This is a genomic window from Botrimarina hoheduenensis, from assembly GCF_007859815.1.
Taxonomy (GTDB): domain Bacteria; phylum Planctomycetota; class Planctomycetia; order Pirellulales; family Lacipirellulaceae; genus Botrimarina; species Botrimarina hoheduenensis.
The window spans coordinates 1-47,813 of the sequence record NZ_SJPH01000002.1 but is presented as its reverse complement, the minus strand read 5'-3'; the positions used below and the strand labels follow the sequence as shown (position 1 = coordinate 47,813).

The window sequence follows — 47,813 nt, the reverse complement described above, 5'->3', positions numbered from 1 at the left end:
GGTGGGGGGCTCCGTGTTCTTCCGTGATGGCACACGGGTTACCGGAGCGATCGACCTCCGCGCGAAGGTCAGCGGGCAGGTGAATTTTTCGCAGGCGACGGTCAACGCGGGGGAGTCGGGCCAAGCCGTCGATCTGGATGCGGCGGAGGTGGGGGGGGCGTGTTCCTTCGCGATGGTACTGTTTTCCGGGGCCGTATCTCCGCGCTGTTCGCAAGAATCGGGGTCGGGGTCTTCACGCAGGCGATTGGTACGTCGATGCCGCCGAAGAATCCTGGCGACCGGCTAAGTCTTGCCTGGACCGTGCTGGGCGATCTTGACCTGAGCGACGCGCGCGTCGCGGGGCCGGTGCAGCTGTGCGGAGTGAGCCTCGTCGGAGAGCTGCTCGCGCGCCACGCGACGATCGAAGGCGACCTTGACCTGTCGGGCGGCGTTGCCGGCGGTGGGAGTGCCACGCAGCGGGCGGACATTTTGAAAACGGTCATGCCCGAGGATCGTCTCTTGCCCCGCGCCCAATGGACCGATGTGCACCGCCGCCACGAGCCGAGCCCGCGCTCCGCACAGCGGCAAGCCCGTCAGCGCGATCTCGATCTGCGGCACGCGACCATCAAGGGGCATCTGGGGCTGCATGGCCAGTGGGTCCTGGGGACCGTCGACTTGGAAGACGCTCACATCGGCGGGGAAGCGAACTTCTCACGCGGCAAGGTGCGGGGCAACCTCATGCTGCGCTCGGCTACGGTCGTCGGTCGCGTTTTTGGCAACGAGACCGACGCCGCCGGGCCGTACCCGCAGGTGTCAGGGGCCATCGACGCCCGCTTCGCGAAGCTCTCGGAAGTGGACCTCTGCTTCTCGTCCCCTCAGCAGGCGGCGGACGGGTCGCCGACCGAAGTGCTGCTGAGCGGTGCCAAGGCGGAGCTAATCCGCTTTCGGGGGGGACCCGTCACCCGCGAGGCTGGGCGAGAAGCAGACAACCGGCGTTCGCCGCTCGACCTGCACAACCTTGAGTTCAAGGAGATCGACGCCGACAGCTACCAGTCGAGCCAGCAACCACCGCCGCTCTCGCGCTGGGACCTAGCCCGTGCCGGGTTGTGGATAATGCTGACCGCGATCGCCCTGTACCTGTGCCGGCCGCGGGGCGACGAGGGCCCCTACGTTCCGGTTGTGGTGGGCTCGCTCTATGCGATTAGTGCGATCTGGGCGTGGTGCGCGGCCAAGCTGCGACAGCGCGGCAAGGTTTCGAACCTGCGGGGCCTGTTGTCAGACGCGCGGTTCAGCCCGGCGTTCTACGCGGCCGTGGAGCGCTGGTTGCGGCAGGCGGGCCGCGATGTGCCGGCCGACCACGTGTTTCTCGACCGCCGGCGCCGCGAGACGGTGCATCAACCGGTTATCAGGGTGAACGAAGACGGGACCGTCGAGCGGGGTGCGCGCGAGTTCAGCCGCGTGCAGCAGGCGTATCGCCGTTGGGGGCTCGACTTCTGTTTGGGCTACGGCGTGCGGCCTGCGCGCCCTTTGCACGTGTTCTTGCTGCTGTTTCTGATCAACTGGGGCATGTTCCTCGATGGGGAGTCGGTATCGCGCTCGACCGCGCTGGTGTTGCCCCCCGTGTATCTCCCGCGAACGATCGAGGCGTTTGAAAATAAGACGGTCAAGTGGCCGGAGCTCAGCGACAGCTTGAGCCCCCCGACCCCGGCAGAATGGACCGCCACCGCCGCGGGGTTTATCGCGCTGCGGTTGCAGCTGCCGGTGATCGACCTCGTCGCCGAAGGCGAATGGAATCCGTCCGGCAAGCCGATCGCTTTCACTTGGCCGGTCAGCTGCAGGGGCTTGAAGTACGAGGACTACGCCGCCTTGATGCAGGTGACCAACCTCGTGCTGTTGCCACTAATCATCGCGGGAGCGACGGGCTTCCTGAAGCAAAAGTCCTGACCACGCTCGCTACCGATCGCCAAGCAGCGCGAGTCAGCAAGAGCCTGCCGCGCCCTCGTCTGTCGATTTTAAAGCCGAGGATTGCCGGAGCGCTACGCCAGGCGCTGCACCGCCTGCACGCAGAGGGCTGCACGCCACGGCAGGGTTTGGCCGAAACCCCAAGAAATGCACAGTCAAGCAGCCCGCTGCAACTCCTTGCAGCCGGCCTAGTGGGCGATACTGGACTCGAACCAGTGACCTCTGCGGTGTGAATCCGGCCAAGACGTGGCGTCTGAGCGACGTTTTCCTCTACGTTCCACGAGACTCTACGCGATCGCTGCCGAATTGCAAGGCATTGCGATCGAGCGCGTTATTCTTCGAGTTCTGGCGGTATGTTGCCGGGGTTTTTGAGTAAATACTCGATAACTCCGCGCGCTTGGCATGTTGCCTGTTTCACTCCGATCGAGCGCGTACCTGATCCGCACCAAGCAATCAACCGGCGCCATCTCCGCCGGCCACTCGGGCATCTCCGGCGCCGGGATCTTGTTGCCACGTGACATAGGGAGCCTCCGGGGTTGAAGAGGGTGGGGTCATTCAAGCTACAGCCTAATGCACTTCCGAGGGTGTTAAGCAGATTACTGTCGTAATACACGCTAAGAGACTTTCACCCGAAAAAACCAGAGCGTCTTGCATGCCCCAGAGAGTGGGATTCTACAAAGCGCCAAGACATCCACGCCTAAATCAGCATGCAGAAGCCTCAGAGGAAATAGAATCCTTCAAGAGGCGGAGGAATATCTTGCCGCTCCGCCGAGGGGTTTTCACCGATCCACACCCGCTGGCCAACGCGGATCGTCTCGATCCGCTGCTCGCGAACCATCGGCGCCGCCGGCGCCGAGAGTGACACCCGCGTCGCGCGGGCCTGCACAGGCTCGAGAGCCGGCGCCGTGACGCTTAAACCACGCCAGAGGCACGCAACGCCGGATAAGAGCAGCAAGATCGAGATGGCTGGTCGCATGATCGGGGTCCTAAAGACAAGCCGCGGAGCGAGCCCTAACGTGTGCGTCTACGCATAGCGAGTGATGCAGAGGCTCAGGCCAAGTTCGCCTAGCAATCCGGTCAAATTACTGGGAAACCAAAACTGCTCAACTGAGGCAGCGCACTCACCGGGCTGTGAATACATAAAATCGACGCCAATCGACTCGACATCTTCACAGTTTCGTAGCTCGACTATTGCCATCCGGTAGTCTTCTAGGAACCTCACCGCGCCAGCAATTTGACTCTCCAGATCTCCAGAGCTGACTTCGCAAACAAGTCCGCTCGTCCGTGATGGACTGCAACGAGATGGACGTGTCTCCCCCTTCTTGAACACGGAAGGTCTTGGCAAAGACCACTCCGCTAGGAACTGATTCGCGTCGAAGTCGTCGCCCATCGCCCGAAAGACGCATATGTCTTGAGATTCGGGCATCCAATCCACCTCTTCGCTTCTAAAAAGAGTGGACTCACATAATACACGAAACAAGTACAAAACGGCGGCACAATTTATATCATGTGGGGTGGCGAGTGTTTCTAAGCTCCTCCAGCAGGTCCGCGTAGAACACCTTGGGGTTGCGCCGAGCCCGTTCGCATTTTAGCTTCGCGATCCTGCTATCGTACAGTTCGCACTCTTGGTCCTTAAAGTAAGCGTGTCGCTCCTCGTTTAGCTCTCCGATAAGTGTGGGCAGATTGTGGAGGAACTCTACCTCAGCGAACGCCCAGTCAAAGTCCCTATGCTCAATGGCCTGGCGAAGTACCAAAAGACCGTTCCGCAGAAGCTCGATGTATATGCGATCCCTATCTATCATTTGCTACCTGTCGTATACTATTACTGGTAGATCTTTGACCCCATTAAGCTTTGCGTTCTCTATCCGTGTTACTCCATCGACAATCTCGAGTTCGCCATTAGGCAATCTTTCTACAATAGCTGGCGTGTATTCGTTGACGTCGAACTTACCCTGTTTTGCAAGCTTATCAGGATCCGCTAAGGGTCGGGAAGGCGGGTATCGTAGGCGTGACAGGTTTACGGACTGCGGCTTAGCACACGCATTATGGACGAGGAGTCCGCTTTCACCAACACGGTAGACGTGCTCGAGTTGGACTTCGAGGTTGTAGACGCTCTCGGGGGGTCCGCGTGGTGAGAGGCTCGCGACGCGGGCCAGGCCGCCGGTGGTGCGGACGTGGTCGCCCGGGCGGAGCGTATCGACCCGGACGAAGTCGCGTGTCTCCTCGCACCAGACGGGGTGGTTGCCCGTTACGCCAATCGGCTCGGAAGCGCCCTCGATCGATAGGTCGAACGTCCGGGCCGACTGATGATGGAACGTCGCCGTGACGACTCGCCCGGGGCCTTCGGCGATCTGCGGGCAGGGCTCAATCGCCAGGACACTGGCGAGCCCCTCGATGCCGCACTCAGGAACCTCGATATCGACTCGGCCGCCGACCTGCACGTCACGCTCGGTGAGCCATGCTGAGGGGCGGAGCATCTGCACGCTGGCGATCGTGCCGTCCCGCTTCGGGCAGCGGAGCGTCATCTTCCGCCACTGCGACGGATCGGCGATATCGACGCCTAGCCGGTGGTCCCGCTCCGCCGAGGGGTTTTCACCGATCCACACCCGCTGGCCAACGCGGATCGTCTCGATCCGCTGCTCTCTGACCTCAGGCACGGAGAACGACACTTGCGTCGCGCGGGCCTGCACAGGCTCATGAGCCGGCGCCGTGACGCTTAAACCACGCCAGAGGCACGCAACGCCGGCGAAGAGTAGGAAGATCGTGAGGGCGGGTCGCATGATGGGGACCCTAACGCAAGTAGACAGCGGGGTGGGGTGGTGTTCACCGCTTAGCTCGTAGGATGGGTGAACCTGTCGGTGGCAAGCCCACCAGGGAAAACAGCATCTCGCCGACAGAACCACCCATCCTACGGGCTGGCTTGCTATGCTCCGACGCATCGCCGACGCCCTCCATCGGGAACTGGTTGTGCAGTTCGTACCGACCAAGCACGCGGGGTGACAGCCGCGTTACCTCCAACACTCACTACCCCACTGAACCGGGGGTGGGGATGAACCGACCGGTGATGAGCAGGCCCGGTCAATGGGGTATGTAAGGCCCTATCGGCAGGGAGCGGGTTGTGATTCGGATGGGGTGACGGGGTGCAGGCTGCGTCCTATCCCACGTATGCTTTAAGTCGTGATTCTAACGCTGCGTACTCAAGGTTGAACTTCCGGCCAGCGTGAACGAGAGCCTTCAACGCAGCAATCTCGAAAGCCTTTGCTAATTCTCCACGGTCGCAAGACCGTAACTCGTTCGTGTCGAGTTCAATTGCGAGCGGCAGGTCGCCGTATTCTTTGTTGATCCGTTCGTAGTGCGGTTCATCCTCGTTCTTGAGGCCGTAGCGTAGCGAGATCGTCACCCACTCGAACGGGGCACCATTCAGATAGCCACTGTCGATCATCACCGCTTCCAGGTCGTCACGAACAGCCGTCATCACTTGCAGACTGAATCCTGGGATCCTCGCGGTGGTCATCGCCGCACCAAGAATCCCCAATTTGCGGTTGTGCTTCTTCGGCATCTATCACTCAACGGTTGGTCTTGTTGCCGGGCAGGGTGTCTTCCCCAAACATGCGGCGAAAGCGTTCGATCAGGTTGGTCTCGTACTCGCGTGCAGAACGCTTGTCGGGGAAGGTCTTGCGAATCTGAGATTCGTAGGCGTCTCCCGTCTCGCGTTGCAGTGCTCGGGCCTGCTGCTCGCCGCGAATAGAAGCCCCGTCGCGGACTCTCGTTCCCTGGGCACTCTCGCCGATCTTGTGAGTCCCGTTAGGACCCTTGATCCGGTAAACGTGCGTCTCGCCGACGTACTCAAGTGAGTTCTTGTGTACTGGTGCGTCTAGCCTTGCGGCGCTCTCCAACACGCCATCGCTCTTGCGTCCCAGGGTAAAGACTATCCCCAGCCCCGACAATGCCGTGCCCGCGAGCTTGTCGCCGGGGATAACGCCGACGACTGCGATCACCCGCTCGGTGGTACCGACCGAGCCGCTGAAGAAGGCGAAGCGTCGCGAGAAGAAGCCGGGCCGAAAGGCGGGCGAGGCGTACGGCGAGCACCGGCGTCGCGAAGAACCGCCCGAGGAGCCCGACGAAGTCCAACGGGCCGCCCTGCCCGAGTGCTGCCCGCACTGCGACAGCAAGCGGCTCGAAGCGACCAAGACCGGCTCGCAGACGCAGGTCGAACTGCCCACCGAGCTTGAACTTGTGGGTAATAGGGAGGTTTGCGGATGAACACTCTCACAAGCTGCATTCAAGTGACTTCCAAGATGCCTGATCTTCAATCAAAACCTGAACATGCTGGAAGGCAGCAGTTCATTTGGATGCCGCTCTGGACGGCGACGCCAGCTGCGACCTAATGGTGATATCCACGTCAAGCCTGATCGATCCATCGGAAGTAGGCTTCTCAACCTGATTGGCGAGCCGCAGGGCGTAACGCCTGTCATCTCTTAGTCTTAGACTAGGGTCGGGCAGCCAGAGTCTGGCGGCGTAATCACCGGCCGGCATGTTTGCAGGGATTACAGTCTGAATCGGCCAATCAACCTCCACCCCCGGGTACACATCGCGGAGATCGACATCGAGCGTAGAGCGATGCTTGACCTTACCAGAACAATCGACGAGTAGGAGTTCCACGGGCCTGTTGTGGAGGGGGGCCGCAAAGCCGTCGTTGTGGACAGTGAGCTTTCCGCGGAGCGCACCGCCTGCCGGCACATCTTTATTCAGCCTCAGCCTGCCGAGCCTCAACCGATACCCAAGCCGCAGTCTAACCTCTTCTAGAAAGCCGCTGCTTTGCCACTTCGCGATAACGCGACGATGGTAAGCCAGATTTAGGAAGGACCAGTGCATGCGCGCCATTTCATCCCGAGCGAAGTTGGTGTCGGTGCGGGGGCCTTCGCGGCAGGTTTCCCCGCCGACGGGCACGAATTGTGAGTCGATGGCGACGTAGGTCCTGTCGATCTCAAGTTTAGCAGTTCGATAGGTCCCCGTATCGGTGCTGTCCGCCAGGAAGCAGTCGTTATGGTGACCGATGCGAGCTGCGAGCGAGCCTCGGTCGATCAATTCGCCAGACAGAGGCTTGGTTGATCCAACAAGGTACATCTTCTGCGCGGGAGTGCGAACCTGGATCGTCCGGTCAGGTGGGATCGCCTTGAGCAGAGCCGTGGCGATGGCTCGCATAGCGTCGGGCGTAGTCAGTTGGTTCGTTGAAGCATGCCACTCTCCCCATGCGCCGATGAAGCCTGCCTGAACGGTAAGGATTAGATCCGAGTTTGCTTGCAAAACAGGCTTCAGCTGCTCAATATGACCCAGCACGATGTTCAGGGGAGCATCGGGTTCTCCTATCTGCGAGCTATACGCGAAGCGCAGGATCACCTTCATGCCCCCCTCACGGATTGTGTCGAAGTCGGCCTCGATCAAGTCGAGTTGTTGCCGGTCGAGGGGGCGGTCGCGATAGCCTTTTAAGTAGTACAGTCGCTGAACGAGCGTGATGCCATCGTCGGTCAACCGACGCAGTTGTACTGACTCGAGCGGGCGCTGATGGCGGTCGTCCAGTTCTACATAGAGGCCACGCTCGGGATTTGCTAGACGCTCTTTGGATGGCTGGTAAGTTTTATCAGACCAGCCGGTCGCGGCTAGCACCTGGGCGAAAGCAAGCAGCGAGAGCGTAGCTTGTATTGTCATAAACGCACATAGACGCGATTCACATCCATCCACCAGCAAATAAGGTACAGCACCATGCCGGTCGCCAGATTACCGAGCATTGGTGCGTAAGTCTCGCCCAAGATTTCGAATGATTTTGCCCCCATGTGTGTTGTGAGATTTGCGAGCACCCAGCCGGCTAGAGTCCAAGTCATAACGTACATCGCCAACGGATTACGTCCGACGACTTCCGCCGGCATGAACCAACGACGCCAGCCCGCCAGATCGCTCATCGCGTGGAGCGTTCCCAATATCATCAGGCAAAAGCCGCCGCTGACGAGCACGAACGCCGGGGTCCAGAGCTTCTTGACTAGTGGGCAAGCCCCCGCGAGGTCGAGGGAGAGTCCCGCCGCAAGCAGTAGCGCACCGATTTGCACAAACCACCCCGTCGTATTATCTGTCGTCTCGTTCTCGCGAAGCCTTTGGCCAGCAAGGACGCCTAGCAGCATCGTCGCGATCGAGGGGACAAAGTTTAGGGTGTAGTAGCCGCCGGAATTGATCGTAAACGTGTCGGTCCTCGGGGGAAGGTTAAGCAGCCACTGATCAAAGAGCCGTGCCGGGCCGACACTCTCATTCCAGTGAGACCAGAAACCTTCGAAGTGCCTAACAGCGCCGGCAGGAAGTGGGGCGGCGATCGGCCAAAGGGCGTAAACAGCCCACCAAAAGCCAAGCAGCGTAATAAACACGATCCGCTGGAAGCGCGGCGTACGACGCGCCAGCCAAAATAGCGGTAGATAACCGAGCCCGATCTGCGAGACAACATCTTCCAGCGTCCATACGGTCGCCGACTCTCCGACCGACCGTAGGAACACTCCGAGCAGCACCAGCAGCAGCGCTCGAGTCGCTGCGTGCTTCCAAAGCCGGAACTCAGAAACTCCTCTAAGCTGCCGCGATGCGACCGAGTAGGGCAACGAGACGCCAACCATGAACATGAACGAGGGTTGGATCAGGTCCCAAGCGGTTAGCCCACGCCAAGCCGTATGCTCCACTTGAGCAGTCAGCGGGGTCAGCCAGGGATACTTTTCGGCGAGCGGAAGCTCCCAGCCCCAGTTGGGGACGGTGAACGCCAGAAGCAGCATGGTCAGGCCACGGTACACGTCCAACGCAGCGAGCCGACGCGCCTTGGATGCCGATTCTTGTCCGGCCTTGCTCGGCGCCGAATCCGTGTCAACGGATCTATAGCTGGGCATATCCTTTGGCCGGCGAAGCGGGCCTTTAGTCCAGAGGCGTAACGGTAATACTGCGGAAGAACACGCGGTCGGCGTGACCAAGAAAGCCGATCTTTCCCGACTTCCGCTCGAGTCCGGGGTGTGGTTTGCCATCAGCGGTTACCCCTGACGGCGCCACAGTACGCAGATCGATATCGACAATCGTTGAGCCGTTGAGAACCACTGCAATCTGAGGGCCGTCACAGCGGATCGTCTGGACGTTCCACTGACCAACCGGTTTAAGCGCGCCGCGAATTGCAGGCGCAACGCCGTAGATCGAACCGTGGTACTGATAGGGCTCGAGCTTTGAGTAAGACGGGTCCGTGTCGTCGAGGATCTGCGACTCCATGGCTACGTAAGCCGGATCGCCATCGCCTGAGGCCCGCAAAGCTACTCCGTTGTTGGCGCCTGCAGTGAGGCGAAACTCAAAGGTGAGCGCGAAGTCAGAATACTGGCCGCTCGTGTAGATGCGTGCATATTGTCCGGGGATCAAAGCGAGCGATCCTTCGACGACTTCCCAGCCCTCAAGATCGCCTTGCCAACCCTGCAGAGTCTTGCCGTCGAACAAGGGGATCGGTTGTTCGGCGATAGCCCCGCAAGACACCGCTGAAGCGTACAACACAAACGCTACGATGCTAGGCGAGGCCTTCAGCCGTGTTGAAAGGTGCATGGTCTGGTAGCTATTTATTAAATTGTCGGATCGCGTTCGGAAGATCACGATCGACTAGGCCGCGTTCGCCACGGCCTTCTTCGTCAATGCGAAAGTCGGCGACTTTCTGAATCTGTTGAATGTCGGCGTTCCAGTAAGCGCTTCGACGCTCAAGCGTAGGCGTCCTATAGGGTCTTACGATGCGAAAACCGACATCCTGAGCGTCGTCGTAAGCGAACCACCACGGGCTCTTCGGCACGTTCGGGTCGTATTCCCGCCAAGTATCGTCGTTGGACGGTCGCCGGGCTGTTGCGACCGCCTCGTGGAGAGGCAAGAATGCCGAGCCGCCCTTCAAGACACGCGGATACAGCTTTGTGGGCCAGCGAACAGGAGGCTCACCGCCCGGCCCGTCAGGGTCGGTCAGTGCGCCTTCGTAGGCGTCGAGGGTCCATTCGCTCGCATTGCCGAGGGTGTCGTAGAGACCCCAGGCGTTCGGTATCTTCTCCGCGACCGGTTGCGTCGCCCAGTCCGAGTTATCCTCGTGCCACGAGGTCTCGTTTGCGCCGATCGTTTCCGCATCGCCGGCTAGGGTCGCGTGAATCCACTCGGCTTCGCTCGGCAGGCGATAGAACTGACCGGTAATCAGACTCAGCCATTTGGTGTACTGTTTCGCCGCATACTGGGTCATCGACACGGCCGGAAGCCGCGGGTCATCACCCGAGTCGAATGTGAAGCCCGGGTCGTAGATCTTGGACGGCGCGGTGACGGCGTCGACGCGATTGGCGTCTGTAACTGTTCGAAAACCGACGTCGTTGAACCGTTCAAAGACCGCACAGAGGTTCATATACTGGCGGTATTCGGCCCACGTCACCTCGGTGCGACCGATCCAGTACGGATCGAGTTCGTAGGTCTCACCATCTAACGTGACTTGACCGCCAGGTACTGGTTCCATCCAGAACTTTACCTCGCTTCCCGGGATCGTGACCTGATAGCCGACGAGGTAGGTCTCATCGACTTTCACAAATCGGCCCGTGTCAGGTTGTTCAGTCGTAACCCCTGGATCGGCGAAACTCTGAGTGGCGGTGAGCAGCGAAACAATCAGACAGATCGAACGCATCAAGCGGTCACCTCCACGCCGGGGATAGCTACCGGTGGTTCGGGCACGTCGGTCCAGGCGTACACGTCCGGACCGAGTGATCGTTCGTCGGCGATCGCGTCCTCCCACCGCAGCGTCTGCCCGCTGTAAGCCGCCATCCGACCGAGATGGGCTATCCGTGTGCTGTTGACCATATATTGACCGTCATTGATCGGCGTGCCTGAGCGGATCGAAGCAAAGAACTCTACTTGCTCGTTCAAGTACATGCTTGGTTTCTCGCCTTCGTATCGCCACTCCGTCTTGCCGTTGGGACGAATCCGATGGGCGAGCACTTCTGCTTTTCCTTTCGTGCCATGCACCGTCTCATCGACGTTCGTTGTGCAGCCATCCTGTTGCCGGCAAGTGAAGTAGACGCTCGGGCCCGCTTCGTACTCGTAGAATACCGTGAAGTGATCCCATACGTGGCCGTACTTCGGGTCAGTCCGCTGTTGCCGACCCCCCATCGCCATTGCCTTGGTCGGGCTGGCGTCGCCAAGAAGCCATGCGGTCTTATCGAGCGAATGAATCGCTTGCTCGGCAATGATGTCGCCTGATAGCCAAGTGTAGTAAAGCCAATTGCGTAGCTGGTACTCCATCCGACTCCACTCGGGCTTGTCACCTCGGTGCCACAACGTGCCCGAATTATAATTCGACTCGATCGCTACGATGTCGCCGATCGCTCCGTCCTGGATGCGGCGCATTGTTTCGCGGACACCAAGATCGTATCGCCAGCAAAGGCCAGAAACGATCGATAGCCGTTTCTCGGACGCCATCTGACAGGCCGCTGCAATGCGCTCAGCGCCGGGCATATCGACCGAGATGGGCTTCTCGACAAACACATGCTTCCCTGCATCAACCGCATACGCGAGATGCTGTGGGCGAAAGTGGGGCGGGGTCGCTAGCAACACGACATCGACTCCCGAGTCGATTACCTTCTTGAATGCGTCGAAGCCATCAAAGATGTGATCGTCATCAACCAGAACCCGGTCTGCGATGGCGTCATCAAACTCGATAGCCGCCAGACCTGACTTGGCCCGATCGAGGAAGGCGTCGCCAACTGCAACAAGCTTCGTGCTTTTGTCAGCAGTCAAGGCATCGATTGCCGCTCCACGGCCCCGACCCCCGCATCCGACCAAGCCTACCCTGAGTGTCTCGTCGACACCGCTGTGAGCGCTGTAGGACAACGGGCTGGCGGACAGCGCGGCGAGGGTCGACCCGGCTGCCACCGAGCGCTTTAGAAAGCGACGACGATCCACTTGAATAGAGTTTTCGCTAGGCATGATATTCCGATCCTGTATAAGTAAACTGTGGCTTCTCGCACACAGCGCGCCTTTAACCGTACAACGCGTTAGTCATCCGTTGGTGGATATCTGCCAATCGATCTCGTCCGCCACCGGTGACCTCCGCTGTGCACCAGCCGCTGTATCCGATCTCGGCAAGCGCTGTGCGGACGGCGGGCCAATCGACATCGCCTTCACCGATCTTGCAGAAACCTTTCGCTGCTCCCCAATCCTTTACGTCGAGCTTTACGATTCGGGGGCCGAGCGTACGAACCCAGTCTTCGGTCGGCCCGAACTTGCGACAGTTGCCAAGGTCGAGGTAGGCGCCAACCCAGGGGCTCCCGATCGCGTCGAGGTAGTCGCGGTAGGTCTCAGGTGTTTCGCAGAAGCCGTTCCAAACGTTTTCAATAAGCACGCGGACGCCGTGCGTTGAACATAGCGGAAGCACCTTGCGGATCTCGGCGAGGGAGCGAGACCACACCTGATCATGTGTTGCCTCGGGACCAACGACGCCCGGGACGAGCAGTACCGTGTGCCCTCTCAATGCGGCGCAGTCGCGTATCGCCTGTTCGAGGATCGCCCGACCTTGGTCCCTGACCGCCACTTCTGGCGAAGAGAGGCGCAGCTGCCAGTGCCTTTCGTTCACAAGGCCATGAACTGGAAGGCCGGTTTCCGTCGATGCGGAGAGGAGTTCGTTGGTCGAAGGCTGGCCGGGACTGATTAACTCCATGCCGTCGTAGCCGAGTTCACGACACAGTCGGAACCGATTGAGCGGCGGGCCGTCGATCTCGATCATGCCCCACTTTACGGCGAAGCGAAATCGACACAGGTTGTCGTTATCGGTAGAGACGGACGATGGTTTGCTCGCGTGAGCCATGCTGGCTAGCGCTGCTCCCGCCGCCGACGCCGCCAGCGAGGCGCCAAAACGACGCCTGGAGAGGGACATCATAGAACTCATTCCTGCCTCCGATGCGGAGCGACTGTGATAGCCGTCAATATGGCGACGAGGAGGCTGCCGAGAGACGGTTCGGGAATTGTCGCTCCGCCAGCAAGCATGGCCGCGTCTCTCCACACGGTGTAGTCGGCGGCGTCGATGACGCCATCGTCGTTGCCGTCTGCTGCCAAGTTTGGTCCGCCGAAGTTTGCTTTCCAAACCTCATAGTCATCTGTATCGACATCGCCATCGCCATCGTAGTCGCCGGCAACGGGCGGAGTCCCTATCTTGTAGCGATAGAATCCCCCTGCGAGCCCGTCTACAGCGCGGCTTGGCAAGTAGTCGTTGCCAGCCGAACTTGTTGTCTCGACAAAGAAGTTGAGGACGTCGGGACTGCCGAGGTCAGAGAGCAAGATAGCCCACTCGATATCGGACGGCGTTGAGTCGTCGGTAGACAAATCGGCAAGGAAGCTCCAGGAGAATACGTCCTGTGTGAGGCCCTGAAATGCGAACAAGCGATCGGACAGAATAAGGTAGTCGGCGCCGAGAGCGAATTGTTCGGATCCGCCCAGATACCCGGTGCCGCGCTGGCCATCGACATCAATCAGTAGCCGATGTCCGTTGCCTAAGGGCGTCGTCGACCCATCGAGTGTTAGTCGCACAAACAACTCGTCAGGGTCGTTAGCAAGCGTCACCTCGACAATGTCGAGCGAAGAGGACGTAGTGTCATCGACATCGGGCGAGTAGGCGCTCAGACCGCTCCAATCGGATCGACTAGAATCGATCATTATCGCCCCTTCGGCAACCGGGTTGCTGAGCTGCTCAAGAGACCCGAACACTTGGTTGTTTACAGACTCTACTTTGGCCACAAACGCGTCCCAGTAGGTCGGTAACCGATCCCATGGATTCGGGAGTTCATCATCCGTGAAGTAGACGCCACCCACATTCCGCGCCACCGCAAGATCAACATAGTCCGTCGCGGTCGAACTAGAGCCAAGGGTATGTAGCAAGTGAACGAACCGCGAAGCGTCGTAGTTTGCGGTCCAACTCGGCGGAGACTGTGTCGGATAGGTCGCGCCGAAGTTCTCCCAGATCATCAGCCGGTCCGCAGCCGGACGTGTCAAGTAATTCTCGACAGTCGTCGTGCCGGGGTTCCCCATGACTTCCCAAGCAGGGTCGATCGATTTCACATACTGGTAGATAGCGTTGTAGTAATCGAGGACGGCCGGGTCCGAGCTATTGGAGAACTCGTCTACGAAGATACCGTCAACGGGATACCACTGTGCGTATCGGTCGATGTCGGCGAGCACGACGTTCAACGGGCGCGCTCCGTACTGGCTGTAGACATAGCCAATCAGGTTACCCCCGGCGCTGGTGAACGAGTTTGTGGCGCTACCGTAGTCGGAGTTGAAGCTGTTGCCGGGCCCGTTGAAGGGGTTCATGATCGCGGTAATGGGGACCGCCGCCGCAGCGGTGTCGAGCCGGTCCCAATCGCTGCCCGACGACGATGGGTAGAAGTAAGCCGGAACAACAATCTCGAGTCCGGTCACCTCGCCTACCGACGCGGCAGCCAGTAGTAAGCCGGCTGTCCGCGTCAGCAGGCAAGCAAAACGTCCCCCACCCCTGGGCGACGAATAGTGAGCCGATCGTGTTCGCGTTGGCTTCATGGCAGGATTAGCGGCGTTGGACTGCGGTTGCGAATGCAAGAAGGGCGGCTAGAACCGCGGCGGTTGGCTCGGGGATGCTAGTCGCAGACGTAGACAAGCCTGTTCCATAGCGCATTACCCAGTAGTTGTAGTCTTCCTGGTCAACGATCTGATCGCCGTTACCGTCTGCCGGCAGGTCGACTCCGATATCATTCAACGAGTCTCTCCACACCGTGTAGTCCGCAACATCGACAACACTGTCGCCGTTGTAGTCTCCCTCGACCACTGGTTGAGTAGCCAGCGTGTAAGAAATAACGTCGGTGATATCTCCCGCCCCTTCTTCGGTCCAAAAGAGAATGTCGATTGAATCCTGTGGGAAAGCGGAAAAGCTTGGAGGAGTGCCTACGGCAAAGGTGAACATTGTCTCGAGCGAGATGGCCCATTCTTTGCTAGGACCGTCTTGATCGAAAAACGGATAGATCAACGCGCCTCCGTTGCCCAGCGGACCGCCCGTCAGAGAAACGCCAAGATTGAAGAAGCCTGCTATCTGTTGGAAAGGGAAGTCGTTTTGGTAGCCTAGATCGGAGCCTATCAGTCCGAGTCCAAATAGGTCGAAGCCCGTCGAGGTGTTCTGATCGATGTCGATCCCAATAAAGGTGTTCGCTGAACTTGCGTTGTGGTAGGTCAACCTTAGATAGAGATACTCGTCATCGTTGGCAATCTGTACATTCGCGAAGTCCATGAAGTCGCGTCCCTCGAAGCTTCCCGGATTATCAGCCGGGTCAGAGTAGGCAACAGGGATTCCGTTCCAGTCATCAAACTCAGTTCCTTCTAGCTCTCCCTGTACTTGGATGGTGGTACTAAAGGTGCTCGGCGCGGTTGTGAACTGCCCGAAGGCAACGCTGTTTAGGCAAACCACGAGGAAAGACGCCAGCCATGGCAAGTGGTGCCGTACTGTTTTCGGCATGGGGGGACTCCGCGCTAGGTTGAAGGCACTACGAGGGAAAGATGATGAGAGTTTGTGCTGTACGGACTTCTCGAAGTATGCCATCGCGGGGAAGTAGTACTCCCCGTGATGGCAGCTTGTACGCTATTGCATGACTAGCGTCGCCGAACGAGCGCAAGGCTGCCGAGGCCGAACAGCAAGACGCTGGCGGGTTCAGGAATCGCAGCCAGCGTGTAAGAGATGGGGGCAGACACATCTCCAGCTAGATCGCCACCGGGCAGGCCGTCGGCCCCAAGACCTAAGTCTGTCCAGAAGAGCAGGTTGACCGAGCCATCAGGGAATACGGCCGAGCTGTCCTGGTTGAACAGAATGTCAAGGGAGATTGCAAGCTCACGCTCTGCGCCGTTGGCGAAGGCGTCGAGGAGCGCAGCGCCCGAGCCGAAGAAGTCGCCCGACATGCCGAACCCATTGTTAAAGTTCGCGGCGTCTTGCGTGAAGGGGAAGTCGTTCTGCCAGCCCGCCTCGGAGCCGATCAGCCCAAGGCCGAAAACATCGAAGCCGGTTGCGGTGTTGCTGTCGCTGTCGATCGACGTGAACGTGCCGAGCGACAACCCGTTTGGGAACGTATTGTAGATGTACAGGAAGTTATCGTCATTGGCGATCTTCGTGACACCGATATCGGGGCCGGCGGTGTTGTCGCCGCTGTCATCATCCACGGCGGGCACGTCGGCCCAGTCGCTGAAATCGCTGTCGATGGTGATCGTCTTGTAGAAGCCTGCGTGGGCGGCGCCCGCCAATCCGATAGCCATCGAAACAGCTAGCGCTAAGGTTGTTCGAGTCATAAAGTCGGTCTCCAAAGTTGCAAGGAAGAGGAGGGAGGCAATTCTTCGTTCAGCTGTATGTCTTCTTCAGAACTCTCTGTCGTCAAAAAACTCTCGGCGAGCCTCAATCGCTTTCTGCGGCAAGAACTCCGTCGCTGCGGTTACCAGCCAGGCGGTGAATGTCCGGATCAACGTCGAACGAGATGAAGCTGACCGAGCCGTCGCAGTAGGCCATATTGAACCCACCTGAATGAGCCGAACCAAACTTCAACTCGTCGCCCGGATTGCTGCCGGTCTGATCGGGACCGAGCGAAATCTCTTGGTTGAAGAGCACTCGATTTACCGTCACACGCAGCGTGTCCGCGTTTCCGCCGCTAAAGCCGGGTTCATTGTCTCCCACGTCAAGTCCGTCTTCGTAGTGATCGACTGACATGTACTTCTCGCCAACCATGTAGACCTTAGAGGTTCCATCGCTCACGTGTCGAAAGGCGATCATTGACCTAGTATAGACGACACCGGTAGCATCACGCACAATGGTAATCAGGTTAGGATTGCTAGCGTCGCGGGTGCGCCACGATGGGTTCCAAGCATAGCTTTGCGCCGTCTCGTAGTTGTCTACGTTGTAGGGGACGCTCGATCCCGTTCCCGTGGGCTCGGCGACGAACATGTCGCCCGCGTTTGCAGCGTAGTCGGTCTTGCTGCAGACCTCGATAGGTGTCTCGCAGTAAGCGTAATTGAGGAGGGGGCTCCCAAGCCTATAAACGTTCGCGGAACGCCGACTAGGGCAAGTCATTCCATCAAAAGGCGACTGCACACGCTGCAGAGTTGCCGCTTCGCGGGCGGCTCCGGTGAGACCCATTCCGAGATCGTGCAGGGTTTGCTCTTCGATGTAGGGAAGAACGTTGTAGAGCCAGCCCCCGGGTTGTTTATTGCCGTATCCGTACTCGGGGTAGCCAAGCCAGTTGAACAGCCAGCCGCCAGTGGGCATGTGACCGTGTGTGTCGTGATGCATATGGAAGGCTAATGCGAGCTGCTTTACTTGATTTCTGCACTGTGTACGGCGGGCCGCCTCGCGGGCGGCCTGGACGGCGGGCAACAACAGAGCCACAAGGATCCCAATGATCGCGATTACCACCAAGAGCTCAACAAGGGTGAAACCCCTAGGCTTAACCTCTAGAGTCAATGTCTTAGTCATTTCGTATTCCTCCCGTATACGGCGCCTTAGATGGCCGAACGACCTTGTTCGGCATGAATGTTGACGCGATTCGCTGGCAGCACATGATCGTAGACAGCCACATCACGCAATTCTCCATGGAACAACCATGACGTGAGCGACTTGGGCACGAACTCAGCCGCGCCGATACGGGCCGGCCATTCAAACTCTTCAAGCGAAAGCGCATGACGCGCCTCCGAAACCGCTATGCCATCAATATAAAGACTAACTAGACCCGTGATCGATTGTGTCGCGTTCTCTTGGTCGATGTCTGGTTCAAAGGTTGCCGCGACGTGCGTCCATCGGTTCCGCATGATCGGTGTGGGGGCTTGTATCTTGTCCCAGTTGCGGCCGTATTGCCCCGACCCCGTCCAGCACTGCCAGCGGTCGTTGTCGCCAGCGTACAAGGTGACACCAAAGCACTGCTCGCTGTCGGTGTTGGAAGCGAGCACCCATCGAGATGTGAAGATGGCTTGATATTCAGGCCCGCCCGAAACACGAGCCCAGCTCTCGATCGAGAATCCTGTCCGGAGATTGATGGGTGGCTTGCGGTCAGACTCTATGTAGGATTCGCCATCGAAATAGGCGCCCCGTGGCTGACTCGCGTCGACATCGGACAGTTCCGTGGGCCAGTTGCCAATCGCGTGGCCGTCGTAGCCGTTTTGTGTTAGGTCAAGCACCGCTCGGTGACGACGAACCCGGTACAGCGGCCAGTAGGCGAGGGGCTCGTCGGAGAGCACCAATCGTTCGTAGTCGTTGAGTCGCTTGGCGGTATCGTCCCAAGAAAGCAACAACCCTTCGGAAGGGGCATCGACTTGCTGTGTGATTACGCAGTGCTCTTTGTCGCGCAGATACTCCATCGTTTGTCCTGCTGACAAGGTAGAGTTGGCATCCGCAGCAGACCGTCCTCGGTCGGGGGACGTATTGGCGAGAACCTTGCCGCGCAGCACCGTGACAAGAGCCCGGTCGTCGGCTTCTGCAACGACCACAAACTCGCTGCCGCCTGTGGCGAGCGCGACAGGTGTCTGTATCGTCATTCCCTCGGGATGGCGAACAGTGATCTGGCCATGTCGCAAGAAGACCGTCCGCTCCTCGATTGCGGAGAGTTCTGCGGGTCCCTGGACGAGCACCTCGCCACCGCCAATCTGCAAGCGAGCCACGCCCCGAGCGAGTTGAAAGACCTCGCCCCGGCCCAACGGTGAGCCAACCGTCAGCGGACGTAGGAGCCCGTCTGAGGAAGCGACAGGGGTTAGTCCCGTAATCCGACCCAACGACACTGAGGGTTGGGGCTCGGCGAGCACAATCGCCGGTCGCGACTCGACAGGGGCTCTTGTTTCAAGCTCGCTTGGCGGTGTCTTGAGTTCCCAAGCAGCCAAGAACGCCGCACCGATCGCCAAGCCCCAGGGGAGTACGCGGGCTAGCGACCAGCTACCTTTCTCGCGGGTTGGTTTGACCCAGAGTTTCTCATCCACCGCAATCGGAGGCGCCAAAGGACTGTAATGCGTGCCGCCCGACTCATCACGGAGGGTCTCACTGTCGTGAACAGCTTGGACGTAGCGCAGAGCCGCGGACCGATCTCCGCGAATTATCTCTCCAAGCCTCTGCCAGCCCGCTGGTCCCAACTCACCCAGGGCGTGCTGCTCGAGCAAGCTGTCGAGGTCCTCAACAACCCCGCGCGATTGGTCATTTTGGTCGCTGTGGGCCACGGCTTCTCCCGGCTCTCCCGGCGGCGAGGGGTAATGCGAGTGGGGCATAGTTGATCCCTCCAGCGTTTATTATAAGAGTCTGTTTCCGAACCAGACGTTCAATCAAGCCAAACCTTTTAGGCCAAGCGACTGCCTAACGCATTTCTCTAGCAATTTTCTCAACCGGCACATGGCAACCGTTGCTGCTTTGATACTCCGTTGCTCTCGCGCAGCGATCTCAGTCATCGACAGCCCAACGGCATATCGCAGGCGTATCGCTTCCTGCTGTTTTGGCTGCAGTTGCTGCAGGCAGCCTCGAAGCGCACGCCGACGGTCATCAAGCGGACCCGACTGCTCTTCCTGCAAATCCGCTAGCTGACCGATGAGCTGCTCATCAAACGCGATCGTTCTTCGCCGCTTCTTGTCACGTAAGTACTCGAGCACCTCAAAGCGGGCGATGGTGCAGACCCAGCGAATAAGCTCTTCCTCTGGGTTTTTTTCGGCATACCGAAAAGTGTTGAGCTTCTTCCAAGCGATCAAGAGAGTCGACTGAACGACGTCATCGATAGTATCGGAGTCGTGCCCAACCAGTGTCGCAACGAAAGCCCGGACCCTGGGGGTATGCCGCGCCAACAGCATCACGAAGTCGTCTGCATCGACCCCGGTTCTTGACAATACATTTACTCCCGCAAGGTTGTTTCGCTGTCCGCCGCGGAACTCAGGCCAACTGCGGGCCAACTGCTTTATGTCTCGTTCGCCAAGCTACGTCCGTAGGCTCACAGATGCTACAGATGAAATCTCTGTAATTTCTGGTTAATTCGTGGCGTTGCTGTTGTTGGACCTCGCGCGGCAGACCTGTGGGCCTATCAACGAAGAGCCTCACCTGAACCGGGAAGACCTAATGCTCACCGCCCCAGCGAAGATGCAACTGTTTCTCACGGCGGCGATTGCAACCGCCGTAGCGTCGTGGGCGACTCAGCCCCCCATCCTCGACCGGCCCGGATTCAGCGAAGTAGCCAGTTGGGCGTACCAGTTGACCGGGTACGAGGGGGAAGCGCTCGATGTCTTGGCCTCCGCACCGGTCGATCTGGTGGTGATCGACCTCGCTCGCGACGGTGCTTCAGACTACTTCCGCCGCGACGAGGTCCGGCAGCTCCAAGCCACGGGCAAGCATGTGCTCGCCTACTTCGAGATCGCAGCAATCGAGAGCTTCCGACCCGAATGGGACGAAGTCCCCGACGACCTCAAGGCGGGCGCCGTCGATGGCTGGGAAGACGAGCAATACGTACGTTACTGGGACGTGCGGTGGTGGCCGTTTGTCAGGGCGCGTGTTCAACAAGCGATCGGAGCCGGATTCGATGGGGCATACCTCGACATGCTGACGACGTACGAAGAGATCGACGAGCCGGTCATACCGATCCAGCGCCGAGCCGAGCTCATGGTTGACCTCGTCAGGCGCATTTCTGGACTAGCGAAAGACCTATCGCCAAACTTCAAGATCATTCCACAGAACTGCCCCGAGCTTGCGATAAATCCGCATGACGAAGCGCTATTCAATGAGCTCTACTTAGCGGCAATCGACGGCATCGCGCTCGAGTCCCCTTTTTACCTGCCCCACAACAAACCGTGCCGCGAAGAGTGGTGCGCAGAGAATCGTCGTAACGCCATTGCCATTAAGGGCCAGAATAAACTACTGCTCGGCGTCGATTACGTTAGGGGACAGCAGCGGCGGTCTGACTCTTACAAACGCCAAAGAAGAGCGGGGTTCGTGCCTTATGCCAGCATTGTCGAGCTGGATCGCTACAACCCCGAGAATGATCTCTCTAGGGATCGTGCCCCGGATGAGTCGACAAGACGGTGAGCCTCCAACGCCAACCACGAGCTGGGTTGGCATCTTCGCATGGTAGGTTCGTCAATCCCGGCTAAGAGCCCGTGATCAGAACTGCTCCTGGTCGATTAGTAGCGGTGAGTGGCGCATTTTATGGCCCAAGTGCTGACGCATGGCGGCCTGCTTAAGGCTCCCCGTGCGCCCCGAACCTGATAGAAGCCGCTTCTGCTTGACAGACTCTTTCAGGAACGATGCATCCGACCGCAGATTTCAACGCTGCCTCGGGCCTCGCTCTCACGCTACTAGACCGTCAAGCTCAGGCGGACGGAGCATCAATTCTGCTTCTAGAGGCTGTCCGATCGTGTGTGTCGCGGGTCGAGCCTCTTGGGTCAGAATCGGTGCGAAAGGCGTCGCGGGGAGAAATCTGCTGGATTTAGTCACGCCGGAACTCTCCGAGACAATCCATTCTAGAGGCACCCTATGGCAGACCGCTCCAAGAAGCTATTCGAAGCGCTCGTTCGCGAGAATGAGGGGGCGCTGACCGCCTACCTGCGTGCGTTCGTCCGCGACCCCGGGCTAGCGGATGACCTTTTCAAGAAACGCTCGTCACCGCGTGGCGGAAGTTTGACGACTTTGACCAATCGCAGCCGCTCGGCCCATGGCTCCGGGGTATCGCGCTGAATCTAACCCGCAACGCGGTCCGAAAGCGAGCACGCGACGTGCTCCTTGTTGGCGACGAGGTCGCGGCACACGTCGAGTCGGCGATCGCTCGCGTCGAAACGACGCCGGGCTACACGTGGAGCGCTCGGCTGCACGCTCTGGAGGACTGCGTAGCTACCCTGCCGGAGCGGTCTCGGGAATTGCTTGCTGGTCGGTATGAAGAGGGTGAGTCGGCCGAAGCAATCTCGGCTCGCATTGGCTTGCAGCCCGCGACCGTCAGGAAGCAGCTTCAGCGGCTTCGCGAAGCGCTCGCCGAGTGCATCGGGCTCCGGCTTCGGGAGTCGACCGCATGACCGAGCGAGATCCTCCCGATCCGGCCGACGAGCTGCTTGAATGGCTTGACGGCGATGCGCCGAGTCCGCCCGAGTTGCCTGACCCCGCGGTCGCCGGTGATCAGCTGGCGATCCACGGCTTACTCACTCGGCTCTACGAGGTTCCCGCCGATTCGCAGCGCCGCATCACCGCCGCACTTGCTCGCTTTGACGAAGAGCAAGCGGTCGAGAGCAAGAAGCGTCATCGGAGCGTTACTCGGAGGCCGATCCGAGGGCTGCGAAGCCGTTCCAATAGGGTAGTGCTCGCGAAAGCTGCGAAGGTATGCGTCTTAAGAGCATCGTCTACGGACGATTGCAACAAAACGCGAAACGTACTGACGTGCTTAAGAGCCTTCAAACAAGAGGTTTTCAACGCGACGATTGTGGTGCCTAATAACTTTGAGGTCGTCGGTTCGAATCCGGCCCCCGCCACTTGTTTTCGCGGTAGCGAACTCCGCTCACCGCCGGGTTATACGAAAGGCCGATGCCCCCAGGCGTCGGCCTTTTCGCGTTCTATCGCCTTTTCTGGCAACAACTTACGGCGACGAATCAAGTCTCTTGGTGTCGCGCCTGCAGGCATGCGCGACACCAGGGTAGCCACCGGTGCGGTCGGTTCGGAGGCCACTTTGGCCCGAAGTCTCGGTTGTCTCTGTGTCTCGCCTGGGGGCGGGTTATCAGGACGTTCGGTCCGCTCTACCGAGCCGAAACGGGTTGCTCCCTGAAGGTCCGCTGCATCACTGGTCAGCCGGATGGCGATCACGCTACCTGCAGAGATGTTGACGCGACGAGGAGACCTCGTGCAGTTTGGGGAATTCCTTCGGCGCGTCGGTCGATGCAACCTCGGCAGAATCGCGGTATCTAATCGATTGCCCACGTGCTGCTTGTCTCCGCTTCGGGCGACTAGCCAGAGCCCGAACGTTAGTCTTTGGCTGTTGGATCGAGCGGCGTTTGCAGAACGGTGCCGATCGGACCCAACGGAAACGCGGAGATCCTCTGCCGCGACCTGGAGATCAAGCTGACCGCCGAAGAGACAACGAGTTTCTCGCTCGACACCCCGATCGACATCGCCGGCAAAAGCTACCCCAGTGACGGCTACCCGCGTTGAGTCGAATGCCCGGCGAGTAGCGGCGAACGAGCAGCGCCCGTCAGGGAGCGACCAAAGCGGCCAGTCAGCTACCGACGTTTGACGCCAAGTAGAACTGCAACCGAGCCGGCGACCACCGAGGGTCGTCGGCTTTCATTTCGCCAAGACCATAGCAAGGAACAGTTTCTTTGCTTTCATTTGTTTCCCCCAAACGTGCCCGATACGACCGAATCGAATTGAAGGGGTCTGTAGAATCAAGATATACTAAAGCACTTCTAATGATGCCGTCCGTTTGGTCTGAAACAGTTACAAGCTTGCCGTTCGGGCACCCTATTCTCGAAGAGAAAACATCTTGTCTCCATCGCTATCGAAACGGCGTACGCCGATTTGCTGGACGCCTTTACTGGGCGTATTGGTTGGCGCTAGCTTGGCCACAGCCCAGGTTCCCGATCTTCCTGGTTGGGATTTGCTCTGGCACGACGAGTTCGACGGCACCACTCTCGACAACGTGAAGTGGGAAGCCCTCGATCGGCGGGACAGCTTCAATAATGAGAAGCAGTACTACCACCCGGATCAGGTGACCATCGCGAATGGGAACCTCGAGCTCACCGCGATCAACACTCCCCGCAGCGGCAAGGCGTACCAGTCGGGACTGATCACGTCGCGCGATCTGTTCGGGCCGGGCCGTTTCGAGGCCCGGATCGACTTGCCGACCTCCCAAGGAATGTGGCCCGCTTTCTGGCTGAACGCCAACAACGTCCAGTGGCCGATCGGCGGTGAGATCGACATCCTAGAGAACCGCGGCAGCCAGCCGAACCTGACCTCCAGTGCTTACCACTGGCAGACCAACCCGGGCCCGTGCTGCGATCAGCGGCAGTTTGTCTACGACGAGTACACCGCGACTGAGAACGGCCAGGCGGTAGATTTCCACGCCGGCTTCCACACTTATGCCGCCGAGTGGGACGACGACTCAATCGACTTCTTCGTGGACGGCAACCTGCACTTCACAATCAACGAGACCCCTAACCGGCCGATCATCGAGACGCCCAAGAACATTATCCTCAACCTCGCGGTGGGCGGCATCTTCGGCGGCGACCCCGACGGATCGACCGTCTGGCCGCAGACAATGCTGGTCGATTACGTCCGTGTTTGGCAGCCCGAGGGGACTCCGGTCGATCCGGTCGATCCGGTCGATCCCGTCGATCCCGTCGATCCCGTCGATCCGGGCGTCAACCTGCTGAGTAACCCAAGTTTCGACGCCTCCGGTGGCTCGCTCGACAGCTGGACTGTCTTTGGCAACGTCATTCCCAACGTGTCGGCAAATAACGACTTGTCAAACGATGGTTCACACGCTCTGAAGGTCTTCGGCCAGTTTAACGGCGGCACTAACTTCTCGGGCGTCTCGCAAGGCGCCGCGATCACAGGTGGCGAGTCGCTATTGGCCACGGCCAGCACCTACACCCCCTCGTGGGACACGCTCTTTGGAAAGGCCAATGAGCTGTCCATGAAAATCGAGTTCTACAGCGTATTCGGTGCCGAGCTTGGCTCGGCTGGCTTCTTGAGCGAGGTCACGCAACTCATCCACGATGGCTCGTCCGATGAGAACATGTGGCTTGACCACACTCTCGAAACGGTCGCCCCAGAGAACGCCGTCGAGGCTCGTTTGACGTTCCTGTACCAGCAGCCCGACAACGAGAACGGTGCTGTCTGGATCGACTCCGCCGGCCTCTTCGTCCAGTCGTCGATCCTCGAAGGCGACTACAACGACGACGGCCTCGTTGACGCGGCCGACTACACCACCTGGCGAGACGCGATGTCGCAGCCCGGTGCCACGCTCCCAAACGACTCCACCCCGGGTACGGTCGATACCGCCGACTATGACGCGTGGAAAGCCAACTTCGGTGCCACGAACGCCGAAGCAGCCCCCACCGCCGTGCCCGAGCCGGCCGGCGTGCTGCTCATACTGACCGCCTATTTAGTGACAGTGCAACGCCTTCGCTGAGCACAAGCAAGCCAACCCGCAACGGCCGCGACCGTGAGGGAGCGACGACTCAGGCCGGCCTCTCGAAGAGACAAAAATCCGCTTAAAAGTTTCACGCCGACGCCGCCTGCCAAAGCCCCAATCCTGCGTCGGTTGGACCAACACCAGCAACTTGGCGGCCCGGCCAACTGAAGGCGGTGGCGCGTACCTCTGAGGGTACGAGGCAAGTCTTGTTACGGGTGGCTGCACCAACCCCAGACCCTCACCCAATCGCCCGATAGCGCCTGCGGCGTCGTTTTCGGATGGCGCTCATCACGGGTTGGCCCTCCAGCGCGCAGCCTTGCAGGCTCGCTGCGACGGCGGCGCCGACGAGGCCGTCGAGCCAATGGTTGTCGGCGCGTTGGGGGCGGAGCTTCCACTCGTCGACCGTCCGGCCGCGGCCTTCGGTACGGACGCGGTGCTCGGCGGTCAGATGTTCGGCGAGCAGCCGATGCGTAGCAGGCTTCGCGCCGTAGAGCGACAGACAACCCGCGTCGCCCATCCCCACGGCGAGCCGGGCGTAGACGAACGACTTCCAGAAGTTGGTGTCGTAGAGCACGTAGCGCACGGCGCGACGCCCGTTGGCGCTGGGGATCCGCCAGTTATTGCCCAGGAGGTCGCCACTCTTGCGGCGGTACTCGGAGAAGGGCTGGCTCGACGCCCCCACGAAGCGGCCATGGCTGGGCGTCACGACGCTGGCGTACGCCGACTGCCGACAGAACTGATAGACCACCTCGGTCGAGCTTCCCCAGTTGGCGTCGACGAGACAGCGTTCGATCCGCAAGAGCGCGCCATCCTCACGCCGCCATTCCTTACCTAATATCTCGTCCGCCAGCGCGGTGAGGCCGGCGTAGATCGCCCCCTCGAGGCCCCCGCCATGCGCCAGGGTTAGGGTCCGCCGGGCGTCGCGGAGCGTGAAGTAATCGCGCTGCTGGTCGGGGTAAGCCCCGTAATCAAGAACGTAGCCGGTGAAGTTGGGTTCCCAGGCGACCACCAGGTAATAGAGCAGGTTCTGCTGCACGTCGATGAACGCCGTGAGCCGCTGCGCCGCCAGCGGCACGACCCCCCGCGCGTAACGATTTAGCTTGGCGGCGATCTGGTCGGCCGACAGTTCTTCGGCGTCCCCCGCTTCCAGCGGCAGCGGTTCGTTCTGGTACTCAGCGAAGAAGGCGGCTTCGTCCTGCAGCTTGAGGTTCATCGCGTGCTGTAGCGCCGAGAGCTCGTCGTGATTGAATCGCTCGGGCCAGGCGACCTGCGCGCCTTCGTCCATCGCCGCTTGATGCTCCCGATAGAACTGGGTCGCTGCGGCCAGGCCCCGTCCGGCGCGGAGCTCTTCGGCGCGCAGCTCGGCGTACTCACGCCACAGCTTCTCATCGTCCGGGAAGGCGTAGACCATCTTGGTCCGCTCCCCGTTCCACTCGGGATGCTGATCCCGATCGAGCAGGTTGTCAGCCATATCGCCCGGGCGAATCACGGTGCAGGGCATCACGCCGGCGATCTTTTGGCCGGGGCCGGCCAGGCCCAGGACCGCTCCGGCGAGCACCCCCTCGCGCGTGGCGCACTGCGTGACTGAACGGGCCGACTCATCGGTCTGCGGATCGTCGAGCACCACGAGCGACGGGCGGACCGTCTTGCCGTCGGCCCGCTTGTACTTCATGCCCCGGATGCGGCCGGTGATGCCGGCCACCTTGATGATCGCGCCGCTGGCGCTGCTGCCGGGGATCGTCGGCAAGACGATCTCGCGCGCGGTCCAGCCGATGTGGGTCCGCTGACCCCGATAGAGCTGCCCGCCACAGCGGTTGGCGATCCCGTCCAATGACTGGATCGGATAGACCACCTCGGGGTAATCGGCCAGCAGCAGGTCGTTCGCGTCGAGTTCCGTCTTGATCGAGTCGAGCATGTCCATCGCATGCCCTTCGTCGGAGCCGATGAGGCAGACGAACGCGCGATGGCCGTTGAGCACGGCCCAGATGCAGGCGCACTCGCAGAGAGACGTCTTGCCGCTGCCGCGCGGCATCGCCATGGCGAACAAGCCTCCTTCCAGCACCGCCTGCTCGATCTTGCGAATCACCTTCAGATGGTCTTCTGACCACGCCAGGTGAAAGGTCTGCGGGAAGTAGGCTTCGCAGAAGCGCTGGAAGTTGCTGGCGGCTTGCGCTTTGCGGGCGGGATCCGCGACGGCCGGGAGTTCGCCAATGTCTCTGCCAGCGGTGGAGAGGGTGGCGTTGCGCGCGCGGGCCCGCTCTTTGAGCGTCTGGTAGGGGTCAGCGGCGGGTTCCGGTTTCGGTTCGTGGCGCATCTGGATCAGCCACGCCGTGTAGCGGAGCAGATCGACCTGCCGCTCGTTGCCGACCCGCAGCCCCGCGCGCGTTCGGTGGCGATGGAGTTGCCGCTCGCTGAGCACCGCGCCCAGCGGCGTGGAGTTCAAGTAGCGGCAGAGCTCGCTGGGCCTGAGTTGGCGGGGATCAGTGGCCACGCGACATCTCCTTCACGAGCCAGGCGGCGTAGTGGACGAGGTTGATCGTGCCGTCGCTCTGGGTCGGCGCGCCGGCGGCGAGGTCCGCTTCGATCTGCTCGAGCGGAACGCGGACCCCCGCCGCGGCCGAGAGGAGCTGGGCGGCCTGCGAGGGCGTGAGACGGTTCGGATCAATCGGCTTCGCCGACGGGCTCTTCATCGCAGCAGACTTCTTTTTCATGGCGAGGGACTCCGGCCATGACGCGCGTGACGCGGATGACGCGGTTTCCGCGCGCTCGGGGGGCCTACAGGAACGGACTGGTGGGCGTTCGCGGCGGAGTTCTTCCGCCTCTCGAAAGATTCTGCCGAATTCTTCGCCACCGCGCTTGAGCTGCTGGCGCCCGCATGGCTCCTGTGTCCAGACGCACAGCGATTCCCCGCCCACCCCGCCACGGAGCCCCCGCGATGACTGCGCGCAACCCTTCTCGACCGCCCCTTCTGGCCGACGCCGCCTACGAGAACGCCCATCTTGTTGCCCGCGACCAGCTTCGGCGTTTGGACGAGCTGCTGCACGACCTGCCCGCCCCGGGCAACGACCAGCGCCCGATCCACTGGGGGGACGTTGGCGACCTCAACGAGGTCAACCACCAGCTCGCGCAGGTGATCGCCTTCTTGAGCCAAACGAATTACTAGCGCCGAAACCCGGCCGACAAGTGTCGGCAGCGGGTCGCGACGGGTGGTTCCCGTCGCCTGAGGATGGCAGCCCTTCCACCGATCCACGATACGAGGAGATTCACCATGCGTTCCAAGATCCAACCGAAGAAGGTTTCCCCAGTGAAGGCCGCGGCAACGAAGCGAACGACCGGCGCTACGAAGGCCGCCGCCAAGAAAGCATCGCCTAAGAAGGCCGCCACGCCAGCAGCGCCCACGAAGCAGCGCAGCCTGCTCGAGGCGGCCTACATCGCGCTGCAACGATTCGCAGCGCCGATGACGACCCAGCAGATCATCGAGGCGGTGACCGACCAGAAGCTGTGGACCAGCCCCGGCGGCAAGACCCCCGACCGGACGCTGTACTCGGCGCTGGTGCGCGAGATCGCCGCCAAGGGCGCCGACGCCCGCTTCCAGAAGGTGGAGAAGGGGAAGTTCGCACTGGCCGCCAAGTAGACGACCCCCTCGCAGCGCCACTAGCGCCCCACGTTCGCCACGTGCGGGCGTTTTCTCGTGCCGTGGCGTGCTGAGCCAACCCTGCCGCCGGTCGCGACACGACGCCAACGTTGGGGCCACGCGGGGAGCGAAGAAACTTGGCGGTAATCGCTCGAACTCTTGCCCACCGCGCTTGATTACTCCGGCCCCGCATGGCTCCTGTGGGTTAACGGGCGTACACGACGCCCGGCACGCAACAAGGAACCAATCATGCGAACCATCGAGATACGAGGCCAGGAACACCAGACGGCGCACGACGCGCTGGTGGAACTCAATTTCTCCGGCGATCGAGCGATCAGTCTCGGCGGCCGATTCTTCACGGTCGATGAAGCCGAGTTTCGCCGCCTGCAGAACCAGGGCCTGCAGCCGACGACTTGGCATGATCACAAACCGACGGGCCGCATCATCAGCGTCCCCGGCAAGCACTGAGGAGACACGATGATGACCGAAACCGAGATTCGCAAAGCTTTCCGTACGATGGACGCCGACCATGCTACAGCGATCCGCGACGCCTATTACAAAGCAGTCGAAGGATTGACGGCGCTTGTCAACGCGCTGCAACAGGCCGAAGCGCGCCAACCCCAACTCGACGGCCTGTTGCTCGACGAACGCAAGTTTGCCTCGGAGGCGCTTAGGATAACGAAAAAAGGCGCCTTGGGACGCGTGCTGTAGCATCTCACGCCCCCCGCTTCGTCTTCGCTGGCGTGGCGGGCTTGTCGCTGGTGGCGATCCGTTCCCGCTCCCCTTTGCCCCAGTGAACTTCTCCCACCGCTCAACGATCACGTCGCAGTACAGCGGATCGAGTTCCATCAAGAACGCCTTACGCTGCGTCTGCTCGCAACCGATGAGCGTCGAGCCGCTGCCGCCAAACAGATCGAGCACGTTGTCTCCGCTGAGCGACGAGTACTGAATGGCGCGCACCGCCAGCTCGACTGGCTTCTCGGTGAGATGGACCATCGCCTGCGGATTGACCTTCTTGAGATGCCACAGGTCGGTGGCGTTGTTGGGGCCGTGGAACTTGTGGCCCGCGCCTTCCCTCCAGCCGTAGAAGCAGATCTCGAACGCCCCCATAAAGTCCTTGCGCGTCAGCACGGGGTGCTGCTTGTCCCACACGATGCCTTGCGAGAAGTACAGCCCGGCCGCCTTGAGCGGCGCTGGGTAGTTGCCCAGGTTGGCGTAGCCCCCCCAGATATAGAACGAGCCCCCCGGCTTGAGGACGCGCGAGGCGTTGCCGAACCACGCCGCCAGCAGCTCATCGAACGCCTCGTCGCTCACAAAGTCGTTCGCCAGCGGACGGTCCTTCGCGCGGAGTTTTTTCTGCGTCGGCTTTGATTTCTCCGGATGCCGCTCCAGATCAAACTTCTGATGATGCGTCTTCGGCGCCGCGAACGAGCTGTTGCCGGCGGCGATCGCGTTGTTGCTCCGCGGCTCGACCTTCACGTTGTACGGCGGGTCGGTGTTCACCAGATCGATCACCGCGCCAGCGAGCAGCCGATCGAGGTGGGCCGGACTGGAAGAATCGCCGCACAGCAAGCGATGATCGCCCAGCACCCACAGGTCGCCAGGCTGCGTGGTCGCCTCGTCCGGTGGCGCCGGCACTTCGTCGGGGTCGGTCAGCCCGTCCTGCACGCCCGCGTCGAGCAGCTTCGCAAGTTCCTCCGGGGTGAATCCCAGCAGCGCAAGGTCGCACTCCATGCCTTGCAGCTCCGCCAGTTCGAGCGGCAGCAGATCAAAATTCCACGTGGCGATCTCGCCCGACTTGTTGTCGGCCAGGCGATACGCCTTGATCTGCGCCGGGGTCAGGTCTTGGGCGACGTGGACTGGCGCCTTCTCGAGCCCCAGCTGCTGGGCCGCTTTCCAGCGCGTGTGCCCGCAGATGATGACCCCCTCCGCGTCGACCACGATCGGCTGGCGAAAGCCGTACGCGCGCAGCGACTGGGCGACCGCTTCGACCGCGCCCTCATTGTGGCGTGGGTTGTTGTCGTACGGGATAATCTCTGTGAGTTTCCGCTGAGTAATCTTCATTCTCGGTTCCTTCCCGAAAGGTTCGGACACACAAAACAAACTCTGCCCCTACCGGATGCTGTTCCCCCGGGCCTCTTTCGCCCCAATCGCCAGGAAGTACCTACGGATCGCTGCGGTAGGCGCTGTGGCGTTCTCGTGCGGCTGGGAGCGTTTCTTGCCGAGCGAGCAAGCGACGCAACACGGGCCAACGTCGTGGCGCTGGTGGGGGCGTGTTGTGAAGCTTCACCCCCGCGCACCCCCTCGAACCCCCGCGGGGGTACGCATTGTTTTTTCTGCTTCCCCGCGCGTGCGCGCGCATCCGCGATAGTTTTTCGGAAGACCGCGGGGTTCGAGGGGGTAGTTCGAAAAACCTCTGTAATACCCTTGCGAGTGACCCCGCAGTGGACGTATGGACTGCGGGGGTACTGCGGGGGTGTTCTGTCGCGGAGGCATTCAATACGGTTGATTACTTCTCTAGGTCGATGCCCTGGTAGAAGGGTTTGTAAGTGCCATCGCGACGCATTACGGATGGATACGCCGCCTTTAAATCCCGCCCGAAGACCTGCTTCGTCGTGGGCTTCGATCGCCCCTCCGATTCGCACCAACGCGTCCATGCGCAATACAGATCGTCGACGTCGACTCGGGCGGCGTCGCTGATTAGGCAGTGACCTCGCACGAACGCCTTTACCGGCGAGCTCAGTTCCTCAAGCTCACGCATCGCTTCGACGCCGGAGGCGGGCATGACGAAGTGGCCGCGTTCGCGGAGTCGCTTCCAACCTTCGATGGCCCAGTTGAGGATCCCCGGCAACTCGTCCAGGAGACGCTTGGTCAGCCCGGTGTCCTCGCGCCCGTAGAAGCTCTGGGTGAGGTGCAAGATCATGAAACGTCCGGCCAGAGCGCCGCTGGCGTCACTGAACCGCGGGAACTCGTTGGTCAAGAACATGAAGCGTGTCGGCAGCTTCAGGGTGACCGCGGACAGATACTTGCGGTCGATCGATACGGCGTCTTCACCGCTGATCGTGAGCAGCCGCTCAACGACCGTCGCGATCCCGTCGCCGGAGAAGCGGGCGTCGCTCACGATCGCCAGCGACTTGCCAATAAGGGGCTGGAGGCCGAACGACCCCGCCAGAGAGGATGTGGTTGGCCCCGCTACGTTACCCTCGCCAATCAGCTGTCTCAGGACGCGGGCGATCGTGCCCTTACCCCCCCGACGCGGTCCGACCATGAGCAGCATCTTCTGCTGGGACGTATCCGTGGTAAGCGCGTAGCCGAACCACTCCTGCAGGAGCTCCAGGGATTGAAGATCGCCATCGAACAGCTGGTGCAAGAAGTCGTGCCAAGCCATCGGCTCCGCCGCATGGGGATCCGGGTCGAACTCGAGGGCGTTCGTGACAAACAACTGGGGCGAAGCGTCAAGCTCCTTACCGCTTGGCAGATGGAGCAGCTTCGACTTGCCGACCAGCAGTTCGTCGGGAGGCGGATCAGGGCGTCCATCAAGCCAGACTGGCGCCGATAAGGTCGCTGGCAGATGGACTTCGGCTTTGATCGTGTCGAGCGCCGCGTTGACCGACGCCGGATTGGCGTCGAAGGGGGCGAGCGCCATCGCCTTAGTTTCGCGATCGAGAACGTAGCGCACCGCCTCGTGCAGCCACGGATACAGCCGGCTCTTCAGCGTTCCTTCTTCAAGCGGGACGTAGCGGCTGCCGTTCCACTCCATCAGCATCTCGGCGTGGCAGTGCAGGGTACGGCCGTCGCGGTGCTGGTGGTTCTCGGCGACGAAGGCGACTGCGGTTGGCAACGTTCGCTTGGGCGACAGCACAACCCGACCGGAATCCGGGTCGCGCGAGCCGAGCGCGACGAGCCCCTCGTGATCTTTGTCGGGCTGTAGCGCTGCCCCCGCCGTTACCTTATTGCGTGCGTCGGAAACGCGTTTGAGGATTTCGTCGTCTGTCCAGTCGCGAGGAAACGGCTGGAGCCGAATGTAGTTTCGCAGGAGAGTGCAGGCTTCGTCGTCGGAAAGGTCGAACTCGACACACCGGCACGCTGCCGCGAAGAGACGTAGCGACCCATCCTGGTGATCAGGAACGCTCATCCGCAGAATCAACTGCAGTGCTCGCTTGGAGCGTTCCGCTGGCGCGACGTCGATCGGTTGCTGCTTGTCCTGCGCCGCAAGGCGAGCGACCTTCTGCGGCTTCTCGGTCATCCGCGGTGCGGGCTTTTCACCCAGCTCAGCCTTGACCGCATCGGCCAGCAACTTGACCGCTTCCTGAAGTTCTTCGGGATCAACTAGGGCCGGTTCAGCTGCCGGATCGACGAACTCGATCGCCTCGCCTAATTCATGAGTGCTGGGCGGGAACACCGTCTGGGCGCCGGTCGACCGCAGCTCGACGATCATGCCGTCGGACTTGCTGCGGTGCTTCTTCGTCGCGATCGGGCCACTGACCCGGTAAATCCAGTGCGACTCCGGCTTGCTGGGACGCCCGAATCGCAGATCGGTCGGGGGCAGATAGTCGGCCGCAAGTTCAATCGCGCGAGGATGATCCAGATCGATGTCGATCAGCCAATCCGACGGCTCGCCCAGGAGCACGCCGATGTTTTGAGGATGGCCGTTGAAATGGTGAGGTAGGTCACCTTCGCCAAGTCGAAGCTGCGGCCACTCGTCAAAGCCCGGATTCTTCGACCGGAAGGGCAGGGGGATCACCGACCAGCCACGCTGTGTGTAGTAACGCGCACTGTCGAGGACCCCACAGCTGTTGGCCTGTTCGTCTTTTGAAGTCGATGAAGACAGATTGCTAGATGTCAGATCGTTCATTGCACGACCTCAAACCCCCTCGGCATCGAGGAAGGCATCCGCCGCCGCGAATTCGTGATCCTCGGCTACGCAAGACGAATGGCCCGCCTCGGTCCCCTGAGCTGCCCGTGTCGTGCCCGATACAAACCGCCGGAAGGCTTCTTGCGTGGTGTACCGGCGTCCGCCCACGCTGAAGGTCTCCAAGCGAACCCCTTTCGCCCCACGCTGGGCCCATCGCCAAACCGTGCAAACGTTTACCCGCTCCCGCTTGGCCAACTCGGTTAAGGTCAGCCGCTTCTCATCCATCAGGCTTGTCACCGCGAAGCTCCTTTGTGCGATACCTGCAAAAGCGAAATTCGCCTTCGCGTACCAGAAGCTTGCCGTGACATAATTCGAGTGAACACCAAAAACAAAAAACCAACGAATTCGGAGAATTCGTCGGTTTTTAAAGGGTTCTAGTGGTCGCTGAGAAAAGCGGCCGAGGGGCGTGACAGAATATTCTGTCACGTTTTGTCATGGCGTTCCTGTTTATTGCGCCGCACGTCCTGCCGAATTGTGGCGACCGCCACCTTCAACTGCGCAGCGATTTCGCCCGGTGAGTGCCCCTCGTCAGTGAGTAATTGCACTTGCGCTCGACGCCGTTCGACGGTGGGATCAGGCCGCCGGCCGGGTTCTTTGCGGCCGTTGCTGATGTGGCGAACCGTAGGCTCCGCGCGGATGCCACGAGTGAAAGGCGTGGCCCCTCGGACGCAGGCAAACACAATCCCGCGTGATAAGGCGTCTTTTAGATCCTCCTTCGCGCTCTTTCCCTCATGAGTGAGGCGTAAGTCGAATTGCTCGTGCAGCTGGATTTTTTCGTTGTCGTTCCACACGCATCCACAGAGAATTACTACGCCTGTGTCATAGTGCTCTTGCATTTCGACGAGTCCGGCTTCGATCAAGGTGATCAATACCGTGAGTTCATCGCTTCTCCAAGCGGTGTAGGCTGTTTCGAGCCATTCGCCGGTTAGCGTGCTGAGCCACTTGTCGATCGCTCCGTCAAACGCGGCAAGCTCGGCCACATTCCAGTTGACCAGCGAACGCGACATGATGTGATCGGCATTGGTAAAATCGAGCGGCGATTCCTCGCCGGCAGAAAAATCTTCCTGAATGGTTGTGCCCGCCAAATCCATGGTTTCGTTCCTTCGGTACGGAATGATCGATACGAGGCCCGCGGAGGTTGTTGCAGCTGTTATGCTTTAAATACAACCAACATGAAGCCTGTGAGTACAAAGATATATATAGCAATTAATGCCTTATAGGTCAAACCATAGCCAGTAAGGCATTGATGGCGACCTTCGTAGAAAGGCCTTCTACCCAAGCGCTTTGGCTACCTCGACCCCCTTGGCGTGATCACGCTCGGCATAGATCTGCGTCACGTTCGCGGAGGCGTGTCCCAGCATGACTTGCGCGTGCTCCAGCCCGAAGCGCTTCCGCACCTCCGTCGCCGCCGTATGGCGAAGCCGGTTGGGGCTCCAGCGATGTGCGGATTGCCACGCATTGAGCGCTGCCTGCTCGGCGCTCGTCAGATCGGTACACGGCTTCAGCGTGGGGTGGGGGAAGGCCCGGTCGCAAGCCCGATGAATCGCACGGCGATAGGCGTCCGTTTCATAGCATTCCCCAGGCGATCGCTGGGGCTGCGTCTTGCGATTGGTGCCCGGGCGATTGCCGTACGCTAAAGGAACCTTGCGGCTTTTAGACCGCTTGGCCAGCCGCTCGGCTTCGGCGTCGCACGGCCGGAAGCAGCAACGCTGCGGATCGCCGTGCAGGTACTTCTCAAGCAGCGCTTGCCCACGAGGGCCGATAAAGATGGTTCGCTCACGGCCATGGTGCTCGGTCTTGTGGGAGGCGGGCGTAAAGACCCATACCTCCTCGGTCCGATCCAGATCGCACGGCCGCAGCTGGCAAACCTCCGCCGGACGCATGCCGGTCAAGCGCTGCAGACGCACCATGTCGCCAACCACCGTCGAGAGGAAGGGGAGCGTGGCGTTGACTGTCGCGTCGTCCACGGGGGGGATCGGTTTCGTTTCGCGCGCCGCCGTTTTTCCACGACGCAGACCCGCTACTAGGGCGAGCGCGTGGTACGTCTCGTGGGGCACGAGCTGCTCGCTGGCGGCCCACTTGAACATTCGCTTCACGCGATCGACGTGATCGTTGACGTAGCGTCGGCTCAGGCCATCTTCGACCATTCGTTGACGGATCGCCTTGAGCGCGATGGGACCGAAGTCGGCTGCCGGTTCGCGGCCGTACCATTCGCGTAAGTAGCGGATGACGCACTTCACGCCGGGGACGACTTTGGTGCAGCGGCCGTTCTTTTGGTAGTAGGTCTTGGCGAACGTAAGGTAGCGAGCACAGAGCTCCACGACCGAGATCCGCCGGTCGGCGGTTGGTTCAGGGGCTCTTCCGCGTGCAAGCCACTCGGCGATGACGCGGTCGTACTCGCGATGGCTGGCGCGTGTGCCATGCGGGCCGAGATAGACGGTCCGGCCATTGACGTTGACGACGGCCTGTCCGCTGGCGCGGTGCTTGCGATAAGAGGGAATCAGCTTCTTGGGACGTGGCATAGCGAGGGTTCTCCAGATTGCCCAGAGTTTTTGAGTACGTACTCAAAAACCCGGGTGGAAAACGCCGCTCCGTCGAACGTCGACGGGTACCACAAAGCTAGGATTCGGCAAGACTTACAACGAGTGGGCGATACTGGACTCGAACCAGTGACCTCTGCGGTGTGAACACAGCGCTCTAACCAACTGAGCTAATCGCCCGGCATGGGGCTCCTTCGTTTGGGAGCCGCCGGTAGCTGCGAATCATACTGTGGCCTCGGAGTCACCGCTAGACGTTGCCTGCGGTGCCCAGGAAGGCTCCTGCAGCCACGGGCAAGGACTAGACCTTTGCCGGCCCGGTCGGTGGGCTCACGGCAGCGCCCTGCGCTCCGGACTCAGCGATCAGATCATCGGGATCGGGGCTCGCTGTGGGGGTGGCAGATTGATCCCCCATCCGCTTGCGCGCGGATTCTTCTAGGTCCGCCGCTTGGACGGTCCGATGAAACTCGTCTTGCATGTCGCGCATGCCGCGTTTGAACTCGGTCAGGCTTTTGCCCGCCGAGCGGGCGACCGATGGCAGCTTGCTGCCGAAGAGCAGCACGGCGACCACGCCAACGATCAGCAACTCCATCGGGCTCATCGAGAAGAAGGCGAGTGGCGTCACTGCAGACAGTTGATAGGGGTGGCGGGAGAGTGATGAATTGGCGGGGGCCGAAAACGCAACAAGACGGGGTAACAGCCGCTAACCGGTTTTACCAGGATGCGTGCTGTCATCGCTGTGGTCCTCAACTTCCTTGATACCCTTTTTGAACTCGGTAATGCTCTGACCGAACGAACGCGCGAGCGACGGCAAGCGGCTGCCGAAAAGCAAGAGCACGATCGCCAAGACGATCAGCAGCTGGAGTGGGCCGGGTGTAAACATAATGAACCGTTCAGATCCCGGAGCGGCGGCTTGTGGACGCCGAGCGGTAGTAAGCCTCGATAATGGTTACCTTTAGTCTACGTCCGGCGAGCCAAGCGTCAAACGCTCGCGGGGCGCTGCAACCAGCCGTTTAGCGCCACAAACGGGTTCCGCCCGTGGGGGCAGAGGGCTGGGCACCGCGGCTGGCGAGCCACGGATCGCGGCCGATTTCGTCCGGGTCGTACCGGTAGTAGACCTCGAGGCACATGGTCGCGAGGGCGGTGGTGTACACCCTTCCGCCGTAGCCCCCCCACAGCGTGTCGGGCCGCCAGCTGCCGAGGTTGGGGCCATCGACCACTTGTCGGGGGACCAATTCCTGCTTCATACCGGCATTCCATGCGGACCAAGCGGCTTGCGCGTCGGACGAGGTGTTTCGCTCGTGGTGCAGGGCCAGCGTACCGTAGTACCAGTAATACAGGTTAGGAGGCCGCCGGCCTCCCGACTCGGGAAGGTTTTGTGCCAGCAGCCCGATCGCCTCTCGACCAGCCGCCGGCTGGGTGCGTGCCCGGCCCAGGATCTGGCGACAGTAGAGTGCCTCGGCGGTCATGGTGGGGGTTGGCCCTCCGCCCGGTCGGTAGCAAGCAAGACCACGAGAGCGGCCCATTGCCACGGAAGCAAGAAACTGTTCGATGCCGTCCCACACGCTCGGTCGGATCGGCACGCCAGCAAGCTCCGCGCTGCGGAGGGCCATGACGGCCCAGCCCATCTGGCTCATGTCGCCACGGTCGCCGGGCACATAGCGCCATCCACCATAGGTGGCGTTCTGGGTTCTTTCGAGGAACCCGGTTGCGCGCCGCACCGCGCTGCCGAGCCGCTCATCGCCGGTGGTGGCGTAAGCTTCGGCCAGAGCAAAGGTTGCCATCGAGTGGCAGTAGGTGCGAGCGTAAAGGGTTGCGTCTCCGGAGAGATCGCCATCGCGGTCGCCGCCGACTTGTTGCTGATCGATGAGATACGCCAGACCCGCGGTGATCGTCGCGCTGTAGGGTCCGTCGAGGTGCGTGTGGCCCGCGCCCTGCATCGCCAACAGCGCAAGTCCTGTTAGCCCGGTCTGGGCCTGCTTGCCGGCTGAGCCGCGGTCTTCCCCCAAGACGCGGTCTTCGCGGCCAGCTCCCCAGCGAACCGTATCCCAGCCACCGTCCGCTCGTTGCGCGCGCGCCAGCCAATCGACACCCCGAGCGACAGCGTCTTCCGTCTGGGCATCGCCGCCGTCGCGTTCCGCAAGGCGTCTTCGTTGGAGGGCACCCCGAGTGGTATAGGTCGATTGCCAGGCGGCTTGGTTTGCCGCGGAGGCGGGATCTTTCGCGGTGGACGGCACCGTCGATCCCGCTGGGGCGACGTCCTGGGTAACTTGCGTGCTCATGTCGAGCGGAGTTACCACGCTGGGGGGATCGTTGAGCGAGGTCGGCTGGTTGGTGAGGAGACTTTCGAGCAGCATCGTCGATTCGGCGAGCGGTTCGGCGGCCAAACTCTCCGACGGTTCTACCAGGGGAACGGGTTCTGAATCGGCAGCGGCCATCGGTTGCGTCGCTGCGCCTGATTCGGGCTTTGCGGCAACGCTGGGCGCGACGGGCTCAGGCTCGGGTGCCGGTGGCACTTCTATCGACGCGTCAGCCAAAGCGGTGTCGGCCTCAGCAGCGGGGGCTGTGGCGGCATGTTGGGCAAGTTCGTCCGCAGCGGATTCCGCGCGCGGTTCGTTTGCCTCAGCAGAGGGTGTGGTTTCGCTTGCTTGCTTCGCTGGCGAAGAGTCGCTCGGCTTCCGCATCACAATCTGCACGCGCACGGTCGGGGCCGCTTCGGCACCCGGTGCTGGATTGCCCTGTCGTACGCTAGCCGCGAGCAGCAGCAGGAGGAGGTGCGCAGCAACCGATGCGGCGGCATAGCGCGCCATCACCCGCCTGCGCCCCCAACGTGTGAAAGTCGCTGCGAATACGACCAGGCATGCCAGCAGTGCAACGCCCGCCAGGGCGACTACGCCGTTCGCTAAAACCACCGCGAGGAGCATCGGCCCTACGTCTCCGGCGGGTTAGCGGACCACGCTGCCACGGTCGGCAACGGTCTCGACGGAAACGCCCACATCGGCGATCCCCGCTGCGCGACAAGACGCCAGCGTCGAGGCGATGTGCTGAAAATTGCAGCGCGCGTCGCCGTGGATCAGCACGCTGTGGTCGGGGTTATCAATCGCGGCATCACGCAAGCGGGCATCGAGTTCGTCGGGCTCGATCGGCTTGCTGTTCAGCTCCAGCCGACCGTCGGCCAGCACGGTGATCACGCTCGGCTGATCGGGCGTCGCAGCGGTGGCCCCTTCGGCCCCGACCGTCGGCAACTCGATCTCGATCGCTCGTTCGACCTGCGCAAACTGTGTGGCGGTCATAAAGAAGATCACAAGCAGAAACACGACGTCGATCATCGGCGTCAGGTTTAGCTGCAGCGGGTCATCGCTAGAGGTTTTTAGGGGCATCGGGGCGTGTCGCTAGGGGCGTTCTTGCAAGCAGCGTCGCACCGCAGGGCCGAGCGGGAGAAAGGGGGCGACCCTCTGAGAATCAGGCGGCCCGCTTCCGGCGCGTGCTGCGGCGGTCCTCGAGCGCCTCGGCCGAGATCAGATTCACCAGCGACTGTCCGTGCCGGTCGATTTCCATGACGAGCGAATCCGCACGACCGGTGAAGTGCAGATAGAAAATCATGGCGGGAATCGCGACCGCGAGGCCGGCAGCCGTTGATAGCAGGGCTTGGCTGATGCCTCCGGCCAGCAGTTCCGGCCGCCCCATCGCGCTGGACCCTGCGATCTGATCGAACGCGACGCGCATCCCCCAGACCGTCCCGAGCAAACCAAGCAGCGGGCAGATGTTGGCCACCCCACTAACGATCCGCAGATAGCGGCGCAGCGAGGCAGCGCAACGCTCCCCCTCGTCGAGCACGGCTTGCTCCACTTCGACGGCCGGTTTACCCCACCGGCGCAATCCCGCGGCAAAGACTCGTGCTACGTGACTGGGCTCCTCTTCGCAAAGATCGAGAGCGGCGTCTCGATCGCCGTTTTCTTCGACCTGTGCGAGCAGGCACTGCACGAACCGTTTCGGAGCCACCCGGCGGCGTCGTAGCGCGATGGCCCGCTCGAGCACGCACAGCATCATCACGATCGATGCCAGCAAGATCGGCCAAACGAGCGGGCCGCTTGCCAGCAGCAGGTCGAGCAGGCTGTCGGGAGATTCGGTTTGCATCTCGCTCGTTCGCCCCGTGAATGCAAGGTGACCGACCGCGGCTCAAAGGCGAGCACGCGGTCGGTCCCCGTTAGATTGGTAGGATCTACGACTGGGCGTCAGATGCCGGTGCCGCCGTCGACGTCACCCACCATGTGAAGGTGGTTGTGGTCGATGTAGACCACTTCGCGAGCGTCTTCATCGCGGAGCGTGTGCGGGACGGGCCAGCCGACGCGGCGTACGTCTTCGTAGTAGATCGTGCACTTGTAGTGAGCGTGGTGCTGCTGAGCCGGGCCGATCATCGGGTACACCCGCACCGGATCGACGTAGTCAGCGATCTTCTCTTTGATGATCCGCACGTCGTTGCGGTTGCGTTCCCAGAGCAGGGGGATACCCCCCTCAACCGGGCGGGCCTTCTCGAGGGCGCGCATCACCTCGTCGTCACTAGGCGTATCGAGCGCGATCGGCGCACCGCCACTGGTGATCGGACCGAGGATCGGCACGCGATCGTACCGTTCGTGTTGCCAATACTTGTCCTCTTCCTTCTCTTGCAAGTAGGGAGAGATCGGGATCGGCAAGCCGGCGATACCGAGACTGGGTCCCTGTCCGACGATCCCCCAGAAGCATCCTGACGTGCCAAGCGTCGAGGAGCCCATAATCAGGGCGGCGGTTAGGGCGTAGGTCCGTTGCGAGGTGCGAAGCCGTGCCATCGAGAGAGACCTTGTATCTGCGTGCGAGGCGCCGGGCGGGGGGCGATCCCCAGCCCGCGTCAAAAGGAAGCAGCGGCACGCAGTCTCGCGCCGCCGGCTGCCATGTCTGTCGATAGTCTCTGTATCGTGTGAAGCTGGGCCGAACTTGCGGATTAATCCGAAAAAGCGGGCAGACTCTGCGGATTGGATGCTCGGCGGCGACGCTAGCAAGACGGACGACGGCCCCTTTCAGGGAACGCAGCCGTCGCCCGGGCTTCAAAACAGCAACGCCCGCGGGAGAGTTGCTCTCCCGCGGGCGTTGCTTACTTGTTGCTGTCGCTGACTCTCAGACCGCGAGGGCTCAGTGCCCCTTGTGGTGGCTGAAGTCCATGAACCACCAGCCGTCGTCCCACTCGAGGGTCACCTTCCGCCATCCCAGCGGGACCTGCGGATAGGGATAGAACGGGCCGATGTAGGGCCAAGCGCTCGCCGAGTACTGCTTGGGATACGAAAGAGCGGCGTAGTTCGGGTGAGCAGCGTAACTGGGCCAAGCGTAGCCGGGCATATTCGCCTGGTCGTAGCTCGCGCCGCCAGAACCACCGGTGCTGTAGCCCTGAGGCGTTCCCATCCCACCGCCGTTCACGCCGCCGTAGCAGGCTGACTGGATCGGCATCTGACCCTGCTGGCCCTGCGGCATCTGGGCGACCCGCTGGATCGGCCGCGGCATACCGCGGTTGATCGGTGCCGGCATGGCTTGCGGGTTGGGGGGCAGCGGTGCCGGAGCGGCCGCCTGCTCTTCCATCGCCGCCAATTGCAGCCCCGCATCGTCAGCAACCTGCGGTGCCGGCGGAGTTACTTCGAGCTTGTTGACCACATGGTCAATGCCCTCGATCGACTGGGCGATCTGCGCGGCGGCTTCCGCCTGCGCCGGGCTCGTTACCGAACCCAGCAGCCACGCAACTCCATCCTCATACTTCACGCCGACTCGGTAATTTGCTAGCTGGCCACTGTCGCGCAGGGCGTCGGCCACCTGCTGCGCCATCTGATCGGCGGCGGACTCGGCCCAAGCCGGAGTCGCTCCGACGAACGCCACAAGGGCGCAGGCCATGACGAAGGTACGCATCTTCACTCCCCCCAGGAAACTGATCGGTCTGGCGACCCGGATCGAGACCCGTCACGCGCAGCGGCATAACGGCGTCAATGGCTTCGGTTGCGACCCGGCGGACGCGCCCCACTCCCATGCGGTGCGTACCGATCGCCAATCGCTTGGCTTCCGGGCAGGACTCGGTCATCGGCGTTTGTCAGGCGAACCTGTCGCACCGCCGGAATAACCGCTCCGGTTGCTAACTTCGGCAACCGACCCCACGGGGGCGGAGTCTTTTTGTCCGATTCTGCCGAGCTTGCCGATCATGCCGCCTGGGTGTGCTAGCAAAAGGCCTGCTAGCCGCTTGTCCCGGGGGGATTGGCTAGCGGGCTTGGCGTGAGGCGAGCGAGAGCTCGTGGACCGCGATCAAACGCGAGAGAGTCAGGTCTTCTTCCGCGGCGTCTCCGCGGGCGGTATCCCACACGGCGGCGATCGTCATTACCCCCAACGTGGCGGCTGATCCGACCCAGCCAAGCGTTTCTGTCTGAGGATTAAAGAGTGCGAAGCAGGCCACTCCGACAAAGCTGCCCGCGAGTCCCCCCCGTGCAAAGGCGGCCGCTCGGGACGAAAGAGGGAGCCGGCTCAGCCATGCGGCAACGACGCCACACAGATGCGTGACGATCCAGACGACGGCAGGGATCGTGGGCCAGACGCTGTCCATTGCGTAAGGGCTCGGCGGGGCGTGGGGGGGGGGTGACGCTGCGTCCTTGCAGCGCTTGCTCGGTCGGAGATTTAGCAAAGGCCGCCCAGTCTTGCCAGATCAAGCAGCCTCTTTCGGCCTGAGTCTGAGTTTGGCCCCAGGCTTGCATAGGGAGTGGCTCAGCCCCCGCTCAACCGTGCGTCAGCGTAGCGTTGCTACGCCGCGGCCTAAGGGAGGTTGCCCTGCCACCTCAGCATGATGATCTAACGCCACGCAACGCGTCGCGCACCGAAAGGTTGTACGTGACCGACATCCCGAATTTGGTGGTCGCTCCGTGCGAAAGACACCGGCATTTACTTGGCTATCGAGCCGAGAACGCCGGGATCCTTCCCCGAGCAACGCCTTCGCGAATCCGCCTTTGCTGAGGGTCTTCAAGACCGTTGGCAGGCTGGGCCTAGCGATCACCAGCAAGCCGCGAACCCGCTGGTTTCTCTGTAACGGATCGTTATTACGGTCCGGGGAGAGACGATCAGCGTTTCACCATTTTGGTGAATCGTCTCCCTGCTGTTGTGAATATGTCGCAGGTCGTTGGGGCCGAAGCACTTACGCCCGAGCAGCCATGCTCCGCGAGCAGCTTGATGCTTGCCAGCGCGGGCTAAGTCGTTGCAATCGCTTGCTTTGCGCATGCCCCCAAGCTCGGTGAAGGGGCCGAGTGTTTTCTGTTGGGAGGAGGCGGTCACGCGCGGGGGTCGGATCGCCGCTAAATCTTGCTGCCGCAGGTTTTAAAGCAGCGGGAGGTGCACCGGCCAGGGCACGCGACGCTGCTGGCACCGGAATTGCTTCTTGCCGTCATCGACCGATTGCTCGACGGCAGTCGGCTCGTCCCCGTGGAGTTGCTACTGAGCCGAAAGCTACTGAAATGATCTACGCCAACCACGCGTTCCCGTACGACCACAACGCCCAGCGCGACTCCGGCGAGGATCGCCGCCTGAGCACCTCGGCACGTAGCCGCAGTTCGCGTGCCCTCCGCAAGCGATCCCGCAAACGCTCGGGCTCGGCCCCCGATTGCGGCATCAGTGCGCGCCGCAACCGTCACTGGGCTTGGTAGTTGCTGGTCGCTAGATCCACGGCCTTGCGAGATTAAGGCGGGTTATGGCTCAGCGAATCTGCCGCTTGAGTTCCGCAGCGAGGTCGGGCGTGTAGAGGTTTCGGTTGACCACTCGGCCGGCGTCATCCACGAGCATCATCAGCGGCAGGGTCATCACACCCAGATCCGTGGCGATCGGGCCATCGAGCCCGCGTTCGTCGTGCAGCTGAGGCCAACGCACGCCGGCCGCCGTCACAATGCGTGACGCTTCTGCGCGTGACGTATCGAGGTTGACACCCAGCACCGCCAGCTTGCCGCGGTATTGCTGCTGCAGCTTGGCGATCTCTTGCATGTCCTCGGCGGGGTCTGACCAGCTCGCCCAGTAATGGATCAGCACATGCTTGCCGCGGAAATCGCGCGACGTGAGGTCGGCTTTCGCCCCGTCGAGTGTGGTTCCCCGCAGCGCGATCGGCTTGCCGACGGAATTCAAGCGGTTGAGGGCCCCACTCGCCTTGCGGCCAGCCAGCGACTGGGGAAATTCCTTCGCGACACGTGTGTACCAGCGCTCGGCGATCTTGGTTTCTCCGGTGAACTCACCCGCCATATGGCCCAGTTGCAGCATGGATTCGGCCGCGTCTTCGCTCTTGGGGTAGGCGTCAACAAACGCTTCGAGCTTTTCCAGCCATTCCTGCTGGACCTTGGCGTAGTCGGCCTTTTCAGCGCTCAGCGAGACGCCATACTCGGCCCCGATCCGCTTGTAGCGCATGTGGGCCGGGAGGTCGTCGCCGGCGTTCTTAACACCGGTGGAACGCTCGAGCTCGGCGAGCTTCGCGACCGCCGACTTGTAGCCGCCGGTTTGAGCGCTCGCGCTCAAAAGGTCGGCGAGCTGACGATACCACTGCCGTTGCTCCGACTTGTCGACGGCTGACGAGGCGAGTTTCTCCAGCACATCAACGCGCTGGTCGGTGAGGCGATCCAGAGCGGCACCGGCGGCGCTGGAAGATTGCTGGTCGAGTTTTTCAAGCTCGGCAAGCAAGGCTTGCGTGTTGACACTGGGGGCCGATCCCATAGCACCAACCCCGGACAGTGTCGGCACCGAGAAGACATTGGCCAGCTTCGGCCCCGAGGAATCGACGGTCGGCGCCTCGACAAGTCGCCAGCCATCGCCCACACGAAACAGCGAGCCCAACAGCAGCTGGGTGGGAGTTCCCTCGTTATCGATCAGGGCGGTCGCGTTTTCGTAGACAACCAAATCCTGGGTCGAGCCGTCCGCTCCGGCGGGGACCACACCGGGTTTGCCGGCTCCGAAGTCAACAAAGCGACTGTCGCCCGTCAATATTTTCTGCGAACGGATCAGGCCGACAAACCCCTGCCGAGCCGATGCTAGCCCCGCTTTGACTTCCTCCGAGAGTGCTTCGCCCATGCCGAGCCGCGCTGCCTCGTCGGAGCTGAGCAGCAAGCGGGCGAAGCGGGCATCGTCACGCGTTTTAACGGCGGCGACCGCCTCTTCAGCGACCTCCTGCGGCGAGATCTGCTTCCAGACGTCGATCTTGCCGTCCTGATTCTTGTCGAGACCCCAACGGGAACCGCCCGTATGGAACCAACGGTACTGGTCCGCCTTGCTGTCGAAATCCGAGTCGATATCGCGGTACACCTCGAGCCCCGCCGCGTAGTAGCACCACGTATCGACAACGTTATCAGTGTTGGCGTCCGCGAACCGACGCAGAACGCGGTCCTGCGCGTCGCGCACGACCCATGAGGTGCTCTTGCCCTCGCGCACCGCTTTAATGCTGCAGCGTTTGGCTTCGTCGGCCGTCGGCGTGTCGTACTGAAAGCCCGTCTGAATCGGCTTCAGCCCGAGCGCTTGCTCGACCGTCGGGGCGCCAGCGGCGTAGCCGTTGCTAGCAAGTGAAAGCAACGGGAGGGCCGATAGCAAGCAACGCAACAAGAGCGACATCGCGGGGGTTCCGGGGGGCGTCCGTGTCCAGAAGAAGTGATCCATCAAGCGCGGATTATTCCGAGACACCGCCAGTGCGTACAGATCGATCTGGCTAATAGCGCCTTAAAACTTGGCGTGCCATATCGAGTCGGCTAAGCCGCTAAGCCGCTAAGCCGCTAAGCCGCTAAGCCTGTGCCAGAGCCTCCGACACGGACCGATTTGTAATGTAACTTGGGCTAGCTGTAGACGATCACAGGCGGAAGAATGCCGCCCGCTAAGCACGTGCTTAGCGCCAATCTCTCAGCAGCCAGTGAGCAAGACACCGATGGGGATGCGTTCGGAGTTTGTCCGTCAGGGCAATTGGCTATTTCGCTATCGCAGCTATGTGCCCATTGTTTTTCTTGTGCCGCTGATCATGGCGGTCATGAGCATGCGCTGGCCGTTCGGCAGCTATCAGATCCACGAGTACTGGGAATTCTCTTGCCTGGCGGTGAGCTTCCTGGGCGTGGGCGTGCGCGTGTTTACCGTCGGTCACACGCCCGCCGGCACCTCGGGCCGCAACACTCACGCGCAAGTGGCCGAGAGCCTCAACACGTCCGGCATCTATTCGATGGTTCGGCACCCGTTGTACCTGGGCAACTACCTGATGGGCCTGGGCGCGGTGCTTGTGCCGATGGAGGCGTGGCTGCCCGCGCTCTACACGCTCGCGTTCTGGCTGTACTACGAGCGGATCATGTTTGCCGAGGAAGACTTTCTGCGCAACAAGTTCGGCGAAAAGTTCAGTGCCTGGGTCGCAGCGACGCCCGGATTTATCCCTAACCCGCTGCTGTGGCGGCGTCCCGAGCTGCCGTTCTCGCTCCGCAACGTCCTCAAGCGTGAGTACACCGGACTAGCGCTGGTGGTGGTGTTGCACACGGGCATCGAGGCGCTGGAGCACTTCGTGATCGAACGCAACGTGCCGATCGAGACCTTTTGGGTCACGCTGCTGGCGACGACCGGTGTCGCTTACTTCGTGCTCCGTTCGTTACGCCGGCACTCGAAAGTCCTGCAAGTCGAAGGACGCTAGGTCGCCAAGTCTTCGTGGACGTTTCCCGATGAGCTGCAAGGGTCATTGAGCCAAAGCGGCTCAACGACCATTAACACGGCGATTGGCAATACCGAATAGTGCCGCAAGCAGCAGCACGCCGGAAGCGGGTTCGGGGACCGGGTAGAACTCAATATGTCCGTTGTAGATGGGTGAATGGTAAATCGTCGGCGGGCCGCTATCCGTCGAACTGAACAGGCGGAGCAGGCCCTCAGCGTCATCCGTTAGCGATATCTGTGCGATGAGGAAATCCATCTGATCCTCGATCGTCACTCCCGGCGCTGGTGCCCAGGTGACGCTGATCTGATTGTTGTTCAAGACAAAATGCGCGGGCGCGCCGGGCAGATTCACTGCTCCGCCAACAACGAGTACGGGTTGCGAACTATCTGACGTTAGGCCCCCCATGGTTACAAAGCTGTCTTTACCGAGCGCGGGCACTAGCGACACAAACGCTCCGTTAGGCGCAGTGTTGCCTCCAAAACTGGGCGTGTTATAGATCGCCCCTCTCGTCAATTCGACGGTCATCTGCTGACCTCGCAGGATGCCATCGAAGTTGATACGGATTTCGTTGGTGACTAACCCCTCGGGAGGCGGCGGCGGCGGCGGCGGCGGTGGCGGCGGTGGTGGAGGAGGTGGTGGAGGAGGTGGTGGAGGAGGTGGTGGAGGAGGTGGAGGTGGTGGAGGTGGTGGCGGCGTGCCGATCAGATTCCAATTCGCGCCGTTGTTCACCTCCCAAACATAGATTGGGTCTTCTTCGATAGTAAAAAAATCATCGTAGTGTACCGCGTCGCTAATCCCTGATCTTATCGAGGGTGGCTTTTGCCCGGGCGACTTTCTCTAGGATGGCGTTGGCGGTTTTGGTCCAGGTGAAGCCCTCGGTGGTGTCGTTGTGGTG

General features: G+C 61.2%; 43 protein-coding genes, 1 tRNA gene and 2 pseudogenes. 12 read left to right on the top strand and 34 right to left on the bottom strand.

Annotated features, from left to right (window positions below; all coding sequences use genetic code 11):
* Positions 1 to 286 (top strand): hypothetical protein (locus Pla111_RS17400; RefSeq protein WP_231930709.1); only part of this gene is annotated, 286 nt, incomplete at its 5' end.
* The gene (locus Pla111_RS04035; protein ID WP_146571668.1) at positions 256 to 1,923 is read left to right on the top strand and encodes a hypothetical protein; all 1,668 of its coding nucleotides are present in this window, start codon (positions 256 to 258) and stop codon (positions 1,921 to 1,923) included. The genes Pla111_RS17400 and Pla111_RS04035, both read left to right, overlap by 31 nt.
* A gap of 736 nt (positions 1,924 to 2,659) precedes the next feature.
* Here Pla111_RS04035 and Pla111_RS04030 read toward each other — a convergent pair.
* The 4 genes from Pla111_RS04030 to Pla111_RS17145 all read right to left on the bottom strand — a co-directional run bounded on the left by Pla111_RS04030 (position 2,660) and on the right by Pla111_RS17145 (position 5,939).
* Positions 2,660 to 2,917 carry a hypothetical protein gene (locus tag Pla111_RS04030; RefSeq protein WP_146571667.1) on the bottom strand — a complete coding sequence of 86 codons (258 nt, stop codon included), beginning with the start codon at positions 2,915 to 2,917 and terminating at the stop codon, positions 2,660 to 2,662.
* Between the two features lie 829 nt (positions 2,918 to 3,746).
* Positions 3,747 to 4,721: a ParB N-terminal domain-containing protein gene (locus tag Pla111_RS04025; RefSeq protein ID WP_146571665.1), complete on the bottom strand. Its 975-nt coding sequence runs from the start codon at positions 4,719 to 4,721 to the stop codon at positions 3,747 to 3,749.
* Positions 4,722 to 5,095: 374 nt separating this feature from the next.
* On the bottom strand, positions 5,096 to 5,500 hold the full coding sequence (locus Pla111_RS04020; protein ID WP_146571663.1) for an Imm39 family immunity protein: 405 nt from the start codon (positions 5,498 to 5,500) through the stop codon (positions 5,096 to 5,098).
* A gap of 7 nt (positions 5,501 to 5,507) precedes the next feature.
* Positions 5,508 to 5,939: a hypothetical protein gene (locus tag Pla111_RS17145; RefSeq protein WP_197524739.1), complete on the bottom strand. Its 432-nt coding sequence runs from the start codon at positions 5,937 to 5,939 to the stop codon at positions 5,508 to 5,510.
* 7 nt (positions 5,940 to 5,946) lie between these two features.
* On the opposite strand from Pla111_RS17145, the gene Pla111_RS17140 reads away from it, so the two are divergent.
* Positions 5,947 to 6,204 (top strand): hypothetical protein, encoded by a 258-nt coding sequence (locus tag Pla111_RS17140; protein ID WP_197524738.1) that lies wholly within the window; start codon positions 5,947 to 5,949, stop codon positions 6,202 to 6,204.
* A gap of 81 nt (positions 6,205 to 6,285) precedes the next feature.
* On the opposite strand, the gene Pla111_RS04010 is transcribed toward Pla111_RS17140, so the two are convergent.
* From Pla111_RS04010 to Pla111_RS03955, 12 genes are all read right to left on the bottom strand, one after another.
* On the bottom strand, positions 6,286 to 7,650 hold the full coding sequence (locus Pla111_RS04010; RefSeq protein WP_146571659.1) for a DUF4832 domain-containing protein: 1,365 nt from the start codon (positions 7,648 to 7,650) through the stop codon (positions 6,286 to 6,288).
* Positions 7,647 to 8,858, bottom strand: coding sequence for a hypothetical protein (locus Pla111_RS04005; protein WP_146571657.1), 1,212 nt, complete (start codon positions 8,856 to 8,858; stop codon positions 7,647 to 7,649). Before Pla111_RS04005 ends, Pla111_RS04010 begins: the two co-directional genes overlap by 4 nt.
* Before the next feature lie 25 nt (positions 8,859 to 8,883).
* The gene (locus Pla111_RS04000; protein WP_146571655.1) at positions 8,884 to 9,546 is read right to left on the bottom strand and encodes a 3-keto-disaccharide hydrolase; all 663 of its coding nucleotides are present in this window, start codon (positions 9,544 to 9,546) and stop codon (positions 8,884 to 8,886) included.
* A 10-nt stretch (positions 9,547 to 9,556) separates the two neighbouring features.
* Entirely contained in the window at positions 9,557 to 10,642 is a 1,086-nt protein-coding gene (locus tag Pla111_RS03995; protein ID WP_146571653.1) for a formylglycine-generating enzyme family protein, read from the bottom strand.
* The gene (locus Pla111_RS03990; RefSeq protein ID WP_146571651.1) at positions 10,642 to 11,940 is read right to left on the bottom strand and encodes a Gfo/Idh/MocA family protein; all 1,299 of its coding nucleotides are present in this window, start codon (positions 11,938 to 11,940) and stop codon (positions 10,642 to 10,644) included. Before Pla111_RS03990 ends, Pla111_RS03995 begins: the two co-directional genes overlap by 1 nt.
* 52 nt (positions 11,941 to 11,992) lie before the next feature.
* Positions 11,993 to 12,889, bottom strand: a complete 897-nt coding sequence (locus tag Pla111_RS03985; RefSeq protein ID WP_197524737.1) for a sugar phosphate isomerase/epimerase family protein — start codon at positions 12,887 to 12,889, stop codon at positions 11,993 to 11,995.
* A gap of 5 nt (positions 12,890 to 12,894) precedes the next feature.
* Positions 12,895 to 14,424, bottom strand: coding sequence for a spherulation-specific family 4 protein (locus Pla111_RS03980; RefSeq protein ID WP_197524736.1), 1,530 nt, complete (start codon positions 14,422 to 14,424; stop codon positions 12,895 to 12,897).
* 124 nt (positions 14,425 to 14,548) lie between these two features.
* Entirely contained in the window at positions 14,549 to 15,487 is a 939-nt protein-coding gene (locus tag Pla111_RS03975) for a hypothetical protein (RefSeq protein WP_146571645.1), read from the bottom strand.
* 134 nt (positions 15,488 to 15,621) lie between these two features.
* On the bottom strand, positions 15,622 to 16,308 hold the full coding sequence (locus tag Pla111_RS03970; protein ID WP_146571643.1) for a PEP-CTERM sorting domain-containing protein: 687 nt from the start codon (positions 16,306 to 16,308) through the stop codon (positions 15,622 to 15,624).
* A 103-nt stretch (positions 16,309 to 16,411) separates the two neighbouring features.
* Positions 16,412 to 17,482 (bottom strand): DUF1559 family PulG-like putative transporter, encoded by a 1,071-nt coding sequence (locus Pla111_RS03965; RefSeq protein ID WP_146571641.1) that lies wholly within the window; start codon positions 17,480 to 17,482, stop codon positions 16,412 to 16,414.
* A 26-nt stretch (positions 17,483 to 17,508) separates the two neighbouring features.
* On the bottom strand, positions 17,509 to 19,254 hold the full coding sequence (locus Pla111_RS03960) for a LamG-like jellyroll fold domain-containing protein (RefSeq protein ID WP_146571639.1): 1,746 nt from the start codon (positions 19,252 to 19,254) through the stop codon (positions 17,509 to 17,511).
* 54 nt (positions 19,255 to 19,308) lie between these two features.
* Positions 19,309 to 19,824: a sigma-70 family RNA polymerase sigma factor gene (locus tag Pla111_RS03955; RefSeq protein ID WP_231930799.1), complete on the bottom strand. Its 516-nt coding sequence runs from the start codon at positions 19,822 to 19,824 to the stop codon at positions 19,309 to 19,311.
* Positions 19,825 to 20,086: 262 nt separating this feature from the next.
* Between Pla111_RS03955 and Pla111_RS03950 the strand changes: the two genes are divergently transcribed.
* The 5 genes and pseudogenes from Pla111_RS03950 (at position 20,087) to Pla111_RS03930 (ending at position 25,130) form a co-directional block, all read left to right on the top strand.
* The gene (locus Pla111_RS03950) at positions 20,087 to 21,046 is read left to right on the top strand and encodes an endo alpha-1,4 polygalactosaminidase (RefSeq protein ID WP_146571635.1); all 960 of its coding nucleotides are present in this window, start codon (positions 20,087 to 20,089) and stop codon (positions 21,044 to 21,046) included.
* A gap of 447 nt (positions 21,047 to 21,493) precedes the next feature.
* Positions 21,494 to 21,694: a hypothetical protein gene (locus Pla111_RS03945; protein WP_146571633.1), complete on the top strand. Its 201-nt coding sequence runs from the start codon at positions 21,494 to 21,496 to the stop codon at positions 21,692 to 21,694.
* Positions 21,664 to 22,026: pseudogene (locus Pla111_RS03940) on the top strand (sigma-70 family RNA polymerase sigma factor); the annotation flags it as partial. The gene Pla111_RS03945 and the pseudogene Pla111_RS03940, both read left to right, overlap by 31 nt.
* Before the next feature lie 943 nt (positions 22,027 to 22,969).
* Positions 22,970 to 23,149 carry a hypothetical protein gene (locus tag Pla111_RS03935; protein WP_146571629.1) on the top strand — a complete coding sequence of 60 codons (180 nt, stop codon included), beginning with the start codon at positions 22,970 to 22,972 and terminating at the stop codon, positions 23,147 to 23,149.
* Positions 23,150 to 23,480: 331 nt separating this feature from the next.
* Positions 23,481 to 25,130 carry a glycoside hydrolase family 16 protein gene (locus tag Pla111_RS03930; RefSeq protein WP_146571627.1) on the top strand — a complete coding sequence of 550 codons (1,650 nt, stop codon included), beginning with the start codon at positions 23,481 to 23,483 and terminating at the stop codon, positions 25,128 to 25,130.
* A 241-nt stretch (positions 25,131 to 25,371) separates the two neighbouring features.
* Here Pla111_RS03930 and Pla111_RS03925 read toward each other — a convergent pair whose 3' ends face one another.
* On the bottom strand, positions 25,372 to 27,624 hold the full coding sequence (locus tag Pla111_RS03925; protein WP_146571625.1) for a terminase gpA endonuclease subunit: 2,253 nt from the start codon (positions 27,622 to 27,624) through the stop codon (positions 25,372 to 25,374).
* Positions 27,614 to 27,844, bottom strand: coding sequence for a hypothetical protein (locus Pla111_RS03920; RefSeq protein ID WP_146571623.1), 231 nt, complete (start codon positions 27,842 to 27,844; stop codon positions 27,614 to 27,616). Before Pla111_RS03920 ends, Pla111_RS03925 begins: the two co-directional genes overlap by 11 nt.
* A gap of 515 nt (positions 27,845 to 28,359) precedes the next feature.
* On the opposite strand from Pla111_RS03920, the gene Pla111_RS17650 reads away from it, so the two are divergent.
* Entirely contained in the window at positions 28,360 to 28,767 is a 408-nt protein-coding gene (locus tag Pla111_RS17650) for a winged helix-turn-helix domain-containing protein (protein WP_146572754.1), read from the top strand.
* A gap of 825 nt (positions 28,768 to 29,592) precedes the next feature.
* Here Pla111_RS17650 and Pla111_RS17645 read toward each other — a convergent pair.
* The 13 genes and pseudogenes from Pla111_RS17645 to Pla111_RS03850 all read right to left on the bottom strand — a co-directional run.
* Positions 29,593 to 30,831: pseudogene (locus Pla111_RS17645) on the bottom strand (DNA modification methylase); the annotation flags it as partial.
* Positions 30,832 to 31,276: 445 nt separating this feature from the next.
* Positions 31,277 to 33,622, bottom strand: coding sequence for a phage/plasmid primase, P4 family (locus Pla111_RS03905; RefSeq protein ID WP_146571621.1), 2,346 nt, complete (start codon positions 33,620 to 33,622; stop codon positions 31,277 to 31,279).
* Between the two features lie 9 nt (positions 33,623 to 33,631).
* Entirely contained in the window at positions 33,632 to 33,919 is a 288-nt protein-coding gene (locus Pla111_RS03900) for a DUF1580 domain-containing protein (protein ID WP_146571619.1), read from the bottom strand.
* Between the two features lie 185 nt (positions 33,920 to 34,104).
* Positions 34,105 to 34,773: a helix-turn-helix domain-containing protein gene (locus Pla111_RS03895; protein WP_146571617.1), complete on the bottom strand. Its 669-nt coding sequence runs from the start codon at positions 34,771 to 34,773 to the stop codon at positions 34,105 to 34,107.
* Positions 34,774 to 34,953: 180 nt separating this feature from the next.
* Positions 34,954 to 36,204: a tyrosine-type recombinase/integrase gene (locus Pla111_RS03890; protein ID WP_146571615.1), complete on the bottom strand. Its 1,251-nt coding sequence runs from the start codon at positions 36,202 to 36,204 to the stop codon at positions 34,954 to 34,956.
* Positions 36,205 to 36,328: 124 nt separating this feature from the next.
* Positions 36,329 to 36,402 (bottom strand) — tRNA-Val (locus Pla111_RS03885).
* Between the two features lie 118 nt (positions 36,403 to 36,520).
* Positions 36,521 to 36,844: a Sec-independent protein translocase subunit TatA/TatB gene (locus Pla111_RS03880; RefSeq protein ID WP_146571613.1), complete on the bottom strand. Its 324-nt coding sequence runs from the start codon at positions 36,842 to 36,844 to the stop codon at positions 36,521 to 36,523.
* A 78-nt stretch (positions 36,845 to 36,922) separates the two neighbouring features.
* A complete protein-coding gene (locus tag Pla111_RS03875; RefSeq protein ID WP_146571611.1) occupies positions 36,923 to 37,102 on the bottom strand; it encodes a Sec-independent protein translocase subunit TatA/TatB in 180 nt (59 codons plus the stop codon).
* 130 nt (positions 37,103 to 37,232) lie between these two features.
* Positions 37,233 to 39,143, bottom strand: a complete 1,911-nt coding sequence (locus Pla111_RS03870; protein WP_146571609.1) for a hypothetical protein — start codon at positions 39,141 to 39,143, stop codon at positions 37,233 to 37,235.
* Between the two features lie 21 nt (positions 39,144 to 39,164).
* On the bottom strand, positions 39,165 to 39,599 hold the full coding sequence (locus Pla111_RS03865) for an ExbD/TolR family protein (protein ID WP_146571607.1): 435 nt from the start codon (positions 39,597 to 39,599) through the stop codon (positions 39,165 to 39,167).
* Positions 39,600 to 39,681: 82 nt separating this feature from the next.
* Positions 39,682 to 40,356, bottom strand: a complete 675-nt coding sequence (locus Pla111_RS03860) for a MotA/TolQ/ExbB proton channel family protein (RefSeq protein ID WP_146571605.1) — start codon at positions 40,354 to 40,356, stop codon at positions 39,682 to 39,684.
* Positions 40,357 to 40,454: 98 nt separating this feature from the next.
* Entirely contained in the window at positions 40,455 to 40,991 is a 537-nt protein-coding gene (locus Pla111_RS03855; protein ID WP_391581013.1) for a hypothetical protein, read from the bottom strand.
* A 394-nt stretch (positions 40,992 to 41,385) separates the two neighbouring features.
* Complete coding sequence (locus Pla111_RS03850; RefSeq protein WP_146571602.1) at positions 41,386 to 42,147, bottom strand: BON domain-containing protein; 762 nt, start codon at positions 42,145 to 42,147, stop codon at positions 41,386 to 41,388.
* On the opposite strand from Pla111_RS03850, the gene Pla111_RS03845 reads away from it, so the two are divergent.
* Positions 42,131 to 42,355 carry a hypothetical protein gene (locus Pla111_RS03845; RefSeq protein ID WP_146571600.1) on the top strand — a complete coding sequence of 75 codons (225 nt, stop codon included), beginning with the start codon at positions 42,131 to 42,133 and terminating at the stop codon, positions 42,353 to 42,355. The genes Pla111_RS03850 and Pla111_RS03845 overlap by 17 nt on opposite strands.
* Before the next feature lie 135 nt (positions 42,356 to 42,490).
* Here Pla111_RS03845 and Pla111_RS03840 read toward each other — a convergent pair whose 3' ends face one another.
* Positions 42,491 to 42,829: a hypothetical protein gene (locus tag Pla111_RS03840; RefSeq protein WP_146571598.1), complete on the bottom strand. Its 339-nt coding sequence runs from the start codon at positions 42,827 to 42,829 to the stop codon at positions 42,491 to 42,493.
* Positions 42,830 to 43,727: 898 nt separating this feature from the next.
* On the opposite strand from Pla111_RS03840, the gene Pla111_RS03835 reads away from it, so the two are divergent.
* Complete coding sequence (locus Pla111_RS03835; protein ID WP_146571596.1) at positions 43,728 to 43,916, top strand: hypothetical protein; 189 nt, start codon at positions 43,728 to 43,730, stop codon at positions 43,914 to 43,916.
* A gap of 49 nt (positions 43,917 to 43,965) precedes the next feature.
* Here the strand turns inward: Pla111_RS03835 and Pla111_RS03830 are convergent, their stop codons facing one another.
* Complete coding sequence (locus Pla111_RS03830) at positions 43,966 to 45,852, bottom strand: TlpA disulfide reductase family protein (protein ID WP_146571594.1); 1,887 nt, start codon at positions 45,850 to 45,852, stop codon at positions 43,966 to 43,968.
* A 292-nt stretch (positions 45,853 to 46,144) separates the two neighbouring features.
* Between Pla111_RS03830 and Pla111_RS03825 the strand changes: the two genes are divergently transcribed.
* Positions 46,145 to 46,900, top strand: a complete 756-nt coding sequence (locus Pla111_RS03825) for a methyltransferase family protein (protein WP_146571592.1) — start codon at positions 46,145 to 46,147, stop codon at positions 46,898 to 46,900.
* Positions 46,901 to 46,960: 60 nt separating this feature from the next.
* Here the strand turns inward: Pla111_RS03825 and Pla111_RS17130 are convergent, their stop codons facing one another.
* A complete protein-coding gene (locus Pla111_RS17130; protein WP_197524733.1) occupies positions 46,961 to 47,443 on the bottom strand; it encodes a PEP-CTERM sorting domain-containing protein in 483 nt (160 codons plus the stop codon).
* Positions 47,444 to 47,813 lie beyond the last annotated feature (370 nt).

Coding starts and splice junctions, on each gene's coding strand:
- Pla111_RS04035 (WP_146571668.1), top strand. CDS start 256: ATGCCGCCGAAGAATCCTGGCGACCGGCTAAGTCTTGCCTGGACCGTG.
- Pla111_RS04030 (WP_146571667.1), bottom strand. CDS start 2,917: ATGCGACCAGCCATCTCGATCTTGCTGCTCTTATCCGGCGTTGCGTGC.
- Pla111_RS04025 (WP_146571665.1), bottom strand. CDS start 4,721: ATGCGACCCGCCCTCACGATCTTCCTACTCTTCGCCGGCGTTGCGTGC.
- Pla111_RS04020 (WP_146571663.1), bottom strand. CDS start 5,500: ATGCCGAAGAAGCACAACCGCAAATTGGGGATTCTTGGTGCGGCGATG.
- Pla111_RS04010 (WP_146571659.1), bottom strand. CDS start 7,650: ATGACAATACAAGCTACGCTCTCGCTGCTTGCTTTCGCCCAGGTGCTA.
- Pla111_RS04005 (WP_146571657.1), bottom strand. CDS start 8,858: ATGCCCAGCTATAGATCCGTTGACACGGATTCGGCGCCGAGCAAGGCC.
- Pla111_RS04000 (WP_146571655.1), bottom strand. CDS start 9,546: ATGCACCTTTCAACACGGCTGAAGGCCTCGCCTAGCATCGTAGCGTTT.
- Pla111_RS03995 (WP_146571653.1), bottom strand. CDS start 10,642: ATGCGTTCGATCTGTCTGATTGTTTCGCTGCTCACCGCCACTCAGAGT.
- Pla111_RS03990 (WP_146571651.1), bottom strand. CDS start 11,940: ATGCCTAGCGAAAACTCTATTCAAGTGGATCGTCGTCGCTTTCTAAAG.
- Pla111_RS03985 (WP_197524737.1), bottom strand. CDS start 12,889: ATGATGTCCCTCTCCAGGCGTCGTTTTGGCGCCTCGCTGGCGGCGTCG.
- Pla111_RS03975 (WP_146571645.1), bottom strand. CDS start 15,487: ATGCCGAAAACAGTACGGCACCACTTGCCATGGCTGGCGTCTTTCCTC.
- Pla111_RS03970 (WP_146571643.1), bottom strand. CDS start 16,308: ATGACTCGAACAACCTTAGCGCTAGCTGTTTCGATGGCTATCGGATTG.
- Pla111_RS03965 (WP_146571641.1), bottom strand. CDS start 17,482: ATGACTAAGACATTGACTCTAGAGGTTAAGCCTAGGGGTTTCACCCTT.
- Pla111_RS03960 (WP_146571639.1), bottom strand. CDS start 19,254: ATGCCCCACTCGCATTACCCCTCGCCGCCGGGAGAGCCGGGAGAAGCC.
- Pla111_RS03955 (WP_231930799.1), bottom strand. CDS start 19,824: ATGCTGTTGGCGCGGCATACCCCCAGGGTCCGGGCTTTCGTTGCGACA.
- Pla111_RS03950 (WP_146571635.1), top strand. CDS start 20,087: ATGCTCACCGCCCCAGCGAAGATGCAACTGTTTCTCACGGCGGCGATT.
- Pla111_RS03945 (WP_146571633.1), top strand. CDS start 21,494: ATGGCAGACCGCTCCAAGAAGCTATTCGAAGCGCTCGTTCGCGAGAAT.
- Pla111_RS03920 (WP_146571623.1), bottom strand. CDS start 27,844: ATGAAAAAGAAGTCTGCTGCGATGAAGAGCCCGTCGGCGAAGCCGATT.
- Pla111_RS17650 (WP_146572754.1), top strand. CDS start 28,360: ATGGCAGCCCTTCCACCGATCCACGATACGAGGAGATTCACCATGCGT.
- Pla111_RS03905 (WP_146571621.1), bottom strand. CDS start 33,622: ATGAACGATCTGACATCTAGCAATCTGTCTTCATCGACTTCAAAAGAC.
- Pla111_RS03895 (WP_146571617.1), bottom strand. CDS start 34,773: ATGGATTTGGCGGGCACAACCATTCAGGAAGATTTTTCTGCCGGCGAG.
- Pla111_RS03890 (WP_146571615.1), bottom strand. CDS start 36,204: ATGCCACGTCCCAAGAAGCTGATTCCCTCTTATCGCAAGCACCGCGCC.
- Pla111_RS03875 (WP_146571611.1), bottom strand. CDS start 37,102: ATGTTTACACCCGGCCCACTCCAGCTGCTGATCGTCTTGGCGATCGTG.
- Pla111_RS03870 (WP_146571609.1), bottom strand. CDS start 39,143: ATGCTCCTCGCGGTGGTTTTAGCGAACGGCGTAGTCGCCCTGGCGGGC.
- Pla111_RS03865 (WP_146571607.1), bottom strand. CDS start 39,599: ATGCCCCTAAAAACCTCTAGCGATGACCCGCTGCAGCTAAACCTGACG.
- Pla111_RS03860 (WP_146571605.1), bottom strand. CDS start 40,356: ATGCAAACCGAATCTCCCGACAGCCTGCTCGACCTGCTGCTGGCAAGC.
- Pla111_RS03855 (WP_391581013.1), bottom strand. CDS start 40,991: ATGGGCTCCTCGACGCTTGGCACGTCAGGATGCTTCTGGGGGATCGTC.
- Pla111_RS03845 (WP_146571600.1), top strand. CDS start 42,131: ATGACGAAGGTACGCATCTTCACTCCCCCCAGGAAACTGATCGGTCTG.
- Pla111_RS03850 (WP_146571602.1), bottom strand. CDS start 42,147: ATGCGTACCTTCGTCATGGCCTGCGCCCTTGTGGCGTTCGTCGGAGCG.
- Pla111_RS03840 (WP_146571598.1), bottom strand. CDS start 42,829: ATGGACAGCGTCTGGCCCACGATCCCTGCCGTCGTCTGGATCGTCACG.
- Pla111_RS03835 (WP_146571596.1), top strand. CDS start 43,728: ATGATCTACGCCAACCACGCGTTCCCGTACGACCACAACGCCCAGCGC.
- Pla111_RS03830 (WP_146571594.1), bottom strand. CDS start 45,852: ATGTCGCTCTTGTTGCGTTGCTTGCTATCGGCCCTCCCGTTGCTTTCA.
- Pla111_RS17130 (WP_197524733.1), bottom strand. CDS start 47,443: ATGACCGTCGAATTGACGAGAGGGGCGATCTATAACACGCCCAGTTTT.